The organism is uncultured Ralstonia sp. (assembly GCA_913056305.1).
Classification (GTDB): domain Bacteria; phylum Pseudomonadota; class Gammaproteobacteria; order Burkholderiales; family Burkholderiaceae; genus Ralstonia.
Genome location: CAJXMR010000012.1, coordinates 1 through 53256 on the forward strand (window position 1 = coordinate 1; position 53256 = coordinate 53256).

General features: G+C 65.3%; 38 protein-coding genes and 2 pseudogenes. 10 read left to right on the forward strand and 30 right to left on the reverse strand.

Annotated features, from left to right (window positions below):
- Positions 1-525 (forward strand): annotated as a pseudogene (locus QZ609_RS03785) (substrate-binding domain-containing protein); the annotation flags it as partial.
- Between the two features lie 192 nt (positions 526-717).
- Here QZ609_RS03785 and QZ609_RS03790 read toward each other — a convergent pair.
- A complete protein-coding gene (locus tag QZ609_RS03790; RefSeq protein WP_365900890.1) occupies positions 718-2319 on the reverse strand; it encodes an alkaline phosphatase family protein in 1602 nt (533 codons plus the stop codon).
- A gap of 211 nt (positions 2320-2530) precedes the next feature.
- On the opposite strand from QZ609_RS03790, the gene QZ609_RS03795 reads away from it, so the two are divergent.
- The 3 genes and pseudogenes from QZ609_RS03795 to QZ609_RS26725 all read left to right on the forward strand — a co-directional run.
- Positions 2531-3346 (forward strand): MipA/OmpV family protein, encoded by an 816-nt coding sequence (locus QZ609_RS03795; protein ID WP_295491270.1) that lies wholly within the window; start codon positions 2531-2533, stop codon positions 3344-3346.
- A gap of 33 nt (positions 3347-3379) precedes the next feature.
- A complete protein-coding gene (locus QZ609_RS03800; protein WP_295491273.1) occupies positions 3380-4102 on the forward strand; it encodes a haloacid dehalogenase type II in 723 nt (240 codons plus the stop codon).
- A 404-nt stretch (positions 4103-4506) separates the two neighbouring features.
- Positions 4507-4698 (forward strand): annotated as a pseudogene (locus tag QZ609_RS26725) (hypothetical protein); the annotation flags it as partial.
- 391 nt (positions 4699-5089) lie between these two features.
- Here the strand turns inward: QZ609_RS26725 and QZ609_RS03810 are convergent.
- Complete coding sequence (locus QZ609_RS03810; protein ID WP_295491279.1) at positions 5090-7024, reverse strand: potassium transporter Kup; 1935 nt, start codon at positions 7022-7024, stop codon at positions 5090-5092.
- 502 nt (positions 7025-7526) lie between these two features.
- On the opposite strand from QZ609_RS03810, the gene QZ609_RS03815 reads away from it, so the two are divergent.
- Together QZ609_RS03815 and QZ609_RS03820 are read left to right on the forward strand one after the other, a co-directional pair.
- Positions 7527-8876 carry a cytochrome C gene (locus QZ609_RS03815; RefSeq protein ID WP_295491282.1) on the forward strand — a complete coding sequence of 450 codons (1350 nt, stop codon included), beginning with the start codon at positions 7527-7529 and terminating at the stop codon, positions 8874-8876.
- 117 nt (positions 8877-8993) lie between these two features.
- Positions 8994-9281, forward strand: coding sequence for a high-potential iron-sulfur protein (locus QZ609_RS03820; protein ID WP_295491285.1), 288 nt, complete (start codon positions 8994-8996; stop codon positions 9279-9281).
- Between the two features lie 26 nt (positions 9282-9307).
- Here the strand turns inward: QZ609_RS03820 and QZ609_RS03825 are convergent, their stop codons facing one another.
- From QZ609_RS03825 to gspG, 20 genes are all read right to left on the reverse strand, one after another.
- A complete protein-coding gene (locus tag QZ609_RS03825) occupies positions 9308-9940 on the reverse strand; it encodes a lytic transglycosylase domain-containing protein (RefSeq protein ID WP_295491288.1) in 633 nt (210 codons plus the stop codon).
- 19 nt (positions 9941-9959) lie between these two features.
- Positions 9960-10583: an SCO family protein gene (locus QZ609_RS03830; protein WP_295491291.1), complete on the reverse strand. Its 624-nt coding sequence runs from the start codon at positions 10581-10583 to the stop codon at positions 9960-9962.
- Positions 10584-10723: 140 nt separating this feature from the next.
- On the reverse strand, positions 10724-12301 hold the full coding sequence (locus QZ609_RS03835) for a cytochrome c (RefSeq protein ID WP_295491369.1): 1578 nt from the start codon (positions 12299-12301) through the stop codon (positions 10724-10726).
- 90 nt (positions 12302-12391) lie between these two features.
- Positions 12392-13147 (reverse strand): hypothetical protein, encoded by a 756-nt coding sequence (locus QZ609_RS03840; RefSeq protein ID WP_295491293.1) that lies wholly within the window; start codon positions 13145-13147, stop codon positions 12392-12394.
- 108 nt (positions 13148-13255) lie between these two features.
- Positions 13256-14047, reverse strand: a complete 792-nt coding sequence (locus tag QZ609_RS03845; protein ID WP_295491295.1) for an outer membrane lipoprotein-sorting protein — start codon at positions 14045-14047, stop codon at positions 13256-13258.
- Positions 14048-14095: 48 nt separating this feature from the next.
- Positions 14096-14605, reverse strand: coding sequence for a hypothetical protein (locus tag QZ609_RS03850; RefSeq protein ID WP_295491298.1), 510 nt, complete (start codon positions 14603-14605; stop codon positions 14096-14098).
- A 5-nt stretch (positions 14606-14610) separates the two neighbouring features.
- Positions 14611-23139 (reverse strand): Ig-like domain-containing protein, encoded by an 8529-nt coding sequence (locus QZ609_RS03855; protein ID WP_295491301.1) that lies wholly within the window; start codon positions 23137-23139, stop codon positions 14611-14613.
- 22 nt (positions 23140-23161) lie between these two features.
- On the reverse strand, positions 23162-24796 hold the full coding sequence (locus QZ609_RS03860) for a multicopper oxidase family protein (RefSeq protein ID WP_295491304.1): 1635 nt from the start codon (positions 24794-24796) through the stop codon (positions 23162-23164).
- A 10-nt stretch (positions 24797-24806) separates the two neighbouring features.
- Complete coding sequence (locus QZ609_RS03865) at positions 24807-26393, reverse strand: multicopper oxidase family protein (protein ID WP_295491307.1); 1587 nt, start codon at positions 26391-26393, stop codon at positions 24807-24809.
- A gap of 172 nt (positions 26394-26565) precedes the next feature.
- Complete coding sequence (locus QZ609_RS03870; RefSeq protein WP_295491310.1) at positions 26566-27066, reverse strand: type II secretion system protein; 501 nt, start codon at positions 27064-27066, stop codon at positions 26566-26568.
- A 65-nt stretch (positions 27067-27131) separates the two neighbouring features.
- Positions 27132-27536 carry a type II secretion system protein gene (locus QZ609_RS03875; RefSeq protein WP_295491313.1) on the reverse strand — a complete coding sequence of 135 codons (405 nt, stop codon included), beginning with the start codon at positions 27534-27536 and terminating at the stop codon, positions 27132-27134.
- A gap of 8 nt (positions 27537-27544) precedes the next feature.
- On the reverse strand, positions 27545-28063 hold the full coding sequence (locus QZ609_RS03880) for a type II secretion system protein (protein ID WP_295491315.1): 519 nt from the start codon (positions 28061-28063) through the stop codon (positions 27545-27547).
- A 3-nt stretch (positions 28064-28066) separates the two neighbouring features.
- Positions 28067-30361, reverse strand: coding sequence for a type IV pilus secretin PilQ (locus QZ609_RS03885; protein ID WP_295491318.1), 2295 nt, complete (start codon positions 30359-30361; stop codon positions 28067-28069).
- Positions 30362-30955: a secretion system X translation initiation factor gene (locus QZ609_RS03890; protein WP_295491320.1), complete on the reverse strand. Its 594-nt coding sequence runs from the start codon at positions 30953-30955 to the stop codon at positions 30362-30364.
- Positions 30952-31518 (reverse strand): hypothetical protein, encoded by a 567-nt coding sequence (locus tag QZ609_RS03895; protein WP_295491323.1) that lies wholly within the window; start codon positions 31516-31518, stop codon positions 30952-30954. The genes QZ609_RS03890 and QZ609_RS03895 overlap by 4 nt, the downstream gene beginning before the upstream one ends.
- Positions 31515-32042 (reverse strand): hypothetical protein, encoded by a 528-nt coding sequence (locus QZ609_RS03900; protein WP_295491326.1) that lies wholly within the window; start codon positions 32040-32042, stop codon positions 31515-31517. Before QZ609_RS03900 ends, QZ609_RS03895 begins: the two co-directional genes overlap by 4 nt.
- Entirely contained in the window at positions 32039-33019 is a 981-nt protein-coding gene (locus QZ609_RS03905; RefSeq protein ID WP_295491328.1) for a hypothetical protein, read from the reverse strand. The genes QZ609_RS03900 and QZ609_RS03905 overlap by 4 nt, the downstream gene beginning before the upstream one ends.
- Positions 33000-34703, reverse strand: a complete 1704-nt coding sequence (locus QZ609_RS03910; protein ID WP_295491331.1) for a GspE/PulE family protein — start codon at positions 34701-34703, stop codon at positions 33000-33002. The genes QZ609_RS03905 and QZ609_RS03910 overlap by 20 nt, the downstream gene beginning before the upstream one ends.
- A gap of 7 nt (positions 34704-34710) precedes the next feature.
- On the reverse strand, positions 34711-35913 hold the full coding sequence (locus QZ609_RS03915; protein WP_295491334.1) for a type II secretion system F family protein: 1203 nt from the start codon (positions 35911-35913) through the stop codon (positions 34711-34713).
- Between the two features lie 52 nt (positions 35914-35965).
- Positions 35966-36433 carry a type II secretion system major pseudopilin GspG gene (gspG, locus tag QZ609_RS03920; RefSeq protein WP_295491337.1) on the reverse strand — a complete coding sequence of 156 codons (468 nt, stop codon included), beginning with the start codon at positions 36431-36433 and terminating at the stop codon, positions 35966-35968.
- Between the two features lie 329 nt (positions 36434-36762).
- Between gspG and QZ609_RS03925 the strand changes: the two genes are divergently transcribed.
- Positions 36763-37914: a PAS domain-containing protein gene (locus tag QZ609_RS03925; protein WP_295491339.1), complete on the forward strand. Its 1152-nt coding sequence runs from the start codon at positions 36763-36765 to the stop codon at positions 37912-37914.
- Between the two features lie 50 nt (positions 37915-37964).
- Here QZ609_RS03925 and QZ609_RS03930 read toward each other — a convergent pair whose 3' ends face one another.
- From QZ609_RS03930 to QZ609_RS03960, 7 genes are all read right to left on the reverse strand, one after another.
- Positions 37965-38681 carry a response regulator transcription factor gene (locus QZ609_RS03930; protein ID WP_295491342.1) on the reverse strand — a complete coding sequence of 239 codons (717 nt, stop codon included), beginning with the start codon at positions 38679-38681 and terminating at the stop codon, positions 37965-37967.
- 935 nt (positions 38682-39616) lie between these two features.
- Positions 39617-40486: a hypothetical protein gene (locus QZ609_RS03935; protein WP_295491344.1), complete on the reverse strand. Its 870-nt coding sequence runs from the start codon at positions 40484-40486 to the stop codon at positions 39617-39619.
- Positions 40483-41511 carry a YaiO family outer membrane beta-barrel protein gene (locus QZ609_RS03940; RefSeq protein WP_295491346.1) on the reverse strand — a complete coding sequence of 343 codons (1029 nt, stop codon included), beginning with the start codon at positions 41509-41511 and terminating at the stop codon, positions 40483-40485. The genes QZ609_RS03935 and QZ609_RS03940 overlap by 4 nt, the downstream gene beginning before the upstream one ends.
- Positions 41512-41606: 95 nt before the next feature.
- Positions 41607-43463 (reverse strand): polysaccharide deacetylase family protein, encoded by a 1857-nt coding sequence (locus QZ609_RS03945; RefSeq protein WP_295491348.1) that lies wholly within the window; start codon positions 43461-43463, stop codon positions 41607-41609.
- Positions 43460-44470: a hypothetical protein gene (locus QZ609_RS03950; RefSeq protein ID WP_295491351.1), complete on the reverse strand. Its 1011-nt coding sequence runs from the start codon at positions 44468-44470 to the stop codon at positions 43460-43462. Before QZ609_RS03950 ends, QZ609_RS03945 begins: the two co-directional genes overlap by 4 nt.
- A gap of 12 nt (positions 44471-44482) precedes the next feature.
- Positions 44483-45526, reverse strand: a complete 1044-nt coding sequence (locus QZ609_RS03955) for a polymer-forming cytoskeletal protein (protein WP_295491353.1) — start codon at positions 45524-45526, stop codon at positions 44483-44485.
- The gene (locus QZ609_RS03960) at positions 45523-46854 is read right to left on the reverse strand and encodes a glycosyltransferase (protein ID WP_295491356.1); all 1332 of its coding nucleotides are present in this window, start codon (positions 46852-46854) and stop codon (positions 45523-45525) included. Before QZ609_RS03960 ends, QZ609_RS03955 begins: the two co-directional genes overlap by 4 nt.
- A gap of 473 nt (positions 46855-47327) precedes the next feature.
- Here QZ609_RS03960 and QZ609_RS03965 point away from each other — a divergent pair, with 473 nt between their 5' ends.
- From QZ609_RS03965 to QZ609_RS03975, 3 genes are all read left to right on the forward strand, one after another.
- Complete coding sequence (locus QZ609_RS03965) at positions 47328-48128, forward strand: response regulator (protein WP_295491358.1); 801 nt, start codon at positions 47328-47330, stop codon at positions 48126-48128.
- Positions 48128-50866, forward strand: a complete 2739-nt coding sequence (locus QZ609_RS03970) for a hybrid sensor histidine kinase/response regulator (protein WP_295491360.1) — start codon at positions 48128-48130, stop codon at positions 50864-50866. Before QZ609_RS03965 ends, QZ609_RS03970 begins: the two co-directional genes overlap by 1 nt.
- A 904-nt stretch (positions 50867-51770) precedes the next feature.
- The gene (locus tag QZ609_RS03975; RefSeq protein ID WP_295491362.1) at positions 51771-52874 is read left to right on the forward strand and encodes an SDR family oxidoreductase; all 1104 of its coding nucleotides are present in this window, start codon (positions 51771-51773) and stop codon (positions 52872-52874) included.
- 104 nt (positions 52875-52978) lie between these two features.
- Here the strand turns inward: QZ609_RS03975 and QZ609_RS03980 are convergent.
- The coding region (locus QZ609_RS03980; RefSeq protein ID WP_295491365.1) for a cupin domain-containing protein at positions 52979-53256 on the reverse strand (278 nt) is incomplete at its 5' end.

The window sequence follows — 53256 nt, forward strand, 5'->3', positions numbered from 1 at the left end:
ACCATCGGCGTGCTCGTGCCCACCGCCACCAACCCCTACTTTGCGGAGCTGGCGCGGGGCATTGAAGATGTGTGTGCCGCCGCCGGCTACAGCGTCATCCTCTGCAACTCCGACGACGACCCCCGCAAGCAGCGCGACTACCTGCGCGTGCTGATGGAAAAACGCGTTGACGGCATCATCGTCAGCAGCGCCGGGCCAGACACGGCGTTGGTCGAAGCGCTCGGTGAATCCGCCCTGCCCATCGTGATGGTCGACCGCCCGACCGAAGGCATCCAGGCCGATCAGGTCCAAGTCGATCACGAAGAAGGCGCGTACATGGCGACCAAGCATCTGCTGGACCTCGGCCACCGCCGCATCGCCTGCATCAGTGGGCCTTCGGCATTGAGCGTGACGGCGGAGCGCCTGGCCGGTTTCCACCGCGCGCTGCGCGAGGCGGGCGTGCCCGAAGCCACCGCCCGCATTGCCGAAGGCGATTTCACCAGCCCCGGCGGCTACCGCGCCGCGCGCCAGCTGCTGACCGAAGGCGCGCCGGACCATGTCATGAATTGGGTGCTGGATGCTGCCGGCAATCCCGCCTTCGCCTTCAGCACGAATGGCCGCGGCGGCAGCGTCGTGCATTGGCGCACGCCCGAAGGCCGCTGGGCGGTCTGGCATGAAGTTGCCAGCGGCGAACCCAACCGGCGCCCACTGGCCATCGACCGCGCCGGCCGGCTCTATCTACTCGTGAACGAGAACGGCCGCATGGCCCTGCACCGGTCGGACAGCCTCGCGCCCGACGCGCCGACCACCCAGCTGGTGGGCTCCAATGTCTACAGCGTCTGGCCCCAGTTGCTGCGCGATGCCGACGACGTCCGGAATGCGGTCGTCGGCCGGCGGCGTGCCAAACAGGTCGGCAACCTCCTCGCCCACCACGAAGCGGCTGGCACCGGCCTGCGTGAACGGCTTGGCAACGGCGTTGCCCGCGGCATCCGACCCCACGCCCATGCCCGAGTAGCCGAGCAGGAACTGCTTGGCGAACTTGAGCGCGGCCGGCGAGCGGTCGTTCAGCCACAGCAGGATGCCGTCGTCGTCCATGGCGTGCGCGATCAGGTGCGGCAGGCTCGGATCCTTGCAGGTGGCGGCGAACTTCTCCCACGCGCAGTTGAGGGCGTCGGTCATGTCGCCATCGTTGATGATGGTGAGCTCGGCGCGGCTCTGCGGCGATTGCCCATGCTTGGCCGACAGGATCACGACCGTGTTGGACGGATCGACCGCCTTCACCAGCGCGCCCACCTTGTCGTCGACGAAGGTGAGCGCGCTCTGCAGCACCGGGCCCGGTACGGTGCCGTTGTTGGTGTAGCCGCCCAGGCCGCCCGTCACCTTGTTGCCGGTGTTGTTCGGGTCCGGGTAGTAGGCCGACTTGTTCAGCTTCTGCGCGGTCGACACGGCCTGGAAGTTCATGCCCAGGATGGCGGGCACGCCCGGCGTGCCGTTGCCAGCGTGGTCGTGGCCCTTGAGCCAGTTGAGCACGGCCTGGACCTTGAAGCTGTCGTAGCGCTGGGTGTTGGTGTTGTCCTTGGTCCAGTCGGGGCCGGGGCCGCCCGGCAGCGACGGGTCGGTCACCGAGCTGTTGATCTCGGGCGCGAACAGGTCGTCGATGCCCTGCCCGCTCGGGCCGTTGAGGATTTCATAGGCGGCGTGCTTGTCCGACCAGGCCGTATGCAGGCCGTGCTTGCGCGCAACCTCGAACACGGTGTTGACCTTCAGGTACTGGTGCGGATACACCGGCGTGCAGGTCACGGGCGACACCGGCAAGGTGGTCGGATCGATCAGGTCCTGGGCGTGGCCCGTCAGCTGGAAGATCTTGGAGAAATCGGCATACAGGCCGGGGATGCCCTGGCCGCTGTCGAGGCGGTTCATGTCCTTGGCAATGACCTCGGCGTAGAACACTTCCGCACCCGGCTTGGTGGTGTGGCAGTTGGCGGCCGTGGTGCCGGCCGGCAGCAGGCTGCGGCTATAGGCGTCGTCGTAGTAGATGCCGGTGGTCTTGGGGTTGCCGCCGGTCACCTGGCCGACCATGCCAGGAAAGGAGTCCGACGGGAACGGCGTGCGGGCGTTGCGGTACGCCACGCCCTGGTGCACCAGGCGCGCCAGCGTGGAGGCCGGATGGTTGCTGACGTACCAGTCGAGATCGGCCTGGTGCAGGCCGTCGACGGAGATCAGCAGGACGTGCTTGGCGTACGCGCGGTGCGCATCCTCGTCATCGGCCATCGCATGCGCGGACAGGCCGCAGGCAATCGACGCGAGTACAGCTAGGGTGAGGCTCTTCTTGGGGGGCAACACGGGACTCTCCTCAGGGAAACCGTCATGGGGACGGCCCGGCCACGCTACCAACGATGCATGTCTGTCCGGCGACCCGTCCATGTCATTTGCGTGACAGATGTAACGACCGGCCGCCAACCCCGTTGCGACAACGCCCACGCGGCCCTCAACCGTTTGATCGATCCCGCTAGAATGGCGTGCCGGCCGTTCCCCTCAACCCCACCCTTTCATGCCCGTGCTCTCTTCGCGTGCCCTGCCCCACGTCGTGTCCGCCTGCCTGCTTGCCCTGGGAGCCCTGTCTGGCTCTGCCGCACAGGCCCAAACCAGCCAGACCAGCAGCGCAGACGCCAACAGCGGCGACTGGAGCGTCGCCATCGGCCCCTCGGTGTTCGTGACACCCAAGTACCCGGGCGCGAAATCGAGCTTCGTGTTTCCATGGATCGATCAGGAAATCGAATACAAGCACCGCTTCTTCTCGAAGGGCATGGACTTCGCGGGCGTCTACCTGGCCAACGACGACACCTGGCAGGTGGGCGGCAACTTCCAGTTCGACCCGACCTGGCGCCACGCCGGCGACGATGCCCGCCTCAATGGCCTGGGCAACGTTAATGCCACCGTACGCGCCAAGGCGTTCGCGCAGTACACGGTGTCGTTCCTGACGCTCTCGACCGACGCCGAGCAGGACATCCTCGGCAACCGCCAGGGCCTGATCGCCAACGCCGATGCATATGCAAGCGCCCCGCTCGGCCGCTGGATGTTCAGCCTCGGCGCGGGACTGTCCTGGACCAACGGCCAGTACATCCGCAGCTTCTTTGGCGTGGACGACGGGCAGAGCGCACGCTCCGGCCTGCCCGTGTTCGCCACGCATGCCGGCGTGCGCGACCTGCATGTCAACGCCATCGTCACCTGCAAGCTGGACGACCGCTGGACCGCCAACGGCTCGCTGACGGTCGCACGTCTGCGCGGCGACGCCGCCGACAGCCCGATCACCCAGCGCCGCCAGCAAACCACGGCGATGGCCTCGCTCACCTACCGCTTCCGCTGAAACGGCGGCGCCCGGTCCAGAGAAGCGCCTCGCATGACGTTCGACCCGGCCACGCTCAAGGCGCTGTGCTTCGACGCACAGGGCACGCTGGTGGACTTCTACACCCCACTCGTCGAAGCGGGCGCTGCGCTGGCCGCGCGCCGCGGCTTCGTCGCCGATTGGCCCGAGGTCATCGCCCGCTGGCGCGCCGGCTACCGCGCGGGGATGGATGCGATCCTGGCCGGTCAACGGGGCTGGACCTCCACCGACGTGATCTACCGTGAAGCGCTGGACGCCCTGCTGCGCGATTTCCCCTGGGCCCAGCACGTGAGCACGGAAGACCGCGATGCGCTCAACGCGACGTGGAGCCGGCTACGTCCATGGCCCGATACGGTGCCGGGGCTGACCCGCCTGCGCACGCGCTACCTGACGGCCGCCCTGTCGAACGGAAGCATGGCTTCAGTGATACGCATCGCACGGCACGGCGCCCTGCCCTTCGATGGCCTGCTGAGCGGGGAACTGGTGCGCTCGTTCAAGCCGGACCCGAAGGTCTACGCGCTCGCGGTGCAATCGCTGGGGGTGGCGCCGGGCGAGATCATGATGGTGGCATCGCACAAGTACGATCTGGTGGCGGCACGCGCGCAGGGGTTTCGTACGGCGTTCATTGCGCGGCCGCTGGAGTTCGGGCCGGGGGCGGCGGTGGACATCACGCCAGACCCTGCTTTCGACTGCAATGTGACGAACCTGGAAGACCTGGCAGACCAGCTCGGTGCCTGATCTCAGCACCGGCCCAGAGCAGACGAGTTCCGCTGATACGTCGTTTGGTTGGTAATTCCTACCCAAACGGGCGGGGTCACTGCGGTCTTGGCTGGGTAGAAATGACAACGCCATGCAACGGCACGGCGCGCAATCGGTTGCGCTGCCCCAAAGTAGCGCATCGCTGAAGACGATGGCCCGCGCACGAGCCAAACACCTATCAAACCAGAACATCGGCCGCCGGCATCTCATCCAAATGGCCCATGCTTCTTTTTAGCAACAAGGGGCCCCACCCCCTCCAGCAACCGCTGCGATTTTGATAGGCTGTACTTCAGCAGGCGATCGCTTCCGATCATCGCGTGCGGGTCGCGACAGCCTGTCTCCACACCAGTGGGTTGGCACCTGACAAACAGGAGGGCTTCACCATGTTGCGGTGGATTGCAAACTGGGCCTTGAACCACGCCCCCTCTCCCGAGAAGCAAGCGGAGCGCGCACTGCACGAGTTGCGCATGGAGCTGTACCAGGCCGAACAGCGTGTGCTCGACGCGCAGATGCATGCGGACTACTACCGCGCACGCCTGACCTTTCTGGAAGAGGTCGTCAAGAAAGGCATCGAGCGGGTCTCCGACCAGCGCAAGGGCCGGCAGGAAAGTGCGCATGCGCTGCGTACCGGACTCAAGTTCACGGCGGAACTGTGGCGCGAGTCGCAGGCGCGTGAATCGCATGTCCTGCGGCGGCGTACGGCGATGTCGTTCGTGGACGCGCAGGACGCGCACATGGACCCACCCCGCGACGCGAAGATCCATCACCTCTCCGAGCTTCCGGCTGGTTCGCATTTCGATGGTGGAGCCAATCCGCTGCCACACGCCAAGCACGTGGCCGCCGAAAAGTTGTAGCCCCCCCCCCCCGCGGGGCGGACCTGTACGTCGGTACTCCACCACGCCCGCTCAGATGCGCAAAGGAAAACGCCCCGCAATGCGGGGCGTTTTCCATGATGGCTCAGGCAGCTCAACGGGCCACGAGATCCAGCCGCGCACCAAGCTCGACAACCCGGTTTGGCGGCAGCCCAAGGTGCGAGGTCACGTCCAGCTCGTTCTTGTGCATCCGCACGAACAGATGCAACAACAGGCGTTTGAAGATATTGCCGCGCTCCGGCGGCACCAGCGACTCGCGCCCCAGATAGAACGAGGTCTCCATCGGGTCATAGCAGGCACGGCCGATCTTGACCGAGACGCGCTCGAGCAGCTTCGGCACGTCGACCGCTTCCAGATAGCCATAGCGGGCGACGATGCGGGTGAAGCCAAGTTCCAGGGCTTCGACCGTGAAGCGGCCGGCCTGTGGCACGCGCGGGATCTCCTCGGTCAGCAGCGTGAGCAGCACCACATGCTCGTGCAGCACCTGGTTATGTTTGAGGTGATGCAGCAGCGTGGTCGGCACCGACGTACCTGCCGCCATCAGGAACACGCCCGTGCCCTTGATGCGGTACGGCTGCGACGCCGCCAGGCTTGCGATAAACACGTCCAGCGGCAACCCTGAATCCTGACGCGATTTGCGCAGCGCGCGCAGCCCAAACAGCCACGCCAGCGATGCCACAAAGGTGAGCGAGCCGATCGCCAGCGGCAGCCAGCCGCCATCGGCAAACTTCATTGCATTGGCCACCAGGAAGGCCATGTCGATCACCATGAAGGTGCCGGCCACCAGCGCGACGCGCCACAGCGGCCACTTCCAGCGCACGCGGGCAAAGGCCGCAAAGAGGATCGTCGTGATGGCCATGGTGGTGGAAACGGCAATCCCGAACGCCGCGGCCAGCCGGTCGGACGAGCGGAACAGCAGGACGACACCGATGGTGGCGAACATCAGAACCCAGTTGATGCCGGGCAGGTAGATCTGCCCCGCCGTGCTCGACGACGTGTGCTTGATCGTCACGCGCGGCGACAAGCCCAGCTGCGCGGCCTGCCGCGTGAGCGAGAACACCGCCGAGATCAACGCCTGCGACGCAACGATGGTGGCCAGTGTGGCCAGCACCACCATGGGGTACACGCCCCACGACGGCACCATCGAGTAGAACGGTCGGGCAGCTGCCGCGGGTTCGCGCAGCAGCACCGCGCCCTGCCCCAGGTAGCTGGCCGTCAGCGCCGGCAATGCCAGGCCATACCAGGCCAGGCGGATCGGCCGCGCGCCAAAGTGGCCCATGTCGGCATAGAGCGCCTCGCCGCCGGTCAGGCACAGGACTACCGCCCCGAGCGCGAGAAAGCCGTGGAAACCGTTGTTGATGAAGAACGCGACGCCGTGCATCGGGTTGAGCGCCAGCAGGATCGACGGCGTCTGCGCCACCGACACCACGCCCAGGATGAAGATCACCACGAACCACGTGCCGAGCACCGGCCCGAACGCCACGCCCACCTTGCCCGAGCCCAGCGGCTGGATGGCAAACAGGCCCACCAGGACCACGACCGTCAGCGGCACGATGTAGGGAGCAAAGGCGGGCGTCGCCACTTCGAGGCCTTCCATCGCGCTGAGCACCGAGATGGCGGGCGTGATGACGCCGTCGCCATACAGCATGGCGGTGCCGAACATCGCCAGGAGGATCCAGCGCAGCGCGCGCTGGTTGGCCGACCGCCCGGTGCGGTCGCCCACCAGCAGCGCCAGCAGTGCCAGCAACCCGCCCTCGCCGTGGTTGTCGGCCCGCATCAGGACGAACACGTACTTGACGCTCACCATCAGGATCAGCGACCACAGGAACAACGAGACGATGCCCACGACGTTGTCTGGCGTGGGCAGCACGCCATGGGTGCCGTGGAACGCCTCCTGCATGGCATACAGCGGGCTGGTGCCGAGATCGCCGAAGACGATCCCGAGCGCGGCCAGCGCCAGGGCCGCCATGCCGGCAGTCTGCGTGGGAGAGGCTTGCGGGGGCGCGGAAGATGCGGTCTGGGTCTGCATGGGCTCACGGGTTCTCGTTCGACAGGGTTCGTCAGACGAACCCGGGCACTATAGCTGCACGACCCGCCAGCCTTCACTCAGATTTGGATGATTTACAAGAATGCGCAACATCAGCTCGACAGTTTTGACATTGCGCCAAACAATGCGCCGGCGCCGGTGCGCGCGCCCCTGCAAAGCCGGCCTGCCCTTGGACAAGGATGTCGCCTTCGGAAGCGGCCTCTGCGCGCTCGCCGTTGTTCCGATTTACCCAGCCGCATCTTGAAGATTGCCCGCGAGTCGAGCCGCAGCCCCGGGCGACTCCGTCACTGCCAACCAACCGAGAGACGGCCGACAGCGCCATGCCGCGCGGTCCTGGCGAGCGCCACCCGACCTGCCCGGATCGCGCCAACGTAGTACGTCTCCCCAGAAGAAGTGTGGGAACCCACCCCATTTCGATCCCCCAAGCCCGGCACCTAACATTGCAGTCATGAGGTGACAGCGGGCAGCACATCAGGGGAAAGCCATGACGACTGGGCGTGCACTGTTCAAGCCAGCAGCAGCGCTGTGGCTTGCGTTCACCTGTTTGCTGTTGCCGACGGCACATGCGAACCCGCTGTTTGCCCGGCAGACCGGGCTCAATTGCGCGTCGTGCCACACCATCTATCCGGAACTCACGCCGTTCGGCCGGAAATTCAAGCTGACCGGATACACGATGGGGGAGCGCGAGAAGGTACCGCTGGCGTTGATGACCGTCGTTTCCAGAAACTCAATCGCTGACGACACCAACAAGTCAAACGGAACGCCGCTCTTTGCGAAGAACAAGGATTTCGTGCTGGAGGCCATCAGCATCTTTAGCGGCGGGAAATTCACCGACAACGCCGGCGCATTTGTCCAGTGGACATACAACAACATCACCACCGCGGACAACCTCAATTTTGCCGGGCATGGCGCGCTCGACAATACCGATCTGCGCCTCGTGAAAAAATTCGGCTCCGAAGAGAAGCCGACCGTCATCGGCCTGACGGTGCACAACAACCCCACCGTGCAGGATGTCTACAACACCGCGCCGGCCTGGAGTTTCCCTTACTGGAGCCCGAGTGTTGCCGCACCGGGCCGCGGCACCCCGACCTTTCTCGAGCGGGGCGTGCGCGTCGCGGGCATCGGCGCATATACGTACCTCTTTGATTCGCTGTACTTAGAGGGGACGTCATATCAGACGGCAAAAGGATGGCTCTCGGCATTGCAACTCGGTAACCCGGACAATCAACGGGTGTTGCTCACCGGCGCCAATCCGTATTGGCGCATTGCCTATACCCTCGGCGATGAACACCAGAATCTATCGCTGGGGCACTTTGGCACCATTGCCGACGTTGCAACACCCGAATCCGGATTGCCAGCGGACCAATTCCACGACCTGGGATTCGACGCGCAATTCCAATACATCTCCCCGGATGATCATCACATCATCAGCGCCCAGGCGACCTACATCGACGAGCGAACGAAATGGCGCACGGGTTTCCCCAACGGGCTCAACGACAACCCCACGTCCAAGCTGCGCTCCGCCCGCGCCAAGGCAACCTACGTGTACGACCACACCTACGGCGTGACCGCCGGAGTGTTCAAGGTGACGGGCGATCCTGACTTCTTAAGATTCGGCTCCACCACGGGCACGCCGGATACCACGGGCTACATCGTCGAACTCGACTGGTGGCCGAAGTTCAAGGTCCCATTCGATCCGCAAATGAATGTTCGACTCGGCATTCAGTACACGGGCTACACAAAGTTCTTGGGCAGCTCCGCCAATTACGACGGCACCATGCGCAGGGCCCGCGATAACAACACGTTGTTCTTTTTCGCCTGGTTCATGTTCTAGGCACGCGGAGAACCATACGCCGTTCATTTTCAGATGTCCCTGCAGGTTCGGCGTATCGAAACGGACATGACGTGTGTCGTCACTGTCGCAACCGGCAGCAATTAGGGAGCGCAGGCCATGAACCCAACCAAGACCATCTCGCGCCGGACCATGCTGCGCCGAAGTGCCAGCGTGGCAGGCACCATCGTGCTGGCCCCGATCGTGTTCTACCCTCGGTGTGCCCAGGCCAGCGCTGGCAACAAGGCGATGCTCCACTACCAGGACAGCCCCAACAACGGCCAGAAGTGCTCGGATTGCACGGCGTTCAAGCCGGGGCCCGAATCCGCGCCCGACACGGGCACGTGCAAGGTCATCGGTGGCCCCGTCAGCCCGACCGGCTGGTGCATGGCGTTCTCGCGCCGCTAGGGCTTGGGGCTTGCGCGAACGACGCACTACATGGCGGTCGACAGCCGCCGGTAGTGCGCCATCACCGCCGGCACGTAGGATTGCGTCTCCGCAAAGGCTGGAATCCTGTAGCCGGCGCGGATCACCGCGTTCTCGCCGGCGTTGTAGGCCGCCAGGGCCAGCTCGATGTTGCCGCCAAACAGGTCCAGCAGCAGGCGCAGATACTGCGCGCCGGCATGCACGTTGGTGCGTGGATCAAACAGATCGCCCGTCGCAAAGCGCCGGGCGGTTTCCGGCATGAGCTGCATGAGGCCGCGCGCGCCCTTCCTGGACACGGCGCGCGGGTTGAAGCCCGATTCGACCGCGATGATGGCCTGCAGCAGTTCGGGCTGGACATTCCACTTGCGGCCGGCTTCCGAAATGATGTCGCCAAAGCGGGACATGTCGATCACGCCGGTGCCGGCCGCGTGCGCGCTCTCGGCCCCAGCCGAAGCGGGCTCCGATTGCTTGGCGACAATCACGCGCAAGCCCGGGCTGCGCGAGCTGGTCGGCAAGTTGGTGAGGACCACCGTGCCGTCCGCCCGCACCGTGCCGAAGATCTGCGCCTGCACCGGCTGCGCCCATGCCATGCCCACGGCCAGGGCCGTGGCCAGCGCGGCGCCCGTGAGCGATGCATGCATCTGCGCCCCCACCAGTGCGTCAATGCGCCGCGACGAGCATGTGGAACGAATCGAGCAGCTCGTCAGCCGTGGCAAAGCCGTCGATACGCAGCCAGTCCTTGCCCGGCGCGGCGCGCAGCAGCACCACCGGGTTGTGGTCCATCTTGTCCTCCCGGAACACGTTGAAGGCCTTCTGCGCCGCCACGCTGGCGGCCAGCGTGCCGGTGTAATGCTGCCATTCCGGCCCCGCGCCAAACTTGGCCGCATAGGCGCGCAGGCGTTCGGGTGTGTCGTTCTCCGGATCGATCGAGATCGACACCAGGTGCACCTTGTCCCGGTCGGCGCCGAGCTTGCTCTGCAGTTGGGACAGCGTCTGGCTGATCACCGGACAGATCGACGTGCAGGTGGTGTAGATGAACGTCAGCACCACGGGCCGCCCATCATTGATCTCGTCCTTGAACGACACGGTGCGATTGTCGTCACGCACCAGCATCACGTCGGGCAGGTTGTAGGCCACCTGCGACATCTTCATGTTGCGCATCATGTGATGGTGCGCATGCGGATCGGTCTCGTCGTGCGCCGACGCCGGCGGCGCCGAGATCCCAACCATGGCGGCTGCCGCCAGTGCGGCCAGGCGCATGGATACGCGCAAAACAGGGTTCATGTTGCCCTCCGGGCTGGATGGTTCTCCTCTTCATTGTGGACATCCACACAACGGATCGGCAGGAGGATCACCCCACCGGGCCGGTAGGGAAATCCAGCCGCGGCGCTACCGTGCAACAGGGGTGTCGCGACGCAGCGTTGCTAGGGCACGATCCAGTCACCATCCGCGGCGATGCGCGTCCCGCTGGCCTCGGAAAAATGCACCATATACCCGCCCTTGGAGGCGAAACGCTGCCCAGGCGCGAGGCTCAGGCGCGGGTAGTAGCCGGTGATGACCCGGCGCTCGACCATGTCTTCGAAGATCTCCACGAGATGGTCGCGCACGAAGGTATCGGCCATGTGGCCCAAGGTCTCGGCAAGCAGCCCGCACGCCAGGAACGTGTCGGCCTGCACCTGTTCGTCCACGATCGGGATATGCCGGATCGCAAACCACCCGAGCGCGTAGTCGACGCGCACGCGCCTGCGCTCCGGCAGGTCGAATGGATAGGCGATGTGTGTCACGTCGCGCCAGCTCGCCGGCAACGGCGCACGCTCAAGGCCGCCCATCAGCCCCGAGATGAACACGGTATGCGGCGGCACAGTCTTGCCCAGCGCAGCGAGATCGGCCGGGCGCAGCCAGAGGACCAGCGCATCGTCGCGGCGCATGCCGCCCAGCGCCTTCGCCAGGCTCTCGCCCGGTGCCAGCGCGCGACTCGTCACGTCGATGCCCCGCTCCTGCAGCCTCCGGGCCAGTGCCCGCGCGCCGGCTTCGCCGTTGTCGCCGCTGCGGTAGACCTGGCGCACGGCCTTGAGCGCATGGTTGCGGACCGCATCGCCGATTTCCGTGGCGAACAGCCCGGCCTCCAGCAACACGCCGCGCGAGAAATACAGCGCGTAGAAGTCGTCATGGCCGGTCTCGGGAACCTCGACGTTCGGAAACAGGCACGGCACCGCGGCACGCTCGCAGAATGCGCTCACGGGCGCCCAGTTCTTGCCGCCCAGCCCCGAGATCACGGCAAAGACCGGCTCGGCAGCCATATGCTGCTCGAGTTGCGTCCCCCACGTTTCCGGCGGCCCGCGCAGGTCCCAGACGTGCAGTTGCCATTGCCGGTTGACCATGTACATCATCTTGCGCGACGACCGCAGCGGCGGCGTGGCGCCAAACGGAAACGCGTTCTTTTCCGCAACGTAGTGCTCCAGCACGTCCAGCATGCCCTGGCGCTTCACCGGATCAGCGTCCGGCGTGATGATCGTCGCAAAGTGCAGCACACCGTCGCCCACGCCAGGCGCACGGCGCGGGTCGAGCCGCTTCAGATAGGCGATCAAGGCCGCCATCTCGCTGTCGTCCAGCGCGAAATGCGGCATCAGATAGTTGAGGGGTCGCCCCTGGGCATCGATCCCGTCACGGATCGCCCGTGCCAGCGTCGCATCGGTGTACGGCTCGTGATCGCTGCGCATGGTCTCGACGTAGGGGATATCGAGGTCCTCGGCGCTTTTGGCGGACGGGTGGAACAAATACCGGCCGGTGATCGGCGGGATGTTCGTCAAGCCCGATTTCGAGCCGAGGCCGCTGCGCCGATGGCAGTTGACACAGGCTGCCGCCGCGCCGTCCATGCGCAGGCCGCCGTCACGCATGGCCTCCAGAGGCGCGCCGGAGGGAAGCACGCCCTGGCGGAAGATCGCCTCGCCCGGGTCGGTCGAGATTGCGCTGCCCGCCGGGCCCGCAGGCACGGCGAGCAATGTGATGGAACACGCCGCAAGCAGCGCGCGGAAACCCGCTTTCCACCTGCGCCGGCTGCCATGCAGAGGGGTCACGGCGCGCCTCCGTTGCTATTGAGCAGGCACGCTGCGCGGCATAGGGGAACCCGGCCCGGTGTCCGGACGCACCTCCACCGAGCGGCTGTGGTCGGACGAGACCAGTGGCCGAGCGAACAAGCTGTCGTCCAATTTAGGGTTGAACTGCACCTTGTCGATCATGATCTTGTCGCCTGCCTGTCCGGGCCCCGCATTGCTTTCGATGAGCAGCGGCAGCTTGACGGATTCGACGGTCTGGTAGTTGCGGTAGTACACGGTGATCCTGACCGGCTGCCCCTGCAGGCCACGCGCCTCGCGTTCGTACTTCAGCTCGAGGAATGTTTCCGCATCGACCCAGACATGGCGCACCGCACCGGATGGCATCCGCACACCCAGCCGAAACGCCTTGTGGCCGTCCACGTCTTCCGTGCCTTCCAGCTTGATCGCGATGCCCTTCTCGGCATGATCGATCAGCAGGCCATCAATGACCTGTTCGTCATGGGCAAACTTGAGCTCTTCCGGCGAGTACGGCTGCACAGTCGGGCCCTCGCCGCGCCGCATTGGACGTAGCTTCCAGCCTTGCGTGCCGTCGTAGACGCGCAAAGCCATGCGGTTCATCGAAACGATTTCGAAGCGGGTCTTGTTCGGGCGACTCATCGCCAGGACAAAGTGTGCGGGCGCGTTGGTGCTATCCACGTGCCCAACCCAGACCATTGTGTTGATCTTGCGCCATGCGTCTGCACCGCCACGCGCAGCGGCATTCTTCTCAACGATTTGCGCCACGGTAGGCATGCCTGCCGCGTTCTGCTCGGTACCGCCCGCGCAAGCTGAAAGGCATACAGCCAGCGCCAACGCTGCAATCCGTCTCATGATTGCAATCCCCCCGGTTTGCACGCCCACTTAGTGGTGGCCAGCTTGCGCTCCCGTTTGCACACTTGCCAGTGCTGGCTTACTGAACAGCCCGTCGTCGACAGGTGAATTCACCGCCACGCGTTCGATGGTGATCTTGTGGGTCTGCTTGACGCCCTGCACCACCGTTTCGAGCACATGCGGCACCTTCAGGCCGTGCTCGGTCCGGTAGTCACGAAGGTAGACGGCGACATCACGCATCTTGCCGTCAAGCCTGCGCGGCTCGCCATCGATCTTAATATCTAGGAACGTCGCCGCGTCGACCCACACGTGCTTGGTGGAACCGTCCTTCATGGTCAGTTTCAGCTTGTAGGCGCGGTGCCCCTCAACCATGTCCGTGCCGTTCATGGCGATCTGCGTGCCCTTGCTGGCGTAGTCCACCAGCGGTCCATCCAGTTCGGACGAGGCCGCGGCCGACTTCAGTTCCTCCGGCGTATAAGGATCGACCTCGTCGCGGCCAAGGAAAGGCCTGACCTTCCAGCCCTGCGTACCGTCGTACACCTGCACCGCCGCCTGCCCTGCAAAACGGAGTTCGAGGCGATTCTTGTGAGGCCGCTTCATCGTCATCTCGAACGGCAGGGTCGAATTCTTCTTGCCGCCTGCGTCCATCTGCCCGGACATCACCATCGTATTGACCGCGCGCCATGCCTGCAGGCCACCCCGCGCAGCAACGTTGCGCTCGGCAATCTGCGCCGCGCTGAGCCGGCCTGAATCAGCAGCCGCGGCGGCAGATGCGGCAAGCGCGCACGCCAGGCTCACTGCCAGCAAGTGAAAACGTGTCATCACAGCCCCCTCTTCATGTCTGGCGTATGGCCGGATGCCGTCGCCAGGTCACTCGACCATCAATCCATCCAGATGAAAAGCGCCGGCCACCACGTTGACGCGATCGCCGTGCTTGACCAGGTTGCCCTTGTTGGAAAACACCATCCAGTACACCCTCCCCGGCTGCAGCTGCCCCGTCTGGCGCAATTGCCCGACGGTATCCATCGCGGGCACCTGCAGCAGCGCGCGGCTGCGCTGACCAAACAGATACGGCATCACGTTTTTGTCCGCCAGCACCCTTGCTGCCGCCGGATCGATCACGCGGTAGCTGAGCCGGATCAGATTGCCCGACGCCGTCAGCCGCACGTGGGGTTCGTTGATGCCGGCGTAGGCACCGTAGTACAGCATTGCGTGGCCGGTCGCCTTCATCGGGAGGTAGGGCGAGTCCTTTTGCGCCTGAGCGACAGGGCCCGCCGTTCTGCCGCCGGGCCAGAACGGGGCGCTTGAACATGCGCCAAGCGCCGCCGCCACTGCCAGCCCTGCCATGAGCGCCATCGGCGCGTGGGTCCGCCCGCTCATGGCTGCTACCCTCCGAACGGGAAGCCGAAACCCGCCCCCTGGAACCCGCGTGGGAACCGGCCTTGGAACCCACCCGGCAATTCGCCTCCTGGCGCACCGGGCGCCCCGTTCGGGAACCCGCCAGCTGGTGCACCAGCCGCGTTGCCGGGGGGCCCACCCACCGGCGGGCGACCTTGCGGTCCACCCACCACGCCACCACCACCACCGGGTGCGCCAGGCGCTCCAGCTCCACGCTGCCCTCGCCTACCCTGCCCACCCAGGAACCGACTTTGCGGCCGCAAGGCAAACAAGCCCAGCAGGTGGTTGGACGGGCTCCACTGCACCGCCCCGATGTCGTAGCGGAACGGTCCCCGAGCGTTACCGAAGAAGTCGTACGACGGTGCACCATCCGCGGTCCCGTTGGCGATTGCCGACGATCCAGGCTGGATCGTGTAATTGCCCATCGCCGGCTGGCCTGCCCCAGGCGTGGTTGGATTCGCCGCATTGACCAGCGACAACGGACCGTACTGCAGGTTGATCCAGTTGTTGCCCTCGTCCGGCGTGGCCGAAGGCGTCAGGCTGAACAACGGGTTCGGGATGACGGCGTCCGAAATGCCCGGCGGCACCTGGATGCCGTTGCCACCCACTTCCGGCGGCCGGCGCGAACCGTTGCAATACTGGCTGGTCACCGCCGGATCGCCACCCTGGTTGGAGCCGTCGTAGTCGGCAGTGTCGGTCAGGACCGAGTACATCGGGTTCAGCGTGTAGCCTGAATCGTGAGTCGTTGCTCCCATATCACCCATGACACCGATGTCCCAGTAGTGCGCATTCGGATCGCAGTAGCCCGTCACCTGGTTGGCCTGGTTCAGCGTCGGCAGCAGCGTGACGATGTTCTGCAGGCCCTGGATGCCCGCGTCGAGTCCTCCCACTTGGATATGGAACGTACGGTTCTGCCAGAAGAGGTTGTTGGTCATCAACGGGTCGGAGATCTGCGTGCAATTGTCCATCCCGTCCGGGCACGAGCCGTCCGAGCCGACGAATGCACTCACGAACTTCGCCGTATGTGGCGCCACTTCAAGCCCTGCCGGCTGCTCGGTCGATGTCGTGATCGGCTGGCACGTGGTGTCCGCACCCACGGTCGTGCAGTTCGGCGGGCCGACGTTGGCCATGGCGGCCCCATCGGTGTTGAACAGCACGCCTGACGAGGCAGTCGCATCGTTCGAGATGACCGTGTTGTTGATGAAGCTCACATTCACGGCATCCTGCAACGACACGCCACCACCCGCCCAGCCGGCCACGTTGTTGCCGATGATGTTGTTGATGACCGTCACGTCGTGCCACTTGGTCGGGTCGGTGGGGCTGCGCTGCACATCGGTCCCGTTGATCAGTTGCAGCCTGAGCCCGCCGCCCTTGCCGCTTTCTGCGGTATTGCCCATCAACAGGTTGCTGTCGATCACCAGGCCCGGGCCAGCGCCATCGGACAACTCCGGAGCGCAATCCACGTCGACCAGGGAGTTCTCGCAGAACGTGCCGTCCGGCGGTACGCCCATGGCCACGATGCCGCCGCCATAGGTTGGCAACGTCGGGTTGTTGCTCTGGTTGAACAGCACCCAGTTGCGCGCGATCTGGCCGTTGTAGCTGAAGCCAAAGTGCGCGATACCGCCGCCGTCGCCCCCGCTGATGTTGCCGCACACCCAGTTGTCGTTGAACTTGTAGTAGTCCGCTCCGGTGCAGAAGGTCACCCCACCCGCCGAGGCCGGCGTGGTCGAGTTGATCTCGTCCCCGTACGACGCATTGCTGGTGACCGCGTTGTTGTGCACGTTCACATCGTGGTTGTACAAGAACGGCAGCTCTGTCACGCCATCTGCGCCGCCGATGGTGCCATCAATCGTCTCCACCTGCCCGACGGTGATGCCGCCGGTGAGTGTGCCCGCATTGCTCATTACACGGTTATTGGCGATCTCCAGGTTGTGGTTCCAGCCGTGCACGAAGATGCCACCGCCGCCCTGCGAGCTGTTGGTGAACGTGATGCCATCGATGCGCGACGGGTTGCACATGAAGTTGCTCGGGAAGTTGTTGCAGTCAGCCGCGCTGTTTGTGAGCGTGTGGCAGATGCCGTTCCCGGCACACTGCGCATCATCTGCCAGCGTCCCGCCCGCCACTTCCCGCACGCCCTTGGCAAGCACGGTAATGGCCGCCCCTTCATAGGCCCCCATCAGCGTCGGCTCCATCAGCAGTTCGCCAAGATTGCCGTTGAGCGTCGAGTCCCAGCCGACGATGGGTTCCAACGGGATCGGGTCGACCTGGCCCTGCATTGCCGGCTGCGCCGGTGTTGCCGTCGCTGGGCAGCTGTACCCGCTCGTGCCGCTTGGGTCGTACGGATTGTTTGCGCCGATCATCCAGCCGTTCAGCGCCACGCCAAACAGGCAGTCCACCTTTGCGCGCCACGGATCCATCTTGCCGGACGGATGCGTATTGGCATTGACGACAACCGACGCTGCGCCCACGCCCTGCAGTTGCACGGGCTTCCACATCAAGAGCATCTCCTTGTAGCTGCCCGGCCCGACGAGGATCAGGTCGCCCGGCGTTGCCTGATCGATGGCCTTCTGGATCGCATCGTTGGTCGGGTTCTCGCCATTCACGTAGGTCGGCGGCTTGCCGCCAATGGTGACGGTCACGGCGTCAACCGACTTCTTGCCGTTGTCCGCAGTGATGACCAGTTCGCCGCAGAACGACGGGGTCTGGCCAGCGGCCTGGTTGTACTGCTGGATCGGGCAACTCGATTGATCCGCCGTCAACGGTGGCACCATCACCTTGATCTGCGTGTCGCCCCAGGCCGTGACCACCGCGGGTTGGCCACCGATCGTCACCTTGCTGTGAGGCCCTTGGCCTCCAAAGCCGTAGTGTCGCGTGACGAACTTCTGGTTGAACGGCTCTGTTGTCGCAGACGGGCCGGTGTAGCCATTGTTGGGCGCTTGCTGATCACCGAGTGCATTGATCGTCAGCGTGTGCAGCGGAGCACTGACCCACGGCCCCTGGGCATCATCGCTGACCACCGTCGAGACCGCAGGCGTGGCATCTGGATACGCGCAATCCGGCTGGTTGTATCCGTCCGCAAAGGCTTGCACCGGCACGACGGGCGTGTCCATGTACTGCGTCTGCCCTGGCATGAACGGAATCTCGTAGCAGAACTGGCTGTAGGCCGGATTATAGAGCGGGTCGCGGATGGTCTGGCCCGGGTGCGCCGGGTCAGGCATGTCCGGATCGTTCATGCAGGCCACCATCATGTTCGGTGCATAACCGGTCGGGTTGGGCGGGTCAACTTCCCAGGTCGAGTAGGTCAGGCCGTTATAGATGCCCCATTGGTCCGAATACAGACGTGAGATTTCGTTGCCGGCAAAGTCCTTGATCGAGATCGGCACGTTCGGGACAGCAAACTTCTCGCCAAACTGCGGCGAATACGGATCGAACTCCGACGAGAAGTCATCCAGCATGAAGCCCGTGAAGTGCGAGGCGACGTGCGTCGAGCTGAACAGGTAGAACTTCGCCCGGACGGACATCTGGTTGTCGAGCCTGACCAACTTGCGGTCGCAAAGGTTGCGCGACGCGCCGGCAAACGGCGCCACTTGCTTGGACTGCGGGAAGATGCTCATGTAGTCCGGCACGATGCGCTTGGCGCCCACGCACGGCCAGTAGGTCTCGGTCATGCCGGTGTCGCCCTCGCTGCGCGGGAACGTGATGGAGCCGAAATTCGACGTTGGGTTCTGCGGGTTGTTGGGGTTGTAATAGGCGTTCACGGCAGCCTGGTCGGGCATGATGTAGATGTTGCTCAAGCCGGCAAACTGCTGCGTGACCGGGGCGATGAAGTTGTCGCCGATCAGGATGTTCTTGTCTTCCTCCTTCATCAGCTCATAGCCGGGCGGCACGACCACTTCCACCACGTACTTGCCGGGGGGCAGCATCACCGTCGTGGGGTCAGCCGGATCGAAGGCCTTGCAGACGTTGGGATCGCAGTTCGTGCCCTGGTTGCCTGGGAGCGGCTTGCCGGTGGTTGCATCTCTGGCAATGACGCTCGGGAACTTGTACATCCCGTCGTACGGCGCAGGCTGCAATTGGTTGAAGACATGCATGCCGTCATAGCACTTGAATTGCGAGTGGCTTGGCAACGCGCGCTGTTGCGGATCCAGCCAGTTCGGCGTGTCCTTCAGCGTGAAGAAGTACGGGTCCTTGGTTTGATCCTCCTGCCCCGGGCAATTCATGAATGGAACGCCGTCGGAGCGGAAGCCTTGCGCCCAGTCGTCCCAACTGGTCGACAGCGTGTGGTCCACGAGTTTCAGCGTCGTGGAGCCATCCGGGGCGGCCGTCTCCTGGTACAGATTGACGGTCACTCTCGGGATGTTCGGGATCCACTTCGTATGCACTGTCAACGTCGGGTCGTCGAACGCACGCGTGGATGCATACACCACTTCACCTTGGATGCCGCCGTTTTCGGTGGGCGCGAACGCCTTCTTGCCGAACTCGATAAACCCGGCCTGGCCCGAGAAGCCTTGCCAGCCCATCGTGGTCGCCCACGGCGGGTCGATCCGGCCAGTGGACGGGTTGCTGCCGGTGCGATCAATGCAGTCCGCATCGTTGCAATAGACCGCGCCAGGCACTCGCTGATTGGCTGGCAAATGCGCCGTCTGCGACTCCTGGGTGTTCGCCAGATAGGCTGCGATCTTCGACTGCCCACCGAGTTTGTTCACCGGATCGTCCGGCTGGCCGCCTGCGTCGTAGACGACGTGCACACCCGTTTGCTTGTACCGCGTCGTATCCGCCTCCACCACATACCAGTTGAACAGCGGGAACACCTCGTTGAACGGCATGTAGCCGTTGAGATCGGTGGCGCCCAGGTTCGAGATGCTGCCGTCACGGAACCGGATGTTGGTCGGCACCATGGCCAGGCCGGGGTCGGTGTCGCGCGACACGCCGTCTCCAACCAGGTCGAGGAACGTGCGCGTGTACAGGTTCGTTTGCCACTGCAGCACGGCAATGTCGCCAACGTTCTTCGTCGTGGCCGTTGCACCGGCCGTGAGCGTGACCGCCCGCGCCAGGCCATCGACGATCTGGTCATTCCACTGGTCAAACACCGTCAGCCTGAAGTTGCCGTCCGGCAGACCGCTCATGCTGAACGTGCCATCCGCGTTGCACTTGGTGAAGGCGATGTCATCGCCGTCGGTATCGCCAAAGCTCACAAAGCACTGCGTGAAGCTCAGTGGCTTGCGATCGCCGCTGCCATACAGGTTCTCGTTGGGCGGGCGGCTGTAATGCAGGTTCGTGACACGGCCCGTTACGGTGTTGTTGCAGTTGATGCCTTGGCAAAACACCGGCAGGCGGTCGTTGATGATCTTCGGATTGGCAAAGCCGATCGACACGTGGAACCCGGCCGGGCCGAACTCCTGGAAGTAGGCCGGACCGCCCACCTTGATGAAGGAGTCATGCGCCTTCTGACCGTCCAGCGTGTTGGTCTGCAGCCACTGCTCGCCGCGCCCGATACGGTCGGCAGCGGGCGTCGCGATGATGCCGTAACGGCCCGGCATCAGGTTTGCGATGACCGCCTGGCCAACCAGCGGCGAGACGACCGCGGTCACCGTGCCATCCGCCTTGACCTCAAACTTCGGGCAGGTCGGGATCATGCCCACGATGCCGTCTGGCTTTGCCGAAATCGAGCACGCATTGAACCCCGTGGCCGGGTCGATCGTGCCCTGCAGCGCGTTGCTCAACGGCATGTTGAACATGTCGTAAGTCATCTGGCCGGTCGGGTCACCCGTGCCGCCTGCGTCATCCCACATCTTGATCTCGAAACCGCCGAGACCGGGCTCGCGGGCGGTCCCCCCCGCGTCGCTGCCGCCATGCACGTCAACCTCGCCGTTGAGCGGGGAGTCGTCCTCGAACACGAAGATCGAGACCTTCGCTGTCTTCAGCGGCGTTTGCTGCAGCAGAATGTTGACGGTCGACTGCCCGGCCGCGATCGGGGCACCGCCCAGACCGTGTCCGCACTTGCCGGCAGGTGGCATGAAATCCGCACCGCCCGGGCCGGATGGGCAATCCTTCGCAATGTCGAATTGCCGCACGCCACCCGGGCTGGCTGGATCCACCACCGGAGCACCGGCGCCGTTTGTAAACCCATTGCCCGCATCGCCAGGCAGGATCGAGATGAAATAGCGCTTCTTCGGGTCCAGCACGACCTGGCTCGGACTGACTGGCGTCTGCTGCTGCGCCGTGCCATCCGTGCGGCAGGTACCGTTGCCGATGTCGCACACCGTGGCCACATGCGTACCGGTGGCCGGATTGAACACCGTCTGGCCGCTCTCGCACGCGTAGATTGGCACCAGCGGATTAGGACCCCAGCAGCCTGCAGCGACCACTGGCATGTAGCTCGTGTGGAAGTTCGTACCCAGGGTCTGCACCGGCAGCGGCGGGCAGGTCGCCGGCCTGACGTTCGCTTTGGTCGAATTCACCTGGCATGCCGGGTCGACATAAACGGTGCGGTCTTCCTCGATGATCCACCGGTAGTCGGTGATGGGCGTGCCAGTCTTGGCATCCTTCACAACGACGTTAAGTCCGCTGCCGGCCTTGAAGGTCACGGTCGCCGTTCCGGGCGTTGTGCTCGTTCGATTCTCCGAATTAGTGACGTTGTAGCTGAAGGTCATCACCACCGACGAACCGGCGGTGGTGGGTGGCGAGGCCGGCGTCGCCACGAACGAGCCATCCGGATTCAGCGTGACGATGCCATTCGTCGCGGAGCCGGCAACAATGGCGGCCGTCATCGACAGACCGGTCGGATCCGTCGCGGAGGCCAGGACGCCCGGAGACGACGAGCGGTATTGAGATGCGACCTTGCTATTGAAGGCCGCGTTGCCAGCCGTCGGCGCGCCGCCCAGGCACGTAGGACCGGCGACGCCTTGCCCGCAGGCGGTCAGGGCCGTCAGCGTCACGGTTGACTTCGGGCCGGTAGGGCCGTTGGCTTGGAACGTGAAAGTATCGTGCGCCGTATTGAGGGCCGGCACATAGGTGAACGTGCCGTCGGCATTGAGGGTGAGGGAGCCGGCCGTCGTCGCTGTCACCAGCTGGACGCCATACACACCGGTGGTATTGGCCAACACGCCCTTGGCCGGGTCCGAGACCGACAGCGTCGTGTTAGGCGCGAAATAGTAGGTCGACGTGTTGGGGACCGTCACACCGCTTGCGGCTCCCTGCTGCGTCGGCAGAACGCCGTTGTTCACGCTGATGTAAGTCAGCATGCCGCCGTCGCGCTGGTTGTCGGTCGACAGGCTCAATTGCCGGTCGTACACAGGGATGGCGGCCGCACCTGCCGCAGGCGCATTGATCAACACGTCAAACACCTTGCCGGCAGGCAGGAACACTTCGTTCTGCACCTTCCATAGACCGGGCTGGACGTGGGCGTCCTCGGCAATCAGCGCGAAGCCAGAAGCCGGCTTTGCACCCGGCACCGTGACAACCTGCGTGCCGACCATGGACGGCACGTGCATGCGCAGGCCGGCGTTGACGAAGCGCACAAGAACCTGGCTCGTCGACGCGGCGATGCTGTTCACAAAAACCTGCGAGCGGGACGGATTGTTGCGGTCGAACGCGACGCCGTTGATCAGGTAGTACCGCGGGTCGTAGTTGACCATCGGCGGATAGCAGGTGCGGTAGTTGGCGTTGCCGGGTGTTGGATCACCGCATTGGTGCGGCTGGCCCGACCACGGCTTGGTCTCCACGAAGCCGGTCGTCACCACGTCGAGCGCGATCTCGCGGTTGAGCACCGGATCGATTTCGCCCAGCACCATCGGTACGTCGGCGTCGTAGTTGACGATCGAATTGGCGCTCGAATAGGCCACGCCGCGGCCGCCCGCGGCGGGAGCCGTCGTGACGACGAGCACCCCGTACAGGCCCATCGGCCCTTGAATCGACGGATGCGTGCCGGATTCGATCAGGTACGTTCCGGGATTCAGTTTTGCCCATGTCAGCGCCGTGGTCGCGCCATGCGCGACTTCGGTCGAGAACGACTGCACACGCGCCGATTGCGACGGCGGGTGGAAGATCACGGGTGGCGGGTTGCCCTGCCCCGCAACGCCGCTTGCAGGCGTGACGGTCGACCAGGTCGTCGCACTCAGGTCTGGATGAGTTGGGCTCGCCGCGGTCGTCGCAGTGGTGCCCAGGCCGCCGCCAGGCTGCCCGACCATCGTGAGCGAGGTCGGCACGGCACCGGGCAGGTTGTTGGTCAGGTTGATCGTCAGGGGGCCGGGAGGCACCGTGATGACCACCGGTGACCACCCCGCGCCGGCATTCGGATTCGCTGCCGCGCAGGTGGCCGGCGCGGTGATCGCGCCGCACGAATAGCCCCACATTGGCACGATCTGGCCATCCGGCAGCGTGGCGTTTGCGCTGGCCGCCGTCAGGTTCACGGATTGCGCGAACGACATGCCGCTCGCTGCCACGAGAATCGATGCCACAAGTCCGGCCTTCCTGACCAGGCCGAAGAGCGTCGCATTGAACGGATCGGATCTCATCGCCTTACTCCCGGGTGTCCTGCTAGTTGCTTTCGTTAATCTTGAAAGCTTGCGGATCGACAAGCATCATCATCATCATCCCGCCGGGGAAGATGTTGTTTGTCGTAATCTCGCGCTCATTGTGCGAATGCCACATGTAGGCAAACCCTGCTTCGGTGCTGGGGGGGTTCACTACAAGACTGCTGGGTGGAGTCGTGCCCGTCGCACCCACGGCTCGGATGGTGGCGTCGGGCCCCAGATACGGGCTGCCGCCGTACCAGGCACCGTTGGTGAGGATGTTCGGATCAGGCAGCGTGACCGGGCCACCGCTGGCGACGTCGCCAGTCGGGTTCGCTTCGAGCGGCTTCTGATGGTCCTCGCACCATTCGTAGTAGTTGGGTGCCGTAAGGGGTGCGGGCGGGTTGGAATCCTTGGTGTAATAGCCGTTGGCATCGGGGACGCAGATGGTGCCGTCCCCGGGCTTGTGCGCATACACGTCCCAGTTCAACCCCTTGCCGGTCCAATAGAAGATGCCGTCCATTGCCACGCCCGGGGTGGTTGTCGTCGTGAACAACAGCGGGCCTGCAAGCTTGGTCGCGTCATTCGCGGCGAGCAGCAGGTTGCCGTCGCGCGCCAGAATGCGCACGTGGTTGCCGTGTTCGTGGAACGGGTGCTGCCACCGCCCAGTGCCGATGATGCGCAACAGCACCATCTCGCCCGGATGCATGTGCGGGTTGCCGTTATACGGCTGGTTCGGATACTGCGGCGCGTAGTTGGAGTCCATGTCGTCCGGCATCGATCGGCCGTTGATCATGAAGTACGCGGGGTGGTAGGGCTCGGTCTGGACGAGCATGCAGCCGGTCGGCTGCGTGCACGGCAGGCCGGCCTGCTGCTCGGCCTGCGCGTGGATGGCCGGGTCCACCTCCGAGAACTGGAAGATGTATTCCCGGTCGTAGCACGCCATGCTGTGGTCATATGCGGCGGCGGCATTGCGGTAGTCAGGCTGACCATCCGGCAAGGTGCTGGCCACTGCGCGGCAACCTTGAGGCACGACCACGGTATGCGGCGCGGCCACTGAGGTCGGCAGGACGATCAGCGCGCCGTACAACCCCATTTCGATCTGCAGATCGCCTTGCGTGCCGCTGTAGTACGCATGCGTGCCGGGCGTGGATGCGACGAAGGTGTATGTCACGGTCTTTCCAGTCTGGGCCTCGCGCGCCAGCAGGCCCTGCACGCCGGTTGGCGTGCCGGAGCAGATGCCGGTGTTGGGGTCCAGCGTCCCGGAGCACACCTGGAAGCCAGGGAACAGCATCGAGGTGTTGCCGGCGGCCGGCGGCAGGTTGTTGGTGAGCGTGATCGTCACGACGTCGTTCTGATTGACGATCAAGGTGGGGCCCGGAACCTGCGCGTTCTGACAGATCTGCCCGTCCAGCGGATTGACGCTCGGCAAGAAGGCCGGCTTGGTGCGCGGGTTGCATCCGTAGGCCCACGAGTAGACGCTTGCACCGTCGGGCTGGTTGAGGCGCGTCTCCGCGGCGGTCAGATCGAACGTCGGACCGGTAATCCCCGGCACCGCTGCATGCGCGGCAATCGAGAACGCCGAGAGCAGCGTGACGACGATGGCCGCGGCGAGGCGCCCAGGCCACGCGTTCCACGTATGGAAGGTAATGTGGTTCACGGCAGGTCTCCTAGGAGCACAACTTCGTCACCGGGTCCACCGCGTTGCAGACGTGGACCTCGGTCATCAAGCCGCCGAAGTTCTCTGCATCGTTCGACAGATGGTCGAGGTTCGGCGTGTACAGGTAGTAGGTGCCCAGCGGATAGCTCGCGGTATCGCTCGCGTCCAGGATGACGTCAAGCGACTCGCCGCCACCCAGCGTGATCGAGTTCGTGAAGTACGTCATGTCGTTGCCGGCCAGGTCGCGCAGCAGCCGCGCGTTGATACCGATCACGTGCATCGGGATGCCGAGCGACGCGAGCGTCTGGTATTCGGTCACGTCGAGATTCGAGATGCGCAGCAGGGCCTTGCCGCCCAGCGGGACGTTGATGATCGTCGGCAGCGGTTGCGAAAAGTGCAGGGCTCCGTCGGACGAGGCGGTGGTCAATGGTCCGGCCGTGATCGTGTCCGGGTAGCTGCGGCCGTTGAGCATGAAATACTTGTCCTTCATGTCGGTGAACGGCTCGGGGTTGAACGTCATGCCGATGAAGTGGAAGTTCGGGTCGAAGCCGTGCATCTGGACGGGGTACTCGACGTCGTACGCGGTGGAGCCATCGCCGTCGTTGTACGCATAGAGCGTGGGGGTGCCGCTCTTGTTGTTGGCGTGCAATGGAGGAACGGTGGGCGCGGGCGGAAGCGGCGCGGAGCACAGGATGTCCGGCTTCGTCAGATCCGGTGTCGTCGTGGTTGCCGAGGTATGGGCGTAGCAGGCCGTGCGCGAGTCGATCTGTTGCGCGAGCAAGGAGTTCGGGTCGCCAATCGCCGGGTTGGCAGTGTTGCCATACAAGGACGCTCCAGCTGCCACCCGGTCCTGGCGCGGACGCACGTAGATCTGGCCGACCATGCCCATCTGCAGGTGTTCGGGCGGGGTGATATGGCAGTGCCAGAAATAGGTGCCCGCATCGGGCGCGAGGTAGTAGTAGGTAAAGCTGCCGCCGATGTTGATGGCGATCGACGCATCCGGCACGCCGTCATAGAACGACGACGCGTTCGGATAGCCGTGGAAGTGCACCGTGTGCTTTTCGAACAGGTCCGGGCGCATGATCATGCCGACGTTGGTCAGCGTGAGGAAGAACTCGTCGTCTTCGTCGATCGCCATCATCGGCGCCGGAATGTTGCCGTTCATCACCCCGACGTCCATGATCGGGCGCGGATCGACGTGGCCCGTGATCTGGCCGGCCGGGACGGTATTCGGGTCTGGCGCCAAGCCAACGGCGCCGTTGAACATGTTGGTCCGGAAGTTGTACGGATCACCGAGCGTGTTGAAGACTGACGCCGGTTGGGTGCCTGGCAGGCCCATGCTGATGTCGTACAGGCCTGAGAGCGGACCGAACGAGAACATGTAGGTCTGGACACCGTCGGCCATGGTCGAATAACCGTCGCCGCCCGAGATCTGCTGGCACTTGATCTGGCCGTGTACGTTGCTGGCCGGATCGCCGTGCGTGATCGTGGTGGGCGGGCACTGGACCCGGAACGACTGCGCACGCGCCGGAAGCGCGACAGCCAACAGCAACAGCAACGCTGCGAAACCGCTGCGTGCCACGCGAATTGCGAACATATGACCTCCTAGCGACTGGTCATTGCGCGCGGTACGCGTCAGGCGTCCTGTCCCACCCTTGCGGCGACCGTGCAGCCGACGATTCCCGTTCCCCCGTGACATCTATTGTGGAAAGCCGCGACGGCTTCCGACATGGGTCAACCTCCTACTGTTGAGGTAGGGCAAACCATCGTCAGCGCGCCCGCCGGCCCGGTTTGGTATTCGGCTTCGGCGGCACGCCCGGCAGGCTTGGCACGCCGGCGCCGCGCCTGAACAGGCCGGGCACCGGATAGATGAACTGCCACTCGGCGTAGGTTTGCGCGTTGGCGAAATACGCGTATCGGTCCGGAAAATTCGCCTGCTTGATCGGTACGCGGTCGGAACTGCTGCGGATTCCGTAGATACCGGTGCCGTCGCGCAAGAACTCCCAATCGTTGCGACCGGTCATCGGGTCGGGGTACGCACGGCGCAGGTGATGCAGCGCCACCGGGAAGCGCTTGTCGTTGATCAGATCGTCGACGGATGCCGGCAGGCTGTGGCCTGAAAGGTAGTAGCGCTCGATGGCGCGCCTGTATTGATTGCCGACGAACAGCAGCTCTTCTTCCTGCTGTCGCTGCCGCTGCAATGCCCAGAAGTCCAGCCCGGCAAGCAGTGCAATCGAGGCGAGCATCAATGCGATCAGCAGGGTGAGCATGACCAGGCCACGCCCTCGCCCCCTCTGCCTGGACAGCCTCGCACGGCTTGCCCACTGCGCGGCGTTCATTTTGAAGCCACCGGTTCGGACGCGGCAGCCGGCGCGCTTGCCTCGCGCTCCGCCGGCGCAACGTCGTAGATGCCGCCGGTCTTTGCCGTGTCGGTCGGTGGTGCGACGATGGTCCAGGCGGTGCTGCCATTGACAGGGTCGACCGGAATGCTGCGCAGGTAGCGCTTGACCACCAGGTCGTCGAGCTTGTCCGGATACTGGCCGTTATCGCCGTAGTATTTGTCGATAGCGTCACGGATCACCGCCAGGTTCTGCTGCTGAACCTGGGCCTTGCCGCGCTCGATGCTGTGGAAATACCGCGGCAGGGCAAGCGTCAGCAACAGCCCGATGATGGCCATGACGACCACCAGCTCGATCAGCGTGAACCCGTCGCGCCGCGCATTCAGTGCTCGCGTTGTCATGGCACTCCTCACCAGTCCTTGTACGGAATGCCGTTCAGACCCACGCCGTCCGATTTCGATGTCACATCGAACACATCGTCGCCGCCCGAGCCGCCGTCCAACGGCACACCGTATGCACGCACATTCCAGGTATCCGCGGCCAGCGTCGACGCGTCGCCTGTAAAGAACGGATCGCGCGGCACCCTTCGCAGATACATCAATAGGCGGCCTTTTGCGTCCTTAGCGTCCTTGACGCCGTCCACCAGTACCGCGAGCGACGGCGGATAGCCCGACGCGCCCGCCTCGTGCTCGATCGAACCCATGTCGCTCGCTTCCTTGTAGGCATCGAGCGCGGTGCGGACCTCACGCAGCGCCACGCGCAGCTCCTGCTCTTTCTGGCGCTGCACCGACAGCTCGGCGAGCGGCACGATTGCCATTGCAACAATGCCCACCAGCGCAAGCGTGATCACAAGTTCGATCAGCGTGAAGCCGCGGCTGCGCCGGTTCGCGCAACCGCGGTCAAGGTGGAGCCGCTGCAGACGGTTCATGGCCTAGTACGACCCTGACGGGACCGGGTGCAACGGGTTGTCGCTCGGCATATCACCAGCCGGCATCGTCAGGATGGGCGGCCGCTCCGTTGCGGGCGCGGCGGCCGGCGCTGCAGCGGGTGCCGGTGCCGGTGCCGCCGGTGCGGGCGCTGGCGCGGCTTCCGCAGGGGCTGCCGCAGCTTCCGGCGCTGCCGCTTCAGGTGCCGCAGCCGGCGCAGCTGGCGCTGCCGGTGCGGGTGGCACAACCCCTTCCGGTGGTGGCACCGTGGTCATGAAGCGCCCGCCAAACATGGCCGGCGGCGGCGTCGTGCGTGGTGCGGCCGCCGGCTGCCCGAACGAACTCTTGGGTGCGGCGCTGCTTGCCGCCGCAGCCGCAGCGGCCGGGGCCGCCGCCTTCTGGTCCTTGGCGGTCGAGCCGCCGCCCACCGCACCCGGAGCGACCCCTGCGGGGGCCGCAAGGGCCGGCACCGGCGTGGCTGCTGCCGCCCCTACGCTCGGCGGATCAAGCCGCAGTTGCTCGGTGCGCACGTTGCTATCGGTGCCGGACCAGATCTCGCGCGTATCGGCATCGGCCGCGAGCTGCGGGCGCACGATATGCGGCGTGATCTGCAGGACGATCTCGGTCTTCTTGTGCTCGCCATTGTGGTTCGAGAACAAGCGGCCAAGCACCGGCAGTTGCCCGAGGCCCGGGACCTTGTTGGCGGCGTCACGGTCTTCATCCTGGATCAGGCCACCGAGAATCTGGGTCTCGCCGTCCTTCAGGCGCAGGCTGGTCGACGCGTTGCGGGTGCCGATCTGATAGGCCAGCGAACTCAGGCCGGTCTGGGAATTGCTGCTGGAGATGACCTGCGTGATGTTGCTCACCTCCAGGCTCATCTTGATGCCCACGTCGTCGTCCCGATACACCTGGGGCTCGACCTCGAGCTTGATGCCCACGTCCAGATACTGGATCGATTGCGAATAGACCGGCCCACTGGTGCTGGGCACGCTGGAGCTGGAGATGACCGGCACCTTGTCGCCGATCAGGATCTTGGCCTTCTCCTTGTTGCGCGTGCGGATGCGCGGGCTGGCGAGCAGGTTCGCATCGGTGTCGGTCAGCTTGAAATTGGCCGTGGCCGACAGGCCGCTGGCGGTCAGCTGGTTGACGGTCAGATGGTGCAGACCGCCCCAGGTCGAGACACTGGATGGCGTGCCCAGCGTGAAGCTGTTCGGCCAGTCGATGCCAAGATCGGTCAGCCGGTCGCGCGAGACCTCCAGCACTTCCACTTCCAGCATCACCTCCGGCTCTGGCAAGTCCTGTGCGGCAATCATGCGCTCGGCCACGCGGACCGACTCCGGCGTGGCCCGGATCGACACCGTGTTGGCGTGCTCGTCGGTCACGATCTCCTTGATCTTCAGCAGGCTCTTCAGCAGCGATTCAATGTGCTTGGCGTTGGTGTTCGAGAGCTGGAACGTGCGTACCTTCAGATCCTGGTATTCCTGCTGCTTGGCAGGCGTGGCCGGGTAGATGAACACCGTGTTCGCGTTCAGCACCTTCTTGGCGAGCTGGTTCTGCATCAGGATCATGTCGACCGTGTCATCGAGCGTGGCGTTCGAGACAAAGATCGTGGTCTTCAGGTCGGTCCGCACGTCGCGGTCGAAGATGACGTTCAGGCCCGTGGTGCGCGACAGGCCTTCGAACACCATGCGCACATTGGCATCGCGAAACTGCAGCGAGACCGGCTTGCGCATGATCGATGCCGCCTCATTCTTCTCGCTGGCGGCCTGCCGCTGCAGGCGTCGTTTCTCATTGATATCGCGATACAGGCGTAACGCACCCGCATCCTTCGGATTGAGTGCCAACACCTGCTCGACGCGCTCGGCGGCGTTGTCATACGCGCCGCGCTCCATCATCCGCTCCGCTTCGAGCAGGATGATGCCGTCGCGCCGGTCGAGATCCAGCGCCGCGGCAATGCGCCTGGCGCGCTCGTTGGTCGGGTCCAGCTGCTTGGCATGCTGCAGCATCTGCTGGGCGTGGTCGAACTGGCGCGCAAGGCGCAGTTCGTCTGCCTCGTCCAGCAGCAATTTGACCTGCCGGTCGCGCTCATCCATGTACTTGAGCCGGAGTTGCGCATTGGACGGCTCGCGCTGGCTGGCGCTTTGCAACTGGTCGAAATTCTTCGGCGTCGCGCAGCCGCCCACCAGCAGGAGGAGGACGGCCCACGCGATACCGGTCTTCAGCACTGCGGCACGTGGCTCCGGGCGCGAATGGCAGCGGCCCGATCCAAGCGCAGCGCTCGAACGCAATAGCGGCTTCATTTAGTTCCCCTCACCTTGAACGGACATCGTTTGTTGTTGGTGCAGCGGCAGGTAAGTGAAGAGCGCGCCCGTGGTCGCAATCGAATCGAAGCGGTACGTGCCGTCAATCACCTCACCCGGCGAGACGATCAACAGCTTGTCGCCGTTGCTCACAAACACTTGTGGCTTGCCCTCGCCCGGATTGAGCGTGCCCAGATAGACGAACGGCAGCGGCGGCGCGGTCGGCGGCGGCGGCGGTTCGGGCGCCTGCACCACGACCGGCGGCGGCGGTGGCGGCGGTGGCAGCCACGACAGCACCGTGAACGGGTCATTGGCCGATTCTGGCGAGAGCGGCGCGCGCAACGCGGCCAGCCCTTCCCGCGCGGATGCGACGCGCGCATCCGCCTGCTTGGTCACTTGAAGCGCCTTGGAAGCACCCGAGGTGCCCGCTTGCGCCGCTTGTGCGGCTTGTGGCGGTACGTGGCGCTCGACGCGCGTGACTGCCGCCTCCGCGCGCGGCGCAACCGGACGCTTGGCCGTGACCCAGTACGACAGCGCGGCAATAGCGATCGCCACCGCTCCAACCAGCACGCGTGTCAAGAGAGGCAGCCTCATGATCGGCTCCCCTTGTAGATCAGATCAAAACGGATGCGCGCCTCCAGTACGTCGCCGCTGACCGCCGGCCGCTCGACGTGGATCTCCTGCAGCGCTGCATTGGGGAGGGTGTTCAGCACCAGCGCCACGAAGCGCCGAATGGCGACATACCGGTCCTTGACCGGCAGCAGGACCTGGTAAGTCGTGTACGCACTGGTGCGGTCGCCCCCCACCTGATATTGGGCAGACCCGAGGGTCAGATTCGCCGCCCGCGCCTGGGCGAGGATCGCCGCCACGTCATCGCTGCTCTGGGCGAAGCGCGGAAAGCGTTCGGGCAGCGAGTCCAGCAACTGCGCATCCGAGACCACGCGGGCCTCATGCGCGGCGGCCTCGGCGGTGGCAGCACGGGCCAGCACGGCCTTGCGATGCAGATCCCGCGTGCTGGCCTCGATGGCCGGTATCGCCAGCATGATGGACGCCGCCACCACCAGCAGGATCGCGCCTGACAATCCCGTCCAGCCAAACGTGCGCCGCAGCGCGAATTGCACCGTCAACAGGCGGTCGCGGAGCTGGGTAGCGTTCATGGCTTTCTCCACACCGCGGTCACCTGGAAGCGCACCGGCACACCGGGCACCGTGGTTTCGATCAGATGCGTGTTCAGCACCGCCTCGCGCAGCAGCGTGCTCTGCTGGAGATATTTCAGGTAGCCGATCAGCGCATCAAAATCCTTCGCTTCGGCGGTGATGCGGATCTGCCCCTGCGCCGGGGTCTGGTCGATCCCGATCAGCGCGACATCGTGTTCGCGGTAGCCCTCCACGATGGCCAGCAGGTCCTGCCACGGCACGGTCAGTTCGGAGAGCACCTTGCTGCTGTCCTTGGCAGCCTGCTTGGCTAGCGCAGACGGCTCCAGCGGCACGGCATGCTTCCTGGCGGGCCCGCTGCCCGCACTCGCGGCCAGCTCGGCACGCGCGCGGTCATTCTGCCGGTAGGCGCGCCAGAGTGCACTGCCCGCCAGCGACATCAGCAGCGCGGCCGCGATCAGCAGCACGAGCCCGGCAGCGGCCGGCCCCGTCCGGCGTTTCGCAAAGTCGATGGTCAGCGGCATCATTGTGCGAACTCCATCAGGCGAAGCGAGGGCGCTTGTGCGCTCGTGTGGTCCGTCAACAAGTGGACGTGGTCGAAGACCTCGTCAAACTGGCCCTGATCCACCGCAGCGCCACACAGGTAAACCGGGCAATCGTCACCACGCCGCGTGCAGGAGCGCTCGAACACGTGGCGGGCGACCTCCGCCAGCGGCACCCTGCCGGCATTGGGATTGGCAAATACCCGTTGCCCGTCGACGGCACACCAGCGCCCGTTCTCGATGGACACCGCGTGCAGCATGGTTTCGCCGATCACCAGCAGCAGGCCCTCGCGGCCCACCACTGCACGGCGCGTGCGATTGAGCACATGCGGCAGACCCAAGGTCAGGCTCGCCACCTCCGCCTGCGCGGCCGCGCAGGCGTCGTGGATACCGTCATGCAGCGTCCGCGACAAGGCACTGGCAAAGAGCGCCCGACCGTCTTCCCGGAGCTGCCAGCCGATCGACAGCAAGGCGGCATCGACGCCCAGGACGTCCGCAAAGTAGGCGCGCGCAACCTCGCCCACGTCGGCCGAGCGCAAGGTGCGGAAATCACCGCGCACGATGGCGTGGTTGCCCCAGAAGTCGTCCAGGACGATGGACGCGCGCCGCTTGGCGCGCGGGCCACGCAGCGCGTTGCCGGTGGCCTGCGGTGCGTCGGTCGCCAGCGCGCGGCGCAGCGCGTCGAGCGCGCCCTCCTCCGAATAGCGCAGCGCCGAGTCAAGCTCGATCGTCAGATCGGGGGCATGGGCGCCTTCCGGCGCAACCGCCACCGCCAGCGCCGCCTCGGCGGCGGCTTCCTCCGGTGCGGCTTGCGCGGGCCCGGGCAAGCCTGGCACGCCCCGCGCGCCCAACGCGGCATGCAGGCGCTCGGCGAAACGCGCCTGCGCGCTACGCCGCCGGCCCAGCGCGAGCGCGCTGGCACCCAGTCCGATGGCCAGGGCCTCAGTCGACGATCGTGACACGGTTGATCTCCTCAAGCGTGGTTTCACCCGCGGCAACCAGCTTGACCGCGGCCGCGCGCAGCGTCGTCATGCCGCTGCGCATGGCCGCCTGCTTGATGTGCCCGATCGGCGCGCGCTCTGACAGCAGTTGCCGCAACTCATCGTTCATCCGCAGGGCCTCTGCAATGGCGCGGCGGCCGCGATACCCCGTGCCGCGGCACGACGCACAGCCCACGCCGCGCCGGAACCGGTAGCCCTGCGCGACGTCGGGGTCGATGCCGGAGCGCAGGAGCCGGTCCGGGGCCACCTGCTCTTCGGTCATGCAATCCGGACAGCACTGGCGCAGCAGCCGCTGGGCCACCACCCCGTTGAGCGCGGAGACGAAGCTGTACGAATCGACGCCCATGTTGGTAAAACGCCCGATCACATCGAACACGTTGTTGGCGTGCACGGTCGTGAAGACCTGGTGCCCGGTCAGCGCCGCCTGCACGGCAATCTGCGCGGTCTCGCTGTCGCGGATCTCACCAACCATGATCTTGTCGGGGTCGTGCCGCAGGATCGAACGCAGCCCGCGCGCGAAGGTCAGGCCTTTGCCCTCGTTGACGGGAATCTGCAGGATGTCGCCCAACTGGTATTCGACCGGGTCTTCGATCGTGACGATCTTTTCCAGGCCGTCGTTGATCTCGGTGAGGATGGCGTAGAGCGTGGTGGTCTTGCCGCTGCCGGTCGGCCCCGTCACCAGCAACATGCCGTAGGGCATGGTGGCGATGGTGCGCATGAACGCCATGTCCTCGGCCTGGAAGCCGAGCGCCTCAAGCGTCAGCCCACCCGCGGCCTGCGACAGCTGGTAGCGGTCGAGGATGCGCAGCACGGCATCCTCGCCAAACTGGTTGGGCATGATCGACACGCGAAAGTCGATGTCGCGCGCGGCGTATTGCGCCTTGAAGCGCCCGTCCTGCGGCACGCGCCGCTCGGCAATGTCGAGCTCCGAAATCACCTTGAGCCGCGACAGTACCTGGTCGGCCAGATCCCGCCCCTCCATCCTGCTGACGACGCCGAGCACACCGTCGATCCGGTATTTGATGGTCAGTCCGCTGGCGCGGCATTCCAGGTGGATGTCGCTCGCCTGCAGCTTCAGGGCGTCGTAGATGGTCGAGTTGAGCAGCCGCACGACCGGGCTATCGTCGTGGCTGATCCCCTGCAGCGTCAGGGCCAGCGCCGCGGTTTCGCTGGCGCCGCGCACGGCGCCGTCCAGCGCGAGCGTGTCCATGGCCCGCACGTCCTTCTCGCGCGCGACGATGTACGCATTCATGTCGCCCACGGTCGCGAGCGCCCACTGATACGCGACGGTCGGCTGGGCACGCATGCGCTGGTCGACGCTGCCGCGCGTGCGGGCGTCCAGCGGGTCCGCCACCACGAAGAGCAAGCCCGCCCCATCGTGGAAGCACAGGCACAGGCGCGCGGCCGACTCGACAAACGGCATCACGCTGAAATCCGGCTCCAGCGTGTACATCTGGCGCAGCGCAATCGGCGTCATCCTGAACGCCTGGGCAAGCTGCGCGAGCACCGTATCGGCATCGGATTCGAAGTAGGCCGGCAGCTCCTCCAGCGCACGCAGGCCGGAGCCGTACCGCTCGCCCAGTTCGATCAGGGCGTTGCGCAGCCTCGCTCCGGGCGTGTCGACGGTCGCGTGGTTGATGTCCATGGCGGGCCTACTGAACGCTGGAAGCCAGTTGGAAGATCGGCAGGTACATCAGCACCACGATGCCGCCGATGACGAAGCCGATGACGATCATCATCACGGGCTCGACCAAGCGAGAGGCCAGATCGATCGCGTGGGAGACGTGCGCCTCCTGGAAGGCGGCGATCTTGTCGAGCACGGGGCCCAGACCGCCGGTCTTTTCCGCCACGGTCAGCAGGCGGTAGGTGATCGGGTCGGCCAAGCCACCGTCGAGAAACGCGTCGGACATCTTGCCGCCATTGCGGATGCGCTCCATGGCCTCGGCCAGCGCGGCGCGATCGGTGCGGCTGACCAGCCCGCGCGCCAGCTCGAACGCCTGCACCGCGGGAATGCCGCCGTCCACGAGCATGGCCGAGGTGCGGAAGAACTGGGCCTGCCGGTAGACGCGGAACTGCTCGCCGATGCCCGGCAGCGCGAGCAGCCGGTCGAAGAACCAGCTGCGGGCGGCTTCACGGCGCAGCGCCGCAACCGCGGCCAGCACGCAGAGCACGAAGCCGATCGCCAAGGCCTGGCCGTGCGCATGCACCACCGCGCCCCAGGCCATCAGCCATTGAGACAGCAGCGGCAACTCGCGCCCGCTGTGCTCCAGCAGGCCGGCAAAGCGCGGCACCACGAACGCGAGCAGGAACACCGCCACCGAGCACCCCACCGCCAGCAGCACCGCGGGATAGATCGACGCGGACACCACGCGCGTGCGCAAGGCCTGCAACGCCGCGCTGTTGTGCGAATAGCGCTTCAGGCTGGCCGCCAGCCCGCCCGTTTGCTCGCTGGCCTTGACACAGGCCACCAGCACTGCGGGAAAGATGTGGTCTGCCAGTTCCAGGGCGTTGGACAGCGCCAGCCCCTCTTCGAGGCGCCGCAGCAAGTCCCGATAGACTGCCGCCGATGCCTCCCGGCGTTCATTGCTGCCCAGCGTGCGCAGCGCGTCGATCACGCTCACGCCCGCATCGAGCAATGCCGCCAGCTCGCGCGCAAACAGCTCAACATTGAATCGCCGGCCGGCGAGCCCACTGCGGCCGATGCCGTGCTGCCCGCGCACGCTGCCGGAGCGCACTGCAATCACCCGCAACCCCCTCGATTGCGCAACCGCGGTGGCACCCGCTTGGGTGTCGCCCTCGATGCAGACGGTCTGCACCAGGCCAGCGGAATCGAAGACGCGCAGCAGGTACTTCACCTCAGCTCCCCTTTTTCCAGCCGGACACCTCACGGCCAGCCTGACCGGCCCTTCACCATGAAGTGATCGTCACGTTCTCGCCAACGCCACCGGGTTGGCCGCTCTTGCCTAGCGAGTACAAGTCGTATTCAGCGTGCTCGCCGGGCGACCGATAGACGTAAGGCCGGTCCCATGGGTCGAGCGGGACCGACTTCTTCAGGTACGGCCCGCTCCACCGCGGCTGGTTTTGCGGCTTGGCATTGAGCGCGTCCAGGCCTTCCTCGGTGCTCGGGTACGCGCCGACATCGAGGCGGTACTGGTCGAGCGCCTTGCCCAGCGACTCGATCTGCGCCTTGGCGATCTTGATATTGGACTTGCCGATCTGATCGAAGTACTGTGGTGCCACAAGGCCCGCCAGCAAGCCGATGATGACCATGACGACCAGCAGCTCCAACAGCGTGAAGCCGTCCTGCCAGCGCGCGCTGCAACGCACGGTCGTGCTGCCGCGGTCGTGCCGCGCGCGCTGGTGGATCCGGATCATTCGCCTATCAAGCACCACGACGCCCCCTTCCCCGTTGCCGCCTCGTCGAACCACTGTCCCGAAGAGGCTTGATCTCATTCTTGTCGCTGCACCACGGCGTAAGAAGTGAGGAACTCCCGCCCCCGCGCATGGGTAACGTCCCGATGGTCGATAGGCGCACTGCGCCCCGTTGCACACCGCCTCGCGAAACCTAGAATGTGATGACAAGAAAAGACCCCAGGGCCGTCGGGGCTGAACGCCTGCAGGCGTATGCCGACGATCGGCGCAAGCTGCGGCGGCGCGCTGCGCGAGCGTGCCGCGTCGACCGGTGACCCACGTTCGGAGGCCAGATGAAAGCATCTTCGCAGCGCGAAGGCCGGCATTTGGCGTGGCACGACGTGATCGACGCCGTGCGCAGATTGACTGCAACCCTCCGCCCCAACGAGCGCAACTTCGATGCCTCGGCGGACGTGCGCGGTGCGGCGTTCTGCATCCTCTCGCCAGACGGGCATTTCGTTTCCGCCAACGGCAGCACCGGCGCCATCTTCGGCTTGTCCGTCGACGAGCTGATCGGCCGCTCACTGCTCGACATGGTGGCCAAAGGCGGGCGGGAGCACGTGGTCGAGGGGTTGGCGCGTTGCTCGGCCGGCGGGTTTCACTCGTTCCGCGCCCGGCTGTGCGTCCGCGGCGGCCACCAGGCCACCATGCTGCTGCACCAGCATCCGATCTTCGACAGCGATGGTTGCATCGGTGCGCTGCTGACGATCTTCGAGGAGACGCCTGCCACCGAGCGCAAGGCACCCAACGGTAACGGTAACGGTGCGCTGGCGGCAGGCGAGCCGGACACGACGCGCCAGTACACCCACCTGATGATCGGGCAGGAACGCGAGCGCAAGCGCATCGCCGGCGAACTGCACGACGGGCTCGGACAAGCGCTCACGCTCATCAAGCTCACGGTGGAAGACGCCCTGATCCAGCTCCACCACGACAACGTGAGCGGCGCCACCGAGTTGCTCGATACGGCCGTGCTGCGCATCCGTGAGTCGATTGGCGACGTGCGCCGCATCTGCAGCGAGCTGCGACCAGTCCTGCTCGACCGCCTGGGCCTGGCTGCCGCGCTCGACGCACTGTGCAAACGGATCGAGCAAGGCTCGGGATTGCTCACGGTGCGCTTCGACTGCCGCGTCGAGGACGAAGAAGTGCCGGACAACCTGAAGCCGGACATCTTCCGCGTGACACAGGAAGCCATGAGCAATGCCGTCAAGCACGGCGCGGCCACCGAGATCCGGCTCAGCCTGCGCCGCATCGAGACCAACATCCTGCTGACGATTCAGGACAACGGCATCGGCTTCGATACGCAGCCGCTGGTTGCAGACCCGGACTCACTGTCCGGACTCGGCCTGATTGGCATGCAGCAGCGCGTCGAACTCAACGGGGGCAGCTTCTTCATCCAATCGACCGTAGGCGATGGCACGCTCGTCTCGGCGCTGTGGCGCGTTTGACGGCAGCCAGGAGAAAAGCGCAACCGCGCCTTCTCCTGCCCGCATGGCACCTACGTTTCCTGGCGGCTGACAGACGCCTCGCCGGCGCTGGCTTCATGGTGGCGATCCTGCAATGGGGCGATCAGGCCAAGGTCGATCGCCGCCAGCACCAGGCCCGTGACATTGCAGACGCCGAGCTTTTCCATCAGGTGCGCGCGGTACTTCTCGATGGTCTTGGGACTCAGGTTCAGGTATTGCCCGACCTGGCGGTTGGTGCGGCCTTCGGCCACGAGCTGCAGGACGCTGCGTTCGCGCGCGGTCAGCGTCTCCCAGGCGCTCTTGGGCGTTTGCGTGTCGTGGCCGTTGACGAACGACTGCACCACGTTGCCGTAGACATCGGCGCTGAGATGCCGCTTGCCCTGCATGACAAGGCGCATCGCCATCACCAGCTCTTCAAACGATGCATCCTTGAGCACGTAGCCGTCCGCGCCCACGCGCAACGCCTCACGCACGTACTCTTCGGACTTGTAGACGGTCAGTACCACCACGCGAATCTGCGGCAGGCGGCGCTTGATCGTCGCCACCATGTCGATACCGTTCATGCCCGGCATCGACAGATCCGTCAACACAAGATCCGGCACCAGCGAGATGGCAAGCTGGCAAGCTTCCCGCCCATCCTTCGCCTCGCCAACGACTTCGTACTCTCCCAAAGACGACAACATCGAACGCAGGCCACCTCTGAGCAGATGGTGGTCCTCCGCTATCAGCAAGCGATGTACATGGCTCACGGCAACTCCTCCCCAAATTGGTCCCTGCGCTGCCCGGGCCACCTGGGTGTGCTTGTTATCCCGAGTTTGTCGACACGATTGCTGGCTCTCTGGCCAGTTGTGTCAGGCCAGACCAGCAACATCCTCGTGCGATGTGCGGCCTGACCCGCACCGAACTAGGCAAGGACTGTGCCACTGCTGGCGAAGCCAACATGGCGCCGCCTTTCCTTCAATTTCCTGCGAGAAAGATTCGCGACCCATTACAAACCGTTACATCGTCGTAACAGGGATTTCCCGCTTCATGACTGGGCAAACACCCGGTAGTGGCACGCCGAATGCCCGCAAAGCCTGATGGCATCGCCATGTGCGATGCGCCCGATGCCACCCACATCACTCAACTTCACACTGCGTGGAGATTGAAACAATCCCGCAACGAGGATGGGGCGGAACCCGCCCGGGCGAGACGGGCGCCCGAACTCATGTCGCTTGGCTGAATGCCGCGCTAAGGCACTCAGCAGAAAGGATTTGCGCGCGAAGGCAAGGTGGGCAACCCAAGGGCGGGCAAGTGCGCGCCGGATGCATCATCCGCGAATCGACGGCACGCGCTGGTGGGCGCGCGTCCGGCAAGCCGGGCAGCCAGCGCGCCTTGCGGCCATGGATGCGCGGGCGGGCACGCCGGCCGGCGAACGCCGAGTGCGGGACGGGACGTTGGGGGCGCACAATCCAGCCGCGCACCCTCCGTTCTGAAGGTCGGCTGCCGGCGCTTGCGCGGTCTGAAACGTTTTCCCCGCGCTGGCTGTGGCACCTATTGGCTAGGCCATGACTACGACGCCCGGTCAAATCCGGTCGAGGTCTCACCGTGCGAGCATCGTGCTGCGTGCCGGGGAACGCCGGACACACGGGCTTGCCCAGGGTTGTCGCTCACGCTGCCAGGAAGCCTTCGCGTGAAGGAACGCTCACGGCGCGAAGTGTTTGGAGGCGACGTCGCGCGGGCTCCAGCTCATCGCCCAGGCGTACAACCCGATCAGCGTGCCGAACTGCAGGAAGATCGAGCCCAGCAGGAAGACCTGCGGATACCACAGCATCGAACCGTGCAGCAGCGCGACCGAAGCCAGCGTGTACTGCAGCGGGATCAGCAGGCACAGGTAGGCCATGGCCATGACCGACAGTAACAGCTTGCGTACCAAGCCGAAGTCGAGCACGTTGTAGATCAGCGCATACAGCCACGGCGTGATCAGCACCACGATCACCGACGCCTGCGTGAGCGAGGCGATCGACTTGCCGCCGTCGTACGGAAAGCTCGCCGGCCACACGAAGAAGTAGAACTGCGCGCTGGCCTGGACCAGGCCGACAAGGCGCAGGAAGTACGCCAGCGGCAGCGCATTGCCGCTGATGAAGCGCGTGCCGAGCAGCAGACCCAGCGTCACGATCATGCCGCACAGCCACTGCACTGCCGTGGGCAGGGCCGCATCGCTGTGCGGATACGGCACCGTACCGAAACCCGGCAACAGGGCAGGATCGGCACCCAGGCGGATCTGCCCGCCCAGGGCCACGCTCCAGAACCCAATGATGGTTTGCCATAGAGCCGACACCAACGGCCATGCAACGCAGAAGGCAACCGTGAGTGCCAGCGGAATCCCCAGCACGTCGACCCAGCGCACGAGTGGAAACGCCAGGCGCCGCATCGCGCGATGCATGACGATGCGATCGCCGCGATAGCCAATCACGCGCCGCGGCTCACGCCCGCGCAGGCGTCGATGCGTGGGTGGAAGGCCCCGGTGCGCGTGCTCAGGGGCGGCCTCGGGCGATGGCTGGGATGGACTCATCGGAAGCTCCAGCGGAAGCCGACTTCGCCGTACGTGCGGCTGTAGAAAGGGTTGTGGTAGTACTGCGCGCCCACCAGCAGCAGCAGGTTGTGCGAGACGCGCTCGCGCCACTGCACGGCGTAGGTCATGCTGTTGTAGTCCACCCGCTCGCTGCCGCTGGCGAACACCTGGTAGGCCTCGCGCGCGTGCTCCACCCGCACGATGAACGCGCGCTGATCGTCACTGCCGATGGTGGCGGCCAGGTACTGGCTCGGCCCGAACACCTGGCCCGGATTGGCCCGGTTGAAGCGCAGCCCGCCCTCGAACACCATCGACGAGAAATACGCCAGCGTGCTCAGGACCACGCCCTCGTCCGAGCGGCCGCTGTCCTGCCCCTCGGCATAGTAGGCGCCGATGCCGGCCACGAAACGCCGGTCGGGGCCGAACTTGCGGTAGCCGGCCACGTCCACGCGCCAGCGCGAGAACAGCTCGCTGCTGCCGGTGCCGGCGCCGACCGTCATGTAGGTGTCCTCCGACAGGTCGCGCGTGAGCGAGAGTGCGCCGTACTGGCCGGCAAAGCCGAAGCGGCTCTGGCGGTCCAGCTCGCCCTGCACGATGCCGAATGAGGTGACCATCATGCCGCGCACCGCCAGGCCCGTGGCCGAGCCCAAGCCGTTGGTCATGGGGCCATTGTCGAGCACGACTTCGATCGCGCCACGCTCGGGCTCCATCGGCACGGGCAGCGGTTCGGGCACGGTGGCGGCATCCGGCCCTGGTGTCGCCATGGGGTTCGGCATGGATGCCGATGCCGTCATGTCCTCGGCCTGCGCGGCACCGTCCTGTGCGGCCGCCTGCTCAGGCACCGGTGCGGCTTCCGGCATCGGCATGGGCTCGGCGCCATCGGCTGCCATGGCGGGCGCGTCCTGCGCAACGGCCGATGCAGGCGCCGGTTCAGCCGCCGGTTCAGCCGCCTGGGCGTGGGCGACCTGCGCCGTCATACCGCAGATCGCCGCCGACGCGATCCACGCGATTGGAGTTCGATACACGCTCTCGTTTCCCCGTTTGTTCTACGTTCTGTATTCGGGTGCCATCCTTTCTAGAGGCGCGGTGGCGGCCCGTTCTTCACTGCAATGTGCCGGTGCTACAGCAAGCCGCCGGCCTTCAGCCCGGCAGCAACGGCGAGCTTCTTGCCCGGCCCCGCCACCACCATCCAGTTGTTGCCCTGCCGGGTGATGCTGGCCTGCCCGCTCTCCACGCGCGGCTCGGCATAGCGGTCGGCCGGGAACAGCCAGGTCAGCTGGTCGAGCGAGGCCGGGTTCTCTGCGCTCACGCGCACGACGTTGCGCTCCGATGTCACCTGCCAGACGGTTTGCTCGCGCCGCTCGGCAAACTCGGCCATCTGCGTGATGGTGTGCCAGTGGAACCGCTTGCGAGCTTCCTCGGCATCAGCCGCGGCGAGCAGCGCCTCGATGGCGTGCAGGTAGCGCACCGCGCCCGGCGGGTGGAAGTAGATCAGGCGGATCTCGCCCGTATCGGTGGTGAACTTGACCAGCGAGGTCAGCCACGCCGCGATCTCCGGCTCGGGGATATGCGCCATGTCGGCTTCTTCGATGGTCGCGTACTCCCCGTAGGTCTGCACCGGGAACGACCAGATATGTTCGTCGCGGCGGCCGTTGCGGTAGGTGCGCGTGGGTCCCTGGCCGATGTTGCCCGTGAAGTAGTAGCCCTTGACGTTGTGCTCGTCCAGCCAGCGTGTGGCCCATTCGGGCTGGTTGCCGGTGGGCGCGGAGTACTCGGTCTGCGGCTTGCCGGTCAGCGCCTCGATGGCGTCGGCGTTCTTCTGCAGATAGGTCTCCATGGACGCCTGGTTGTCCTCGCTGACGTTCAGGCCGAACCAGTCGTGGATCCAGCCCCCATGACTGCCCACCTCGTGCCCCTGGCGCATGAGCCCGTGCACCACCTCGGCAAACGCGTGGTTGTTGGCCAGGTTCACGCCCAGGCCGTCGGTGAACTGGCGCTGGTCGGGGCCGGCGGTGATGTGGAAGCTGAACGGGCCGCGCTTGAACACGCCGTCCTGGATCAGGCGGTCGGTGGCGTCGATGCAGATGCGCGCGTCGCAGTGCCAGTTCAGCACCAGGCCGCCCACCCCCTGCGGTGCCGGCGACAGGCGCGGCTGCTCCAGCACATGGCCGGCGAAGTAGCTCAGGAAGCCGTGCATCAGCACGCCGTCGGTGCGCAGCTTGAGATAGGTCAGTGGCAGGTTGACGAACAGCACACGGCCCTTGCCCACGGCGCGCTCACCCGCGATCACGGTGTTGTCCTCCGCGCGCAGTAGCACTCGGCCCTGGTAGTCCTTGCCGGTATGTAGGGTGGGGTAGCGGAGCTTGTCCTCGCCGTAGCCCGACAGCACCGCGCGTCCGTCCACCACGATCCAGCGGCCCGGCGGGATGTGCAGGTCGACCATGTCGGCGGGCTGGCCGTAGACCGTCACCTGGGTCGCCATCTTGTCGCCCAGCGTGGAGTAGAAGCCGTAGGGCACGCCCGCCAGCGTCGACAGGCGCGACGCGCCATCCTCGTAGTAGCCCTTTTCGTTGAGGATGCCGGCGTCGTACACCTGCATGAGCGCGCCGCCCTCCTGCACGAACTGACCGATCTTGTTGATGAGCGAGGTGGTCATCGCGCGGTGCACGGTGTCGGGCAGGATCACGCCCGCGAAGGTACGCGCGCCGTCCAGGCCATGGCGCGCAAACTCCGACGCGCTCATGGTGCGCAGGCGCACGCCCTCTTCCAGGGCGGCGTCCTCCCAGGCCTGCGCGTAGATGCGGTTCTCGGCGCCCAGGTTGTCGGGCAGCACCAGCACGATGTCGTCGGTCTGCGGCCGGCCGGGGCCGGCGCTGATGCTGCGGTAGACCAACAGGACGCAGGCCAGCAGTGCGATGAGGATCAGCGCGCTGGTCTGGTGCTTGCGCCAGTGGATGGGGTTCGTGTTCGTGCTCATTGCGAGATGGCCATGGCGTGCGAGAGCCCGATCCAGGCGCCCTCTTCCATCAGGTTCCAGCGGCCCTCGCTGCGCCATTGCGCGGCCGCCTGCAGCCACGCGGCCGCGACTTTCCTATCCCCGAGCTGGTACGCCGCCCAGGCGATCAGCCCCCAGGGGAACGGATCGGCCTTGCCGGCGAGCCAGGCGCGCTCGTAGCGGTGCTTCCACACCGCCCATTTGCGCAGGGCGACGGGGCCGGTGTCCAGGTCGAAGACCCACAGGTAGACCGGGGTCACGGCGTTGGGATAGAAGCCCGGCGGCGTGGGCGGCAGGCTGGCGTACTCTGGTTCGAGCGCGCCGTCGAATCGGTAGTTGAAGGAGCGGGTGAGCCCGTTCAGCATCTGCGTATGCGATGGCAGCGCGCCCAGCTCGCGCGCATAGCGCGCTGCGGTCCGCGGGTCGGCTCGCAGGTACCGCAGCGCGCCGATCACTTCCACGTTGTCGGCAAAGTAGGCTTCCGTGCGGCCGGTGAGCGCCTGGAAAGTCTCGCGCCGCGGGTCCCACAGCGTGGCCAGGTTTTCGAGCGATTTGCCGCAGCTGGCCTGCAGGCGCACGGGGCCCTGCAGCACCTCGTTGACCAGCAGGCACCAGAACACCGCGAGCGAGTCGTCGGCATCGGCCAGGCCGCAGGCGACCCAGCTATCGCCGCCACTGCGGCAGATGCGCGGGAACGGGCCGTTGGCCTGCTGGTACGGCAGCAGCCAGTCGGCCAGGGCGGCAGCGTTCGCGCGCACGTCGACCCCCAGGCGGTGGGCCACCAGCAGGGCCTCGATCGCGGCGTAGGGCTCCACGTAATCGCCTTTGGCGAACACGGTCATGGCACCGTCGGGGGTGGTGAAGTCTGCGAACACGGGGGCGCTCTCGGTGGCGGGTGCAGCGGGCGCAGCGGCCATCACCGTCATGGAGAAGACGAGCCCCCCCCCCAGCACGGCAGCACAGCGGCGGGCAAACCGGAAGCAGATCATCGATGCACTCCTTTACGCGTCCACACGAGCGAACTCGTGCGCGGTGATGACCCCGTGGACAATGCAGCCCGGGGCGACGAACAGGCGGTTGCAGACGAGCGTGGTCGGCGCATCGGGGCGGCCGATGCGGCAGTTCGGGCCCAGGACGATGTCTTCGAAGCCGATCAGCGGGCCCAGCACGGCGCTACCGGCACCGATCTCGAGATTCTTCCGGGCCGACAGCGTCCCGATAATGCGCACGCCGCTACCGGTGCGCAGGTGCCCGTGCGTCTTGATGCTGCCGGCCAGCACCGTGCCGTCGGACACATGGCAGTTGCCGCGCACCACGTAGTCGCAATCGGTTGCGTCGTCGGCCGCGAGGTTGGCGTCACCATCCAGCACGCGCCGCTGGGTGCTGGGCTGCGGCATGTCGACCGGCTGCGCGGCCGCGCTGACATCGCCGAACGCCACCTCCGCCGCGCCGGCGCGCTCGAAGCGCGCGGGCGCCTCGACATGCACGCGCGCCTGGGCCGTAACGCGACCGTCGACGCGCACGTTGGGCAGCAGGCGGACGCTGCGGCCATGCACCCAGCGCTGCACCCTCACGTTCTCGCCGAGGAGGATGTCGCCTTCGGCCAGGCATGCGCGCAACTGGGTGTCGTGCTCGACCTCCACGTCCTGCCCTACGTACAGATCCGCGCGGACCCGGCTGCGCGCCGCCAGCCAGGCATTGCCTGGGAACACCACGATATGGTTGGCCGTGCCCAGTGCACGCGCGAGCGCCGACGGCTCGCCGTCCGGCAGCGTGCGCGGGTCGACGCCGACGCTCAGCTCCGCGCTGGTGGGCACCGCATAGGCCATGCCCGCCTCGCGCATTGCGTCAAGATCGACGCCGTGCTGTTCCATCAGCCGCCGGCGGAAGCTATTGGCAAAGAACGTGAGGCTGTTGGGCTGGTCGCGGCGCATCGGCAGCGGCGCGTAATCGGTCGGGCGCAGCCACTCGGCCAGCGCCGGCACAAACGGCAGCAGCACCAGGCCCGCCACCGTTCCGGTCAGTAGAAAATAGTTCGCGATCATGAGCCTTCCGCCCCAGGCCGGGCCGGGGCCTCGCCGCTCACCATGCTGGCCACGCCGGCGGCTTCGGTGCGGAAGCGCTCGGTCTTGTCCCACACCAGCTCACGCTTGTTCCAGGCGTCCATCACCTGCGTAAGCGCCGCGCGCGAGATCGTCACCATGCTGATCAGGAAGCCGAACAGGTTCAGCGGCAGCAGGCGGATGCGGTTGCGGTGGCCATCGAGGTAGGTAGCCGCTGCAATCTCGAAGAAGGCGGCATTGCTGCCCAGCCCGCCATAGCACACCAGCGCGGCCAGGAAGATCCAGCCCGAGACGATGGACTGCGCCGCCGCGTAGAACAGGATCACCGCCACCACCCAGCCCAGCAGCTGGACCATCGGCATGACGAAGATCAGCAGCAGCAGCGCGCCGTCGAGCCGCTCGATGCGGCCGATGCGGTCGTTGGCCAGCAGCTTGCGGATGTTGTTGACCATCACCTGGTTGTGGCCGCGCGACCAGCGGCTGATCTGCTTCAGGCGCACCGGCCAGACTTCGGGCACCTCTTCGTAGCACTCCGAGCGGTTCTGGTAGACCGTCTTCCAGCCGTGCTGCAGCAGGCGGAAGGTCACATCGGTGTCTTCGGCCAGCGTGTCGATGTTCCAGCCGCCGATGTCGTCCAGCGCGCGGCGGCGGATGCCGCCCACGGTGCCGCCATACTGCGGCACCAGGCCGAGGTTCATGCGGGCGGTCTGGTCCACCTGGTAGCCACCGGCGCGCTCCAGGTCGAGCAGGCGCGTGAGCAGGTTGGTGCCGGCGTTGACGGGCACCACGCGCCCCATGATCGCGCCGACTTCCGGATCGAAGAACGGCGCCACCAGCTGCTTGATCAGGCCGCGTGCCGGCAGGTAGTCGGCATCGAACACGATCATGATCTCGGCGTCGATCAACTGGGTGGCATCGCGCAGCGCAGCCGCCTTGCCGGGCCGCCCTTCGGTGCGATGGAACAGTTGGAAGCGGCCCGGATTGCGCGCCGCGATCTCGTCGATGATCTCGCGCGTGCGGTCTTTCGACCGGTCGTTGACCGGCATGATGGTCATCTTGTCGCGCGGGTAGTCCACCAGCAGCAGCGCATTGAGGCAGTCGGCAATCACGCGCTCCTCGTTATGCGCCGCCACGCAGACCACCACGCGCGGCCAGACCCCCTGCTCGATGTCGAGGTAGGGCTGGCGTTGGCGGCCGAACAACCGGTTGAGCGTGAACACATAGTGCCGCGCGGTGTAGATCACCAGCAGCGTGATGATGCAGAACGCGAGGCCCAGCAGGATGTCGATGGCGAGCGCAGAGAGGTCCATGATCGCGGTCAGGTTGCGCGCGCCTTGCACGCCGAAGGGCGGACTTCGGCAGCAACGCCGAACGCGCTCAAAGACCGATCGCCGGCCGGGCAGTCTACGCGCCGCATGGAAATCCCCGTTACAATTTTTGCAAGGTCGGCGCGAGTCTATGAAGAACGGTGCAGCAGTGTCTATAGAACGAATGCGCTAAAACGCAAACTGATCCGGCTGGCAATCGCACCCGCTCCATGTGCACGTCTGATATACAAACCGACCCCAGCCGCGCAAAACAGGGGCGCAATGTACAGCGCGCCTGTGCGGATGCGCAGGGTGGACTTTTGCGCGAATGCGGAATTGTTTTGCTGCAAGGGAAAATATTTCTGGCCTGCGGCTGTTTTGGAGAAACCGCCCCTGGCACCCCCGCCGAAGGTGGGGTAGGCCAGGGGCGCGGGTTCGCACGCTGCGCCGGGCCCTGCGTGTTCTAATTGCGCCCCATGATGGGCAACCCGACTTCCCTGTATTCCGATCCGCTGCGAGGTCAGCGCATCCTCGTCGTTGACGACGTCGACGAGAGCCGCATGTTGCTGGTGGATTTTCTCCAGCAGCGGGGCTGCCGCATCTACATCGCCAGGGACGGCCAGGACGGCGTGCGGAAGGCGCAGAGCGTGCGGCCCGACCTGATCCTGATGGACATCCGCATGCCGGTATGCGATGGCATGACCGCGTGCCGCCTGCTCAAGGCCAATCCGGTGACGCGCGCCATTCCCCTGATCTTCCTGACCTCCGCGGCGCTGCCCCATGAGCGTGTGGCAGGCCTCTCAGCCGGCGCGGTGGACTATGTGACCAAGCCATTCGATTTCGAGGAAGTCCGGTTGCGGCTGTGCGTCCACCTGAAACCATCTGTGCCGGCAACCACGGACCACCGCACCGACGACGAAGAAGTGAATGCCGCCTCCAGCACGCTGGATGTGATCCTGTATCGGGCAACGCGCAAGCTTTTGCTCGAAAGGCTGGCCGAGACCCCAAGCCTGACCGAGCTTGCCGCCGCCGTTGGCACCAATGCGCGCCGCCTCAACGCGGCGTTCAGGCAGTGCGTGGGCGTGACGGTGTTCGATTTTCTGCGTGAACAACGCATGAAGGAGGCGCGGCGCTTGCTGTCCGAGACCTCGCTCGAAGTGCAGGCGATCGCGCGCGAGCTCGGCTATGGCGGCACCGCCAATTTCTCCACCGCGTTCCGCGAGCGCTTTGGCCTGTCGCCCAGCCAGTTCAGGCAGGCGTTGGGAGAGCGCGGGTAATGAGCAGCGAAGGCGGCAGCAAAAGCGGCGTCGCATGGGCGGCACGCGCCTTCCGCTGGGCGGCGCGCATGTCGACCGTGCTTGGGCTGCTGATCTGGCTTGCTAGCCATCCGCTCTGGGCGAGCCCGATCGATGTGGGACAGCGTGCTGTCACCGCCCTCGGCTCGCCCGCCCTGCTGCCGCAACTGTCGATGCTGGAAGACACAACCGGCCAACTCGACCTCCAGGCCGCCATGGCCCGGGCGGACTGGCAACGCGTCCAGGGCGCAAGCCTGAACCGGGGCTATACCGCGTCAACGCTGTGGCTGCGCGGCTCGCTCTACAACAGCAGCCCCCAGACGGTGACGCGCTGGTTGGCAGTCGGCACGGCGCGGCTGGAGTCGGTGAGCTATTTCCGCCTGGCCCCCGGCGAGACCGTGGCACGCGAGGTGGTGCTGTCCGGCAACAGCGTGCCTTTTGCCAGCCGCCCGGTCGCAGCCGCGATCCCTGTCTTTCCTGTCACGCTCGCCCCGGGCGAGCAGATGGAATTCGCGTTAAAGGTGCGCAGCCGCTCCGCCGTGGAGATCGACCTCGGGCTATGGGAGCCGGAGGCTTTCCGCCAGCGAGAAGGCCATGACCTGATGATGATGGCGCTCCTGGTCGGCTCCTCGCTGATGCTCGCCCTGTATACGCTCGTCCAAGGGTGGAGCTGGCGCGATCGCGGCTTTCTGTTGATGACAGGATGGATCTGCGTGGCGCTGCTCTACAGCCTGGCGTTCAACGGCTACCTGTACCGCTACTTCCTTGGCGCCGGCGGCGAACCCGTGCTGCGCGCACCTTCGACGCTCGGAACACTCGCCACGGTGCTCTACACGGCCGTCACCGTGACGTTCGTCGGCCTGGGCCGTATCGCCTCGTGGCGACGGGTCTATCGCACCCTCGCCGCCCTGCTCCTGCTGGGAACCGCCTGGACCCTGCTCGGCGACTATCGTGCCGGCGCCGTCTACTCCAACACCGTCATCGCGGTGTTCAATGTGGTGTGGCCGGTCTCGATGCTCGACGCCTGGCGTCGCGGCTTGCCCAACGCCAAGCTGTTCGTCCTCTCCTTTGCGCTGGTGTGGCCGGTGCAGCTGGTATCGCTGCTGGTCATCCACGGTTTCCTGAACGACGAATGGCTCGCCAGGCTGCCATTTGCCTGGATGCTCGAGCTGGCGGCCTTGTTCATGATGAGCGTGATCGTCAGCCAGCGCTCGCGTGCCATGTACACGGCGCATATCCAGGCCCAGCAGGCCCTGCTGGAAGCGCGGAATCAGGAACAGCTCAAATTGGAGCAGGCGGTCATCGAGCGCACCCATGCGTTGCAGACGGCGCTGATCGCCGCCGACGAAGCCAATCACGCCAAGACCGATTTTCTGGCCCGTATCAGCCACGATCTACGCACGCCGCTGACCTCCATCATCGGCTTTGCCGAGCTGGTGCAGGCAGCGGGCCACGACAACGCCGAGCGTGGCCGGATCATCCGTCGCAGCGCCAGGCACATGCTCGCCATGGTGAACGACCTGATCGACTACGCGAGCGGCGGCGAACCCGATGCACTGCAAAGCGCGCCGGTCTACCTCCATGCGCTGCTCGATTCGATCGCGCAGGAAGGCGCCGAGCTCGCGCGCCGGCGCGGCAACCGCTTCACGTTCAGCATCGAACGCCCGCTGCCGCCCGTTCTCCAGCTGGACGCCAAGGGGTTGCGCCGGGTGCTCGGCAACCTGCTGGACAACGCCGCCAAGTACACCACCGACGGCACTGTCGAACTCCTGGTTGACTGCCGCCGCGATGCACAACCCGTGCAACCCGGCGCCCCCGTGGACTTGACCTTCGTTGTCAGGGACACCGGCCTCGGGATTGCGCCCGAAGATCAGCAACGGATTTTCGAACCCTTTCGACGGCTCGATACCGCGCACACCCAGCCAGGCATCGGGCTGGGCCTGGCGATCGTCAGCCAGTGGATCGCGCGCATGGGCGGTTCGCTGGACATCGACAGCGAACGGGGCGCCGGCACCACGATCCGCGTGAAGCTGCCCGCGCTGACGGCGGCAGAAGAATGGATGTCGGATCACCACGTGTCGGACATCGCCGAGGTCGAGCCGACCATCGATGGCAGCGGCCTGCGCATCTGGATCGCGGAGGATACGGCCGACATCCGTCGCCTGCTGGCGGATGAGCTCTCCAGCCTGGGCTTTGTGGTGGAAACCGCGCCCGACGGCGCCGCCATCATCGAACGGATGGTACAGGCACAGGGGGCGGCCCCCGATCTGCTGCTCACGGATTACCTGATGCCCGGCGCCGACGGTTTGGCCGTGCTGCGCGCCGCTCGCGAACATCTCCCTGGCGTTCCCGTCGTCGTGCTGTCCGCGATTCCTCAGGCCACGCAAGACCATGAAGGCAATGCACCGTCCGGCTTCGATGCCATCTTGCTGAAGCCCGTCAATTTCATGGAGTTGCAGAACACGCTGGCACGGCTACTGAAGCTGGATCGAATCCCATCATCGGCCGCCGACGCGCAAGCGGCACCGCCGCTCGTCAGCCCGCCGCCGCAAGCGCTGGCCGTCGCCCATATGTTGATCGACCTCGGTGCGATTTCAGATTTGATCGATTGGGCCGATGCTGTCGCGTCCCAATACCCTGGGTGCGAGGCATTTGCACGCAAGGCGCGACAGTTGGCAACCCTTGGGGATCTGGCGGAACTGGAAAGACTCTGCGGCTAGGAAGCCGCGTCAGGGAGAATGCCGTACGCAGCCGCGCTGACCACGATCGCTATCACTCAATGCGGGTGGCGATGGGGGGATGGGCAGCGCAAAAAAATAAAGCCCTGAAAAATCAGGGCTATATCACTACTGCTGGCGGAGCGGTGAGTCTGGTTTGTCTCACTCCGCTGCCCTGCCAACTGGGAAATTTGCAGAGAATTTAGGCATCTATCTCCCTCATCGAACCAGCCTACCCTCGATTCTTTGCCGGTCGCAACGGGGTTGTCAGCTACAACAGCCGACATGGAACAGGGAAAGACAGGGAATATCGTGCTTGGCTATTCCCAAGGTTGATTGCTCCCGTTCAATCTAGACTCGAAACGACCCGCCACGTCAGTGAAACAATTGCGTGGCAGAAGTCTTTCCTGGCTGCACAGATAAATTCCCTGATTGTTGCGGGTGCTCATTCATCCGAGCAAGATCGGCACCCGGGCGCGCAGATAAAGCCCTGCCAGATCAGGCCGCCTACGATTGTGCCGTTCATGCGGATGTAGTGAAGATTTTTGGGCTTGCGACGCAACAACCAGAAGCGGCGCCGCACGCGTGAAATCAACCCCCTCAACGAGGGGTGAGCAGATGCGCTACCCGAAAGGGACTGAAAGGTTACATTCTTGTAAACTCGCAAATTGGCTGGCGATCCCGGCCGCATGTTTGATTGCCGTTTGGCGACCCGACCGCACCAAGCGAGTACGCCGCCTAGATTTGGCGATGCCGTCCGGGCCGGTCAGCCCCCAAGGCGACACCCGGTTTGGTCACCTGACTCCGAAAGGCGCATCCGCGCCAACATCGATAACGGCAGCAACGGACATTTCTTTCGGATGGGCAAGCACCGTCCCGCGACGCGACGAATTTTCGAGTCCCAGGCATGAGTATTCTGTTGACCGGCGCGACCGGTTTTGTAGGCGGCGCTATTGCCGCCAACCTGGCGGACAACGGTTTGCTGGGCGACACCCGTTTTGCGGTGCGCGGCGAAACCCCTGCCGAGGGCTTCGTGCGCCTGCAAAACAATCTGCGTCGTTTTCAATTGCCGCAAACGGTGCTGGATGGCATCAGCGAAGCGCAGATCGTGCCGTTCGACCTGCGCAATGCGGCCGGCGCCAAGCTTGGCGACCCGGAGATCATCATCAACTGCGCCGCGCTGGCGACGTTTTCCAACCACCCGTCGCTGTGGGAAACCAACGTGGACGGCGTGCTGGCGCTCGGCCGGCTGGCGGCGCAAGGCTCACGCCTGAAGCGCTTCCTGCAGATCGGCACGGCCATGTCATGCGGCCAGCTGGCCGATCGCCATGTCAGCGAGAGCTGGGATGTCCCCCCGCTCGCGCAACACGCGGTGCCATACACGTATTCAAAGGGGATGGCCGAGCTGAAACTGCGCGAAGCGGTGCCCGAACTGCCGTTGGTGGTGGTGCGGCCGTCCATCGTGGTGGGCCACAGCGCGCTGGGTTGCGAGCCGTCAGGCAGCATCTTCTGGATGTTGCGCATGGTGGCGCTGCTCGAGACGTTCAGCTGCCGCCTGTCCGACCGCGTCGACATCCTGCCCGTGGACGATTGCGCCGAGGCCATCGTGCAGTTGTCGACCAAGCCCAGGCTGGCGCACGACCTGTATCACGTCAGTGCCGGCGACGCGAACTCCGAGCGCATCGAAACGCTGTACCCGCGCTTCAAGCGTTGCAAGACGCCGGAAGAAGACGCACAAGCGCTGGCCGGCTACGTGTATCAGGAAAAAATTGCCGAGAAAGCATTGGCGCGTAAATTCCTGAGCCTGACGGGGGACGGCAACGTGCGACTGGTCGCGCGCTGCATTCACCTGTATGCCAAGTTCGCCAGCATGAGCTACGTGTTCGATAACACGCGACTGGTAACAGAGACGGGCTTTCAGCCGCGCTCGCTGCTCAGTTATCTAGACCGCTGCCTCGACACGTCGGACGCCGTGTCGATCACCGAGCAGATGCAGTGGGACTACAAATAAGCGTCCCCAACTAAACCAAACCACCAGACCAACAGTAGCCTCACCGCCCTCGGCATGCGCCCGTGGGCGCGTGCGCGAGGTAGTCTTTGCAGTCGTGAGCTCGCCTAAGCAACGCGCCCGTAGTGATCCTGGAAGCGAACAATATCGTCCTCGCCAAGGTAGGATCCGGATTGCACTTCAATCAGCTCAAGCGGAATCTTGCCCGGGTTTTCCAGGCGATGCGTCACGCCTAGCGGTATATACGTTGACTGGTTTTCCGACAGCAGCATCACCTGATCACCGTTGAATACCTTGGCGGTGCCGCACACCACGATCCAATGTTCTGCACGATGGTGATGCATTTGCAGGCTGAGCGACGAGCCCGGATTGACGATGATGCGCT

What these genes read in the sequence shown, in the direction of transcription:
- QZ609_RS03795 (WP_295491270.1), top strand. Translation starts at nt 2,531, where the DNA reads ATGCCCGTGCTCTCTTCGCGTGCCCTGCCCCACGTCGTGTCCGCCTGC.
- QZ609_RS03800 (WP_295491273.1), top strand. Translation starts at nt 3,380, where the DNA reads ATGACGTTCGACCCGGCCACGCTCAAGGCGCTGTGCTTCGACGCACAG.
- QZ609_RS03810 (WP_295491279.1), bottom strand. Translation starts at nt 7,024, where the DNA reads ATGCAGACCCAGACCGCATCTTCCGCGCCCCCGCAAGCCTCTCCCACG.
- QZ609_RS03815 (WP_295491282.1), top strand. Translation starts at nt 7,527, where the DNA reads ATGACGACTGGGCGTGCACTGTTCAAGCCAGCAGCAGCGCTGTGGCTT.
- QZ609_RS03820 (WP_295491285.1), top strand. Translation starts at nt 8,994, where the DNA reads ATGAACCCAACCAAGACCATCTCGCGCCGGACCATGCTGCGCCGAAGT.
- QZ609_RS03825 (WP_295491288.1), bottom strand. Translation starts at nt 9,940, where the DNA reads ATGCATGCATCGCTCACGGGCGCCGCGCTGGCCACGGCCCTGGCCGTG.
- QZ609_RS03830 (WP_295491291.1), bottom strand. Translation starts at nt 10,583, where the DNA reads ATGAACCCTGTTTTGCGCGTATCCATGCGCCTGGCCGCACTGGCGGCA.
- QZ609_RS03840 (WP_295491293.1), bottom strand. Translation starts at nt 13,147, where the DNA reads ATGCCTACCGTGGCGCAAATCGTTGAGAAGAATGCCGCTGCGCGTGGC.
- QZ609_RS03845 (WP_295491295.1), bottom strand. Translation starts at nt 14,047, where the DNA reads ATGACACGTTTTCACTTGCTGGCAGTGAGCCTGGCGTGCGCGCTTGCC.
- QZ609_RS03850 (WP_295491298.1), bottom strand. Translation starts at nt 14,605, where the DNA reads ATGAGCGGGCGGACCCACGCGCCGATGGCGCTCATGGCAGGGCTGGCA.
- QZ609_RS03855 (WP_295491301.1), bottom strand. Translation starts at nt 23,139, where the DNA reads ATGAGATCCGATCCGTTCAATGCGACGCTCTTCGGCCTGGTCAGGAAG.
- QZ609_RS03865 (WP_295491307.1), bottom strand. Translation starts at nt 26,393, where the DNA reads ATGTTCGCAATTCGCGTGGCACGCAGCGGTTTCGCAGCGTTGCTGTTG.
- QZ609_RS03870 (WP_295491310.1), bottom strand. Translation starts at nt 27,066, where the DNA reads ATGCTCACCCTGCTGATCGCATTGATGCTCGCCTCGATTGCACTGCTT.
- QZ609_RS03875 (WP_295491313.1), bottom strand. Translation starts at nt 27,536, where the DNA reads ATGACAACGCGAGCACTGAATGCGCGGCGCGACGGGTTCACGCTGATC.
- QZ609_RS03880 (WP_295491315.1), bottom strand. Translation starts at nt 28,063, where the DNA reads ATGAACCGTCTGCAGCGGCTCCACCTTGACCGCGGTTGCGCGAACCGG.
- QZ609_RS03885 (WP_295491318.1), bottom strand. Translation starts at nt 30,361, where the DNA reads ATGAAGCCGCTATTGCGTTCGAGCGCTGCGCTTGGATCGGGCCGCTGC.
- QZ609_RS03890 (WP_295491320.1), bottom strand. Translation starts at nt 30,955, where the DNA reads ATGAGGCTGCCTCTCTTGACACGCGTGCTGGTTGGAGCGGTGGCGATC.
- QZ609_RS03895 (WP_295491323.1), bottom strand. Translation starts at nt 31,518, where the DNA reads ATGAACGCTACCCAGCTCCGCGACCGCCTGTTGACGGTGCAATTCGCG.
- QZ609_RS03900 (WP_295491326.1), bottom strand. Translation starts at nt 32,042, where the DNA reads ATGATGCCGCTGACCATCGACTTTGCGAAACGCCGGACGGGGCCGGCC.
- QZ609_RS03910 (WP_295491331.1), bottom strand. Translation starts at nt 34,703, where the DNA reads ATGGACATCAACCACGCGACCGTCGACACGCCCGGAGCGAGGCTGCGC.
- gspG (WP_295491337.1), bottom strand. Translation starts at nt 36,433, where the DNA reads ATGATCCGGATCCACCAGCGCGCGCGGCACGACCGCGGCAGCACGACC.
- QZ609_RS03925 (WP_295491339.1), top strand. Translation starts at nt 36,763, where the DNA reads ATGAAAGCATCTTCGCAGCGCGAAGGCCGGCATTTGGCGTGGCACGAC.
- QZ609_RS03935 (WP_295491344.1), bottom strand. Translation starts at nt 40,486, where the DNA reads ATGAGTCCATCCCAGCCATCGCCCGAGGCCGCCCCTGAGCACGCGCAC.
- QZ609_RS03945 (WP_295491348.1), bottom strand. Translation starts at nt 43,463, where the DNA reads ATGAGCACGAACACGAACCCCATCCACTGGCGCAAGCACCAGACCAGC.
- QZ609_RS03950 (WP_295491351.1), bottom strand. Translation starts at nt 44,470, where the DNA reads ATGATCTGCTTCCGGTTTGCCCGCCGCTGTGCTGCCGTGCTGGGGGGG.
- QZ609_RS03955 (WP_295491353.1), bottom strand. Translation starts at nt 45,526, where the DNA reads ATGATCGCGAACTATTTTCTACTGACCGGAACGGTGGCGGGCCTGGTG.
- QZ609_RS03960 (WP_295491356.1), bottom strand. Translation starts at nt 46,854, where the DNA reads ATGGACCTCTCTGCGCTCGCCATCGACATCCTGCTGGGCCTCGCGTTC.
- QZ609_RS03965 (WP_295491358.1), top strand. Translation starts at nt 47,328, where the DNA reads ATGATGGGCAACCCGACTTCCCTGTATTCCGATCCGCTGCGAGGTCAG.
- QZ609_RS03970 (WP_295491360.1), top strand. Translation starts at nt 48,128, where the DNA reads ATGAGCAGCGAAGGCGGCAGCAAAAGCGGCGTCGCATGGGCGGCACGC.
- QZ609_RS03975 (WP_295491362.1), top strand. Translation starts at nt 51,771, where the DNA reads ATGAGTATTCTGTTGACCGGCGCGACCGGTTTTGTAGGCGGCGCTATT.